The following is a 54,616-nucleotide window of genomic DNA, read 5'->3' as shown; positions in this document are numbered from 1 at the left end:
TTGCCGCGGATTTCGATGCGTTCGATATAGGCCTTGGTGCCCTGGTCGATGGTGTAGACCACCGAAATGGTGTGGTTTTCGAAATTACGGTCACCGCGCGGCGTCACCTGGGCGAAGGCGTAACCGGAGCCCGCGACCTTCTCGGTCAGGGCAACGATCGAGTCCTCGACGTCCTTGGCGTTGTACTTGTCACCCTTGTGGGTCTCGACCGTCGACTCCAGCGACTTCAGATCGACCTCGGGAATGGTGCTCTCGACGCTGACATCGCCGAACGTATAGAGGTCGCCTTCCTGGACGGTGATGGTGACCGTGTATTTGTTGGTGGCGTTATCGAGCTCGCCGACAGCCGAGACGACCTGGAAGTCGGCATAGCCGTGATTGTAGTAGAAACGACGCAGCAACTCCTGGTCGGCGCGCAGCTTGTCCTCGTCATAGACGTCGTCGCGCAGCACGAAGGACAGCCAGGACGAGCGCTTGGTGTTGATCACATCCGACAGGCGGCGGCTGGAAAAAGCGTGGTTGCCGACGAAGTTGATGGCGGCGATCTGGGTGCGGTCGCCTTCGGTGATGTTGAAGACCACATTCACCCGATTCTCGCCGAGGTCCATGACCTGCGCGGTAACACCGGCATCGTCACGGCCGATATGCCGGTAGGCGGCCTTGACCGACTCGACATCGGCATCGAGCGCCTGCTGCGAGAAGGCCGAGCGCGGCTTCAGCTGGATAGCCATCTGAAGCGCGTTATCCTTGATCTTCTTGTTGCCCTGGAACAGGACCTGATTGACTACCTTGTACTCGGAAACCTTGACCACCAGGCTCGATCCAACCTGGTTGATCTGGACGTCCGAGAACAGGCCGGTGCCGAACAGCGCCTTGACGGCGGCGTCGATGTCGGCGCTCGAGAACGGCTTGCCGGGCTTGATGGCGATGTAATTGCGGATGGTCTCGGCGTCGACGCGCTGATTGCCGCTGACATCGACTCTGCTGATAACCGCGGCTTCGGCTACCGATGTGGCAACGAATTGCACTGCGAGCGCGCCTGGCACGACCAGGGCGGCGGACAGGGCCGCCGCGGAAGCGGCGCTCAGAAACTTGGATGCTGCCTTCATCGGGCTTTTGTACCTTTTTCTCGTAGTCCCCACGGCGAGAAAACCGGACGTGCGGTATTTCCCTTACCGTATTAACCGGATTTTCCCTACACGCAAGGCTCCCGGTTAATTTGTATTTACTTAACCGTACCGCGTGGCTTTCGCGTCACGCATATCCCCACGCATGGTAAACGGCATCTCAACGTAACCGGCGCCGAAGCCAAATTCCTTCATGATTTCAGCACCCAAACAGATCGTTCCAGAAAACGAAACCCATAAAACCGAGCACCAGGAAGAGACCGGTCCGATAGGCCATCTCCATCATCCGCTCCGAAACTGGCCGCCTTATGACGGCCTCCACGCCGTAGAACAAGAGATGGCCGCCGTCGAGTGGGGGAATCGGCAGCAGATTGAGAATACCTATCCCGACTGACAGAAATGCCACAAGCTGCACCAGCCATTCAAAGCCGAGTTTGGCCGCCTGACCTGACATTTTCGCTATCTTGATCGGGCCGCCCAACTGGCATTTGTCCTCGCGCCCAGAGACAAAGCGCTGCAGGAACTGGCCGGTGCGCTCGATCACATGGCCGGTTTCCTCGACCGCCGCCACGACGGCGCCGGCGGGCGTGTAGGACACCAGCCGCTGCTGGCCGAGTTCGGCGTTGTTGACGACGCCAATGACCGCGACCTTGACCTTGTTGCCCAGCGCATCCTGCTGCTCCATGGGCTCCGGCGTTGCCGTAACGGTGATTTCCTTGCCGTCGCGCAGCATGGTGAAGGCGATGGCATCACCGGCGCGGCCCGAAACCAGCCGCTGCACATCCGCGAAGGTCTCCACTTCGCTGCCGTCGACTTTGACGAATCGGTCGCCCGGCTGAATTCCGGCCTGGGCTGCCGGACTGCCCGCGGTGACTTCCGCCACCGTCGGCTCCATGATCGAACGGCCATACAGCGAAAACAGCACCGCAAAGACGGCAATGGTCAAAAGGAAATTGAAAAGCGGCCCGGCAACGACAGTTGCCGCGCGCTTCCAGATCGGCTGGGTGTGAAAAGCGACCTCGCGCTCGGCGTCGGTCAGCGATTCGATCTCTTCGGTGCTCGGCTGGCTCGACGTCGCATTCATGTCGCCGACGAATTTGACGTAGCCGCCGAGCGGGATGGCGCAAAGCTTCCAGCGCGTGCCGTGGCGGTCGTAAAAGCCGAAAAGCTCCGGGCCGAAGCCGATGGAAAAGGCCTTCACGCCGATCCCGCACCAGCGGCCGATCAGATAATGCCCCATCTCATGGACGAACACGACCACGGTCAGCACGAACAGGAACGGCACCAGCGTGCCAAGGACAAAGCCTTGCGTGCTGAAGAGCGCGTGGAATATGTCGTTCAAGTCATGCCCTCAAATTCACCGCCGCGCGACACTCGCCCGCGACTGTGGCTCAATCCAGGCGAATCCGTGGCGCGTGCCGCTTTTCGCTCTGCCACAACGTTGTTTCAGTTCGGAAACAGCCCCAGTGCCGGATAGTCCGCGCCCGCCGCGATCCACCCGATGACGTACAGGGCGAAAGCCGCGGCGACAAGCCCGTCGACCCTGTCCATGACGCCGCCATGTCCGGGAATCAGCTTACTGGAATCCTTGGCGCCGTGCCGGCGCTTGACCCATGATTCGAAGAGATCGCCAACCTGGGAGACGACCGACAGCGCCAGGGCAACGAAGCCGAGCTGCACGAGATTGCCGGCCCCCGCCGCGATCGCCAGCAACAATCCGGCAACAACGCCGCCGACAGCACCACCGACGGCGCCGCTCTGCGTCTTGCCGGGCGAGATGGATGGCGCGAGCTTCGGCCCACCAACCGCGCGGCCAACGAAATAGGCCGCTATGTCGGTGGCCCATACCACGGCGAACAGGAAGAGAATCGCTATCAGCCCAGAATGGCTGCCATCGCGCAGGTAAGCAAGCGAAAGGCCCGACAGCGCCGCGTAAGCCAGTCCGGACGCTTCCCATTGCCCGGTCCCCCGGATTCCGCGGCGACCGCTACGGCCGCAACCAGGATCGCGCCGAGCAGCAGCAGCCACAGCGCCGGCAGGCCGGCAACCAGCGCGACAATGAAGACGCCGGCCAGGGCCTCCGGCAGAAAACCGAACGCGGCGGCTGCCGTCTGGCGCGACATACGTGTCCATTCGTAGAAGATCAGTGCCACGATCGCCGCGCAAAACAGGCGGAACGGCAGCTCGCCAAACCAGGTGACCGCAAGCGTAACCGCCGCCATCACGATTGCCGAGATGACGCGCTGCTGAAGGTTGCTCATTGGGGCCGGCGCTACAGTGCGACGTCGCGGGCGGCGAGCCCGCCGAATCGGCGTTCGCGTCCGGCAAAATCGCGCAAGGCGTCGGCCAGGTGCTCGCGGCTGAAATCCGGCCAATAACAAGGCAGGAAGACGAGCTCGGCGTAAGCCGCCTGCCAGAGAAGAAAATTCGACAGCCTGAGCTCGCCGCTGGTGCGGATCACCAGCTCCGGATCGGGGATGCCCTGGGTGTCGAGCGAACCGGCAAAGCTTTCCGCCGTGATGGCGTCGCTGGCGATCTCGCCGCGCGCGACGGCATCCGCCAATTTGCGGGCCGTGCGCACGATTTCGTCGCGGCCGCCGTAGTTGAAAGCAATGACCAGTGTCAGCGACTCGTTGCCGGCGGTGAGCGATTCGGCTTCCTGCAGCAGCCCCCTGATGTCCGGCTGCAACCCATCCTTGTCGCCGATCACCCTCACCCGCACGCCGTTCTGGTGCAGTTCGGCGAGATCGCGGCGGATGAACAGCTTCAGCAGACCCATCAGGTCGCTGACCTCGGATTTCGGCCGCGACCAGTTTTCCGATGAGAAGGCGTAGACCGTCAGATAGGATATGCCGAGCCCGGGCGCGGCGCGCACCGCCTTGCGCAAGGCCTCGACGCCGGCGCGGTGGCCGGCAAGGCGCGGCAAGCCGCGCGCCTTTGCCCAGCGTCCATTTCCATCCATGATGATCGCGACATGCGCGGGCGTTGCCATGGTCTCGCTTTCGGGCCGGAAAACCCGACCCTAAACCTGCATGATTTCAGCTTCCTTATCGGAAAGCAGGTGATCGATGGTGCTGATCGTCTCGTCGGTCAGCTTCTGCACCTGGTCGGAGCGCTTGCGCTGATCGTCCTCGCTGATCGTGCCGTCCTTTTCCGCCTTCTTAAGGAAATCCATGCCGTCGCGACGGACGTGACGCGCCGCGACGCGGGCGTTCTCGGCATAGCCGTGCGATATCTTGACCAGCTCCTTGCGGCGCTGTTCGTTGAGCTCGGGCAATGGAATGCGCAGATTGGTGCCGTCGGCGATCGGGTTGAAGCCGAGATTGGCTTCGCGGATGGCGCGGTCGACGGCGCTGACCATCGACTTGTCCCAGACCGAAACCGAAATCATGCGCGGTTCCGGCACCGTCACATTGGCCACCTGGTTGATCGGCATCGACGTGCCGTAGGCCTGCACCTGGACGGCGTCGAGCAGGTTGCTGGACGCACGGCCGGTGCGCAGCGAAGCCAGATCGTGCTTGAAGGCCGCGATCGCCCCGTCCATGCGCCGCTTGAGGTCGTCGAACTCGCTCATGATCATCTCCTCGACCCGTTCACCGGGTTCGCTGTTGGTGTTCTTGTCCCGTCCGCAATCCGCCTCCGATCAACGGATCCCGGCCTCGATTACTTGTCCGCGACGACCGTGCAACGGCCACCGCCCCTCAAAATCTCGCCGAACCCACCCTTTTCGTGGATCGAATAGACGATTATCGGAATGTTGTTTTCGCGCGCAAGTGCAATCGCGGCTGTATCCATGATCATCAGCCCGCGTTTGATGACCTCGCCATGGCTTATGCGCTCGAAGCGCACCGCATTGGGGTCTTTTTTCGGGTCGGCGGAATAGACGCCGTCGACCTGCGTCCCCTTGAACAGCGCGTCGGCGCCGATCTCGGCGGCACGAAGCGCCGCGGCCGAATCGGTGGTGAAGAACGGATTGCCGGTGCCGCCGGCGAAGATCACCACCTTGCCCTGGTTCATATAGGCGGTGGCCTGGCGCTGGGAAAAGCTCTCGCAAAGCTCGGGCATGGCGATCGCCGAAAGCACGACCGCGTCGACACCGATCTTGTTCAGTGACGTGCGCAGCGCCAGCGAGTTGATGACGGTGGCGAGCATGCCCATGTGGTCGCCGGTGACGCGATCGCCGCCCTTCGAGGCGACAGCCACGCCGCGGAAAATATTGCCGCCGCCGATGACGACGCCCACTTCGACGCCCAACTCGCGCGCTTCGGCGATGTCGGCGGCGATCCGGTCGACCACCGAGACATCGATGCCGAAATGCTGCTCACCCATCAACGCTTCGCCCGAAGCCTTCAAAACGACACGTCGATAGAGGGGCTTCACCGTCATCTCAATCCTCGAAAATCGCGGCGCGGCAAATCGGGCGGCGAAACCGGCCCCGCTTCGCCAGGCGGTGCTGTCATGATGGCCGACCCGATACACGAAGGGCGCGGCGATGTCACGCCGCGCCCTTGCGCAAAAATCCAGGCTTTTTCGATCAGCTGCCGCTGTTTCAGTCAGTTGCTTGAGATGCTGACCGCATTGCCTTCGATGAGAACCGGCGGGCGATAGCCGGTGGGCTTGTCGCCGGTCACCGTGCCGCCGGTGACGCGGGGCTGGATCTCGGAGCCGAAATAGGAGTGCGGGAACGGCGCCGGCGTGGCGCTGATGGCCTCCAGCCGCTTGCGAAGCTCGGCGGGAATGGAAAAATCGAGCGCGCCGAGATTGTCTTGCAGCTGTGCGAGCTTGGTCGCGCCGAGGATGACGGAAGCGATACCGGGCTGCGTCGCCACCCAGTTGAGCGCGACCTGGGCCATGCTGCGACCGAGTTCGGCGGCGACCTTATCGAGGTCCGCCACGATCGCCCAGTTGCGGTCGCTGAACTTCTGGAAGCCGGGATGCGTAGTGTTGCGGAAGCCGTCGAGCCGGCCGGCATTGCCTTGCTGCGTCGGCTTGTACTTGCCGCTGAGAAGGCCGCTGGCCAAGGGGCTCCACACCATGATGCCGGCGCCGTGATGCGTTGAGAACGGCACGTACTCATGCTCGATGGAACGCTCGGCGAGCGAATATTCGAGTTGCAGCGCCGAGACAGTCTCATAACCGCGCAACTCGGCGATCGCCTGGGCGCGGCTGGCATACCAGGCCGGCACGTCGGACAGGCCGACGTAGCGCACCTTACCGGCGCGAACGAGGTCGTCCATCGTGCGCAGCACTTCCTCGGCCGGCGTGATCCTGTCCCACACATGCAAGAGGTAAAGGTCGATGTAATCCGTGCCGAGCCGCTTCAGCGAAGCTTCGACCGCACGCATGATGTTCTTGCGGCCATTGCCGCCGGCATTCGGATTGCCGGCTTCGGAATTGAAGGTGAATTTGGTGGCGATCACCGCCTTGTCGCGCAGGCCGCGCTCGGCGACGAATTCGCCGAGCCAGGTCTCTGCCGTGCCGCCGGTATAAAGGTCGGCGGTATCGAGGAAATTGCCGCCGGCCTCGATATAGGCATCGAATAGGGCGCGGGCGGTATCACGGTCGGCGCCCCAGCCCCATTCGGTGCCGAAGGTCATGGTGCCGAGCGCCAGCCGGCTGACGCGCAGGCCGCTGTTGCCAAGGGTGTAGTAGCTCATGGTCATGGCTTGGTTTCCGATTCTGATCTGGTTGATGGGCCGGCTTATTGGCCGGGGGTCGCCTTGACCCAGGGATTGCCGCGCTCATGCGTCATGCGGAAGGTGAAGCCGTCGACCTTCCAGCTCGCGCCGGAGCGCGTCAGGTGGTGCTCATAAGTGCCCCAGACCTCCCACAGCGGATCGCCGTTGCCTTCCATCCGGTTCCAGGCATAGCCGTTGGAGCGGACCGTCGCGGCATTGGTTTCGAGCACGACCTGATGATTGGTGCGCAGGTGCAGGCTGGTCTTGCTGCCCTTGAGGTTGCCAGCCCAGGCGCCGATCAGATCGTCGGAGGCGATGTTGGCCGCCGGTTGCCCCGAAAGCGTGCTGAAATCGGCGGTGACGCGCTCAGCGAAATAGCTGCGGGCCAGCTTCCAGTCCTGTGCGTCGACGGCGCGATCGATGGCGTCGGCGATGCGGATGACGGCGCGCTCATCGGCCAGCGCCTGCCAACCGGCCGGATCGGCGCCGCCGGCGTCGACAGGAGCCAGCGCCATGCCGGCTGCGAAAGTTATGTGTCTCAACGCGTTCATGTCGTCTCTCCTTGAGCATCAGCCCAGCCGCCCATGTGTCGACAGCAATATGGGCCATCCGACGACATCGGTAAGATTGCATTGTTCGCAAAGACTATGCGATATAGTTCATGAATGGATCGCGATCTCCTCACGCATCTGCCCATCATCATCGCCGTGGCGCGGCGCGGCGGCTTCGCCTTGGCCGCCGCAGAACTCGGCATGAGCCCGTCGGCGGTCAGCCATGCCGTGCGGCTGGTTGAGGAGCGGATCGGCCAGCCGCTTTTTGCCCGCACGACGCGCAGCGTGTCACTCACGGACGCCGGCAAGGCATTGGTGGAAACGGCGGCCCCTGCCCTGCAGGACATTGCCGAACGGATGGAGCGCATCCGCGCGGTCAAGGGCCGACCCTCAGGCCTGCTCAGGATCAACGTTCCCAATATTGCCGTGCCGTTGGCGGTGACGGCCGTGGTGGCGGCGATGGCTGAGCGCTACCCCGATGTGACTGTCGAATTGCTCACCGACCAGGGGCTGGTCGACATCGTCGGCGAAGGATTCGACGCCGGCATCAGGCTGGGCGAGATGATCGCGCAGGACATGGTCACGGTGCGGCTAACGCCGGCATTCAAAGCCGTGATCGTCGCCTCGCCCGCCTATATCGGAAAGCACGGCCGCCCGCGCGACGTGGCCGATCTCGCCAACCACAACTGCATCGGCTACCGGCTGGTTCGTTCCAGCGCCTTGTATCGCTGGGACCTGACCGAGAACGGCAAGGACGTCGTCGTCGAGACGCGCGGCACGGTCATCGTCACGGATCGCTCACGGCCATCGACCTGGCGCTGGCCGGCGTCGGCCTCTGCTATGTGTTCGAGCCGCTGGTGCGCGCCGATCTCGCCACCGGCCGCCTCGCTCAGATCCTGCCGCAGACGGCCATCGAGGAGCCGGGCCTCTTCCTCTACTTCCCGCGCCGGGCGTCGATGGCGCCGAAGCTCAGGGCCTTCATCGACACCGCACAAGAAATCGGCCGGGCATCCATGCGGACACCCGACCGAGTTGCCTGAGCTCTGTAGCCTTACTTTTTCTTCGGGCTATTTCTTGACCGCCGCCGCGACTTCCGCGGCGAAATCGGTCTCTTCCTTCTCGATGCCTTCGCCAAGCGCAAAGCGCAGATAGGCCGTGATCTTGGCCGGCGCGCCGATCTCCTTCTCGGCATCCTTCAGCGCCTTCTCGACGGTGATGTCGGGATTGAGCACGAAGGCCTGCTTCAAGAGCACGACTTCCTCGTAGAATTTGCGCAGGCGGCCCTCGACCATCTTTTCGATGATCGCTTCCGGCTTGCCGGACTGACGCGCCTGGTCGGAGAAGATCGCCTTTTCGCGCTCGACAGCGGCAGGATCGATCTGCTCCGCGGTCAGCGCCATCGGGTTGGTGGCGGCGACATGCATGGCGACCTGGCGGCCAAAGGCGTTGGCGGCACGCTCATTGCCGGTGGTCACGATAGCAACCAGCACGCCGAGCTTGCCGAGGTTGTCGGCAACCGCGTTATGGACATAGGTCGCAACCGCGCCGTGCGGAACGGAGAGCTTGGCCGAGCGGCGGAAGCTCATGTTCTCGCCAATCGTGCCGACGGCGTCCTTGATGGTGTCGGCGACCGATTTGTCCGAACCCGGATACTTCGCTGCGGCCACGGCTTCCGTCGTACCGTAAGCGAGTGCAACCCTGGCGACGTTGCGAACGATCTCCTGGAACTGCTCGTTGCGGGCAACGAAGTCGGTCTCGGAATTCACCTCGACGACGGCAGCTTCGCGCACGCCATTATCGACGCCGATCAGGCCTTCGGCGGCAGTGCGGCCGGCCTTCTTGTCGGCCTTGGAGATGCCCTTCTTGCGCAGCCAGTCGACGGCTTCTTCCATGTTGCCGTTGGTCTCGGTCAACGCTGCCTTGCAGTCCATCATGCCCGCGCCGGTCAAGTCGCGGAGTTCTTTGACCTGTGCAGCCGAAATGCTCATTGTCGCCTCTTTGTTTAAATGCACCGACGCACCATCGGCATTCGATGGTGCGTCCGTTTAGCGTGCCAAAATATTAGAAAGATGAAGGCCGCAAGCGGCCTTCGTTTATCAGGCTTCCGGGGACTCGGTTGCCGGGGCCGCGGCGTCGAGCGCCGGCTCGACCGGGGCCTCGGCCGAAGCGCCGATGTCGACGCCGAGCGCGCCCTGCTGGCGAGCGATGCCGTCGATGGCAGCCTTGGCGATCAGGTCGCAATAGAGCTGGATGGCGCGGGCCGCGTCGTCATTGCCGGGGATCGGGAAGTCGATCTTGTCCGGATCGCAGTTCGAATCGATGATGGCGACGACCGGGATGCCGAGGCGCTTGGCCTCGAGGATGGCGATCGCTTCCTTGTTGGTGTCGATGACGAACATCAGGTCCGGCGTCGAGCCCATGTCCTTGATGCCGCCCAGCGCCTTGTCGAGCTTCTCGCGCTCGCGGTCGAGGTTGAGGCGCTCCTTCTTGGTGAGGCCCTGGGCCTCGCCGGCGAGCAGCTCGTCGAGCTTGCGCAGGCGCTGGATCGAGTTCGAGATCGTCTTCCAGTTGGTGAGCATACCGCCCAGCCAACGCGAATTGACATAATACTGCGCCGAGCGCTGCGCGGCGTCGGCGACAATGTCGGAAGCCTGGCGCTTGGTGCCGACGAACAGCACGCGGCCGCCCTTGGCGACGGTGTCGGACACCTGCTTCAGCGCCTGGTTCAGCAACGGAACCGTCTGCGACAGGTCGATGATGTGGATGTTGTTGCGGGCGCCGTAGATGTAAGGCGCCATCTTCGGGTTCCAGCGGTGGGTCTGGTGGCCGAAGTGAACACCAGCTTCCAAAAGCTGGCGCATGCTGAAATCTGGCAAAGCCATTCTTTATTTCCTTTCCGGTTGGCCTCCACGGACACAGGCATTTCGGACTTATGTCCTGATGCCACCGGAGGTTTCAGCCGGATTTCTCCCGGGCAGACACCAAAGTCCGTGTGTGGAATGAGCGCGCATATAGAGGGGAAGCGCTATAAACGCAAGCCGTGCGTCGCGTCACGGCTCAACGTGCGGCAATCAGCGCACCGGTGCCAATCATCGCGCCGCCGGCGAGCCTGTTCATGAGGCGCATGCGCTTCGGGGTCTTGAACCACCCGGCTGCCCTCCCCGCCATCGCGGCATAGAGGCCCATCGTGATGATATTGACGCTGACCACGACAAGCACGACGAGCAGGCCGTCGGCAAAGGTCATGGTGTTGAGGTTCAGGATCAGCGGCATGATCGAGGCATGGAACAGGATTGCCTTCGGATTGCCGAGCGCAATGGATGCGCCGAGGAAGAAGGAGCGCGATAGCCGTGTCTGCGTCTGATGAGTTTCATCCGATCGCATGGCCGCGGCTCGCCACATCCTGATGCCAAGAAAGACGAGGTAGGCCGCGCCGGCGTATTTCACCAGAAGAAAGACCCATTCGAATGTCTGGGCCAGGGCCACCAGGCCGAGCAATGCCAGGGTGACCAGAACGGCATCGCCCGCGGCAACGCCCACGCCAGCCGTGAAGGCGCGGATGAAGCCACGCGAGACGCCATTGGTGATGACCGCGAACATCGCCGGTCCAGGCGTCGCCGCCGCCAATGTGATTGCGACGCAATAGGCCAGGAACGCTGTCACCGTCATCGTCTTACCTTCCCGTTGGGCACCCGCACGCGACGGAAGATCGCCACGATCTCCTCGCGGCTGCATTCGATCGCACCAAGCCGGACCGCCCGGTCGCGCTCGAAACCGGTTATATCGTAATGCGGCGCCGAGGTCTTGGGCGGACCCTGGTAGGACGAGCGCTTGAGCCCCAACTCGGTGGCGAAGCGGTGCAGTTCATCGGTGTCGTCGGCAAGCAGATGGCACCAGCGGTGGCCCGCCCATTTCCAGATCGCCGCATCGACATAGACCGCCATCAGGCGCGCCTGTTTTGGGCTTACTTCGAAACCGGGCAAGGCTTGGTCTGGTCGAACAGCGACAGGTTGACCAGCTTGCCGGTCATCGAGAAGTCGCCATAGTCCATGACGAGGTCGCGCGTGATGCCGTTCTCATGCAGCTTGAAGCTGATCCGGTATTCCGGCGTCTCTCCGCTCGACTTGTCGGTGTCATCGAAATAGGCGATGTCGACCGGCCAGTATTTGTCGGTCGCGAGCTTGGCCAGCGCCGGCGCTTCGGGATCGGACTTGTCGGCTTCGGTCTTCTTGCCGACCACGACGGTGGTCGCCATCACCTTGTTGGCGTCTTCCGAGCCGTCGAACAGATTGGTCTGGTAAAAATTCTCGCCCTTTTCGGCCTTGCCGATCAGCTCGACCAGGTGCTGCGTCGGAAATTGCGTGGCCGAGAGCTCGACGCTGCTCTTCTCCGGCTTGTCGATATCGACCTTGAGGCCTTTTGCCTCTTTGACGGCCATTCCCTTGACCTCCTTATCGAGATTCTGGTCGACGAAGGATTTGGTCACGAAGGAAAAGGTCTTGCCTTCAGCATCCTCGAAGGTGGTCGTCTGCTGGTCGGTCAACCTTGTGTTGTCGTTGGTGACGATCTGGGTGACGAAGCGGAATTTCACCGTATAGCCCTCGCAGGCCGAGCCGTTGAATTCATAAACCATGCGTCCGGTAATGCCGGTGATGCCCGAGCGGTCGGACGCTTTATTGAGGGTGAGATCGTAGACGGCGCGGTGCGCCTGCAGCGCGGGCGCGGCAAAGGCCGGAGCCATCGGGAACACCGCCGAGGCGAGCGCGGCGGCGAGAAAAAGGCGCGATGCGCGCATGAGGTACTCCGATCGTCGCGGCCGATGGCAGGCCGAAGGTAAAGATGGTCCAGCTTAAAAAAAGTCGTGGCGGAAGCGAGGCAAAAATAGCAATTTCGGCCCGGCCGACGCGGCGCCTTCCAGCAATAGGGAAAACCAATGAGCGAAACAATCGAAAAGCGGCTAAGCGATCTTGGCGTCACTCTTCCGGCCGCCGCGGCGCCCGCCGCCAACTACGTGCCCTATTGCCGCACCGGCAACATGCTGTTCACCGCCGGCCAGCTGCCGCTCAAGGACGGCAAGCTGCAGGCAAGCGGCCTGCTTGGCCGCGACATCGACACCGCAGCCGGCAAGGAAGGCGCGAAATTCTGCGCCATCAACATCCTGGCGCAGGCCAAGGCAGCCCTTGGCGATCTCGAAAAGATAAGCCGCCTGGTCAAGATCACCGTCTTCGTCGCATCGGCGCCGGACTTCGTCGAACAGCATCTGGTCGCCAACGGCGCGTCCGACTTCCTGGTGGCGGTGCTCGGCGAGCGCGGCAAGCACGCCCGCTCCGCCGTCGGCACCGCCTCGCTGCCGCTCGATGCGGCGGTTGAGATCGAAGCGATCTTCGAAGTCGCGTGAGGCCTGTTATGACCGATCTTTCCTGGCTGATTGCCCGCCCGGTCGCGCATCGCGGCTTTCACGACATGAACAAGAAGCGCTGGGAGAACACGCTGTCGGCCTTCGCCGCTGCCGTCGAGCGCGGCTATGCGATCGAATGCGACGTGCATATCTCGTTGGACGGCGTTCCCGTCATCATCCATGACGGCGACCTCAAGCGCCTGACCGGCCAGGACGGCTTCATCTGGCAGCGTACGGCCGCTGAGCTGACGGCCCTCAAGATCGGCAGCACAAATGACCATATCCCGACGCTGCAGGAAGCGCTCGACCTGATCGGCGGCCGCGTGCCACTCGTCGTCGAGTTGAAAGGCGTTCCCGGCCATGACGGGGGCCTGGTGGCGAGCGTCGGCCGCTTGCTCAAGCGCTACAAGGGCAAGGTGGCGATCATGTCGTTCGACCATTGGCTGATCCGCGATTTCGCCAGGGACGCGCCCGGCATTCCGGGTGGGCTGACCGCTTATGGCAAGGACAACCAGCTGGTCGAGGCGCATTTCGCCATGCTCGCGCACGACCTCGCCTTCACGTCTTACGCCGCTGGCGACTTGCCCAATCCCTTTGTCAGCTTCGTGCGCGAAAAGCTCAAAATGCCTGTCATCACCTGGACGGTGCACGACCAGCCGGCGGTGGACCTAACCTTCAAATATGCCGACCAGATGACCTTCGAAGGCTTTGAACCCGATATGGTGAAAGTTGCCTGAATGAAGTGCCTCAAACGTGACTTGTAGCGGCCCGGACGAAGCTTAAATAAGCCCCATGGATCAAGGCGACGACGACGATGGACAGGCAGCGGATGCGGACTATGCGGTCCGCATCGCGGCCGGCATCGGCGCGTTCACCTGCGAGGAATGGAACAGCTTTGCCGGAACCACCCGCGACGACAAGGAAAACGGCTACAACCCGCTCGTTTCATTCGCTTTTCTGAGCGCGCTGGAGGAGTCCGGTTGCGCCGTGCGGCGCACCGGCTGGCAAGGCCACCACCTGAGGTTGGAGACAGCGCAGGGCAGATTGCTCGGCGCGGTGCCATCCTATCTCAAATCGCACAGCCAGGGCGAATATGTCTTCGACCATGGCTGGTCGGATGCCTTTGAGCGCGCCGGCGGGAGCTATTATCCCAAACTGCAATGCTCGGTGCCGTTTACGCCTGTCACCGGCCCTCGCCTGCTGGTCGGCAAGAACGAGGACGCCGGCGCCGTCAAGGCCGGCCTCGCGGCGGGTCTGAAACTCGTCACCGACAAGCTCGGCGTTTCTTCAGCGCATGTCACCTTCGCCACCGAATCCGACGTCGCGACGCTGGAAGCAGCCGGCTTCCTGCACCGCACCGACCAGCAGTTCCATTTCTTCAACGAAGGCTTCTCGACCTATGACGACTTCCTCGCCACGCTTGCCTCGCGCAAGCGCAAGGCGATGAAGAAGGAGCGCCGCGAGGCGCTGGCCGACGGAATCTCGATCGACTGGCTGACCGGCAAGGACATCACCGAGCGCGCCTGGGACGATTTCTACGCTTTCTACATGGACACCGGCGGCCGCAAATGGGGCCGGCCCTATCTCAACCGCAAATTCTTCTCGCTGATCGGCGAGCGCATGGCCGAGGACATCCTGCTGGTGATGGCCAGGCGCAACGGCCGCTACATCGCCGGCGCTATCAACTTCATCGGCTCGGACGCGCTCTACGGCCGCAACTGGGGCTGCATCGAGGACCATCCGTTCCTGCATTTCGAGGTCTGCTACCACCAGGCGATCGACTTCGCCATCGAACGCAAGCTGAAGGTGGTGGAGGCCGGCGCGCAAGGCGAGCACAAGCTGGCGCGCGGCTACCGCCCCGTGACTATGCACTCGGCGCACTACATTTCCCATCCCGGCCTGCGCAACGCCGTCGCCGACTATCTGCGCCGCGAACGGCGCGAGGTCGAGCGGATGAGCGAATATCTCGAAGAGCACACGCCCTTCCGCAAGGATCTCGAGGAGTAGCCTCTTGCGATAGACGGCATGCCAACCTGCGTGCGGCGGATCGGCCGCAATCGCCTTGCCGCTCCGATGTGGCTTCGCTACACCAGAAGACGAGCACAAATGGAGCCTCCCGCCATGGCCGAAGCCTATGATCCCGGCAACATCTTTGCAAAAATCCTGCGCGGCGAAATCCCGTCGCACCGCGTCTACGAGGATGACGCCGTCGTCGCCTTCATGGATGTGATGCCGCAAGGCCCCGGCCACACTTTGGTAGTGCCGAAAGCACCGTCGCGCAACCTGCTCGACGCCGACCCGGCAACACTCGGTCCATTGTTCGCGGTCGCGCAGAAGGTCGCGGTGGCCGTGAAAAAGGCCTTCAATGCTGACGGCGTCACGCTCATGCAGTTCAACGAGCCCGCTTCGGGGCAGACCGTCTACCATCTGCATGTCCATGTCATTCCGCGCTTCGACGGTATCCCCCTCAAACCTCACACGGGTGCGATGGAAAAGCCGGAAGTGCTGGCACGGAACGCCGAAACGATCCGCACCGTCCTGCGTGCGCGATTTTAAGTCTTTGTAAACCGAGCGATGATCTCGACGCCTGTGCCACCGTCGGCGATTTCTTTTTAATAATCTTTCAAATCCTCTTGAGGCACTTGTCTCGCGAGGGACATTCGATGCAAGATATCTCCGAAGCTATAGACAGGCGGTTTGGTGCCAGGGTCGAAGGCGCCTTTTCAAACCTTCTGGTCGATGCATTTTTTCGACACCGCACTGTTCATGCGGTTGCACTGTTTACTCTTGGATTGGGTTTTGTGGTCGGCGGCAGAGTTGGAAACCTGCCGGATTTCGGATTACTTTACGAATACGCCTTCTATCTGGTCGTGTACTTCTGGGTCGCCGGATGCGCATACGCGACCTTCCGGTTGATCTGGCTGGCGTTTGTCGATCGTGCCAAGTCACCGCTCCGCATGTTGTTGCTTCCGCTCCAGCAGATGCTGACCGATCGAAACCGCATTGCCAACGGCGCGAACGGCCTTGCCGCGATGCTGATTTTTATGTCGGGCTTCGTGGTGCTGAAAGGAGCTATCGCGCTGCTGGTGCCTTTCTCGTGGGACCAGACCCTCGCGCAATTCAGCGCCGGCCTGCATTTCGGCCGCGCTCCCTACCATTGGCTCTGGTGGATCGTTGAAAGTCCGCCGGCCGTTCACTTTCTCAATTTCTGCTACAATTTCTGGTTCGCCGTGCTGGTCGCAATGGTTTTTTCAAGCGTCGCCGCCGCCCGCGACTCGTTGCTGCGCCATCAGTTTCTGCTCAGCTTCATGCTGGTCTGGTTGGTTGGCGGCTTCTTCATCGCCATGGCATTCTCATCCGCGGGCCCGTGCTTTTACGCAAGGCTCGACCTTGGCGATCTGTATCAGCCGTTGATGGACGCGCTCCAATCGGCGAACCGCCAGTATCCCATCTGGGCATTGTCCGCGCAGGACAGGTTGTGGAGCGGCTATTCGGGTTCACCTTCGGGAACCATGGGCATATCCGCATTCCCCTCCATTCACGTCGCGACGTCGGTGCTCTTTGCTCTCTACATGACGCGGCTGTCCACCAGCCTAGGCATCGTGATGTGGATATTCGCAGCCACAATCATGCTCGGTTCCGTGGTGCTTGGCTGGCACTATAGCGTTGACGGCTACGCAGGCGCGCTTATTGCCGTCGCGATCTGGAAAATCACCGGCAGAGCATTGGCGCGGACGAACGCCTAATTTGCCGCTTGGACGCTCTTGAGATGCTGCCGTATTGCATCCGCGCACTGCACGGAGCTCAAAAGCGATGTGTCGACTTCCAGATCATAAACGCCAGGCCGGTGCACCGCTTCCTGCCACAGACGCACCGGCAAGGGCACAGGATCGTCCGAGGAGCCGGTGACATAGCCTTGGCCCGCAGCGCTGGCGGCACGCCGTTCCATGATGGTCTCGATCGGACAGCGAACACCGACAAACAGCACCGGCAGACCGGCAAGCCGACGCGCACAATCAACCAGGCAGTCGAGCGGCTTCGAATAGGCGTCGTGATGGCCGACATCCGTCACCACATTCAGCCCCAGCCGGCTATGGGCAGCGATCGACTCGTAGAGGGCGGCGTACAGACGCGGCACGAAAACTTCGAGATCGGGGCGCTCGCCGCCAGGGCGCAATCCTATTCCCGGACGAAGTCGCGGAGGTGTGACCTGCTCATAACTGTCGACGCCCAGATTCATCCAGGGGCCATCGAAGCTCTCTTGGATAGCCCGAGCGATGCTCGACTTTCCCGAGCGCGGGGCGCCGTTGAGGATGATGATCTGGCCAGGTTTCACGCGCTCTCCTTGCAACAGAAAAGCCCCGTCGCCGGGGCTTTTCTTCATTCAAAGGAAGGGCTTTCAGCCCTTGCGCGGCAATTGCGGCACCAGGCTTCGCTTGCCGCCATCCTTGCCCTTGGGCTCCGGCTTGCCCTTCGGCTCCGGCTTGTGCGCCACGGCCTTCTTGGCGACCGGCTTCTTGGTCACCGCCTTCTTCGACTGGGGTGCGTCTTCCGGGTCTTCCTGCTTGGGCCGCACCGGCGCTTCGTCGGCCAGCGATTCGAGCTTCAGGCCGGTCTCGCCGGTTTCCTTCTTCTCGACGGTGACCCGCACCGTGCCGCCCTTCTTGAGCTTGCCGAACAGCACCTCGTCGGCCAACGGCTTTTTGATGTGCTCCTGGATCACCCGGCCGAGCGGCCGCGCGCCCATGCGCTCATCATAGCCCTTGTCGGCGAGCCAGGCGATCGCCTCCGGCGACAGGTCGAAGGTGACGCCACGCTCGGAAAGCTGCGCCTCGAGCTGCATGACGAACTTCTGCACCACCTGATGGATCACCGGCACCGGCAGCGAGCCGAACGGGATGATCGCATCGAGACGATTGCGGAACTCCGGCGTGAACAGCCGGTTGATCGCCTCGACATCGTCTCCTTCGCGCTTGGTCGAGCCGAAGCCGATTGCCGCGCGCTGCGCATCCGACGCACCCGCATTGGTGGTCATGATCAGGATCACGTTGCGGAAGTCGATCTGCTTGCCGTTGTGGTCGGTCAGCTTGCCGTGGTCCATCACCTGCAACAGGATGTTGAACAGGTCCGGATGCGCCTTCTCGACCTCGTCGAGCAGCAGCACGCAGTGCGGATGCTGGTCGACGCCGTCCGTCAACAGGCCGCCCTGGTCGAAGCCGACATAGCCGGGAGGCGCGCCGATCAGCCGCGAAACGGTGTGGCGCTCCATATATTCCGACATGTCGAAGCGGATCAGCTCGACGCCGAGCGAAGCGGCAAGCTGCTTGGCGACTTCGGTCTTGCCGACGCCGGTCGGACCCGAGAACAGATACGAGCCGATCGGCTTTTCCGGTTCGCGCAGGCCGGCGCGCGCCAGCTTGATCGCCGAGGTCAGCGCGGTGATGGCCGTATCCTGGCCATAGACGACACGCTTCAGCTCGATATCGAGACCCTGCAGCACCTTCTCGTCGTCGGCCGAAACGGTCTTCGGCGGGATGCGCGCCATGGTGGCGATCGTCGCTTCGATCTCCTTGATGCCGATCGTCTTCTTGCGCTTGGCCTCCGGCACCAGCATCTGCGATGCGCCGGTCTCGTCGATCACGTCGATCGCCTTGTCCGGCAGCTTGCGGTCGTTGATGTAGCGCGCCGACAGCTCCACCGAGGCCTTGATCGCCTCGCTGGTGAACTTCACCTTGTGGAATTCCTCATAATAGGGCTTCAGGCCCTTCATGATCTCGATGGCGTCCTCGATGGTCGGCTCGTTGACGTCGATCTTCTGGAAGCGCCGCACCAGCGCGCGGTCCTTCTCGAAGAACTGGCGAAACTCCTTGTAGGTGGTCGAGCCGATGCAGCGGATGGCGCCCGAAGACAGCGCCGGCTTCAACAGGTTCGACGCATCCATGGCGCCGCCCGACGTGGCGCCGGCGCCGATCACGGTGTGGATCTCGTCGATGAACAGCACCGCGCCCGGATAGTCCTCGAGCTCCTTGACGACCTGCTTCAGCCGCTCCTCGAAATCGCCGCGATAGCGGGTGCCGGCCAAAAGCGTGCCCATGTCGAGCGCGAAGATGGTGGCGTCCTGCAGCACTTCCGGCACATCGCCTTCGACGATGCGCTTGGCGAGGCCCTCGGCGATCGCCGTCTTGCCGACGCCAGGGTCACCGACATAGAGCGGGTTGTTCTTGGAGCGGCGGCACAGCACCTGAATGGTGCGGTTGATCTCGCTCTCACGACCGATCAGCGGATCGATCTTGCCGGCCCGCGCCTTGTTGTTGAGGTTGACGCAATAGGCCGTCAACGCGTCCTGCTGCTTCTTCTTGCCGTTTTCCTCCTGCGGCTCGGCGCCGTTCTGGCCGCCTTGCTCATCCTCGGCGCCGCGCGGGGTGCGCGACTCCGAAGCGCCGGGGCGCTTGGCGATGCCATGCGAGATGTAGTTGACCGCGTCGTAACGGGTCATCTGCTGTTCCTGCAGGAAATAAGCGGCGTGGCTTTCGCGCTCGGCGAAGATGGCGACGAGCACGTTGGCGCCGGACACTTCCTCGCGGCCGGACGACTGCACGTGGATCACGGCGCGCTGGATGACGCGCTGGAAGCCGGCGGTCGGCTTGGAATCCTCGTCGTAACCGGTGACGAGGTTGTCGAGCTCGGTGTCGATATAAGTCAGAACAGTGTGCTTGAGCTCGTCGAGATCGACGTTGCAGGCGCGCATCACGGCGGCGGCCTCGGTGTCGTCGATCAGGGCAAGCAGCAGGTGTTCGAGCGTCGCATACTCATGATGCCGCTCGTTGGCGAATGTCAGCGCCTGATGTAGCGCCTTTTCCAGGCCTTGGGAGAAAGCCGGCATGTTACCTCACTTCTTCTCCATCACGCATTGCAGCGGATGCTGATTCTGTCGGGCGAAATCCATGACCTGAGACACTTTGGTCTCGGCCACCTCGAATGTATAGACCCCGCACTCGCCCACTCCATGATTGTGAACATGCAGCATGATGCGTGTGGCGGCCTCGCGGTCCTTCTGGAAAAAACGCTCCAGGACGTGAACCACGAACTCCATGGGCGTGTAGTCGTCGTTAAGGATGAGGACCCGATACAGGCTGGGTTTCTTGGTCTTGGTTTTGGTGCGCGTAATCACAGCGGTGCCGCGACCGGGATCGTTGCGGTCACCGTCATTTTGCATTCGCACCGCGAGTGCCGTGGCAGTCGAGCCGATCGTCACGTAGTCAAGCCTTTTCAGATCCTCGTGCGAGTTCCACATGTAGGTGCTCGATGAACGATTTTAAGCCCTTTAGGTTAGCTGACAATATGGCTAGGTGGGCAAACCTCAGTGATTTTCTCAATCGTGAATGCGGTAAGGTGCGGGCGGTTGCGCAAAGGCATGAAAAAACCCGGCCGCGCTGACGCGACCGGGTCTTTTTCATAGGCCGGTTGGCCTTATTCGATGATGTCGGGCGAAATTACTTCGCCTTGGCGACGACCGATTCGAACGGCTTGTAGGCTTCCTTGGCGAGCTCGGCATAGAGATTGCCGATCTTGCTGGCTTCGGCGACGAAGCTCTCATAGCTCTGCTTGGCGTAGTCGGTCTGGATCTCGACGGCCTTCTCGATCGACTTGGCCGAGAACAGCTTCTCGACAGCGGCGCTGCCGGCTTCGAAGCTTTTCTTGGTGTATTCGCCAGCTTCGGTGGCGATCGCCTGCGCGCCCTTGGTAAGCGAGGCGAAGCTCTTCAGCCCGGTGTCGGCGAAGTCCTTGCCGTATTTCGTGAAGTCCTCATAGGTCTGGGTCATTTCATTCTTCCCTTGGGTTTGAAACGCCCTTTTTGGCCCCGGGCGCCCTTGTGCGGTGCACCTCAATATATTGTGCGCTGCACAAAAGTCAAGAATCCCTTGGCCTGCAGGGGCTTCAGCGCCGGCGGCCGGTAAAAATCGATTAAAGAAAAGCTCGATTTGCCGAAAAATGGTGAACACGGCGGTTACCATAAACGGATTGGTAACGCTGGCCGCGATAGCTTGGCCGGAAGCGAGGTTGGCACTCCCTTTGCCACCTCCGGGGCAACGAAAATTCAGGGTAAGTAGCGGTGCGTCAGGCGTTGACGGGGTTCGTCTCCAAATCTTCCTTCTCTCTCAAGGCGATCATGATCGCCGTGTTGGCGGTGACGGTCATTGCCGCCGATGTCGGCTCGGCTCTTGCCGCGCGGTCGTCGGCCATCGTCATCGATGCCAAGACGGGCAAGGTGCTCTATTCGGCCGACGCCAATGGCCGGCGCTATCCGGCGTCGCTCACCAAGATGATGACGCTCTACCTGACATTCGAGGCGATGGCGAAGGGCAGGATCAGCAGGAACACACCGGTTCCGTTTTCCGCCCATGCATCCGCCGAGGCGCCAACCAAGCTCGGCGTGCGCGCCGGCAGCTCGGTTCCCGTCGAGATCGCGATCCTGTCGATCGTGACCAAATCCGCCAACGATTCGGCCACCGCGCTCGGTGAGTTGCTCGGCGGCAGCGAGGACAATTTCGCGCGTATGATGACGGCCAAGGCGCGCCAGCTCGGCATGAACGGCACCGTCTTCCGCAACGCCAACGGCCTGCCCGATCCCGGCCAGTTCACCACCGCTCACGACATGGCGATGCTGGGCATCGCGCTGCGCGAGCATTATCCGCAATATTACGGCTACTTCTCGCAGCGCTCCTTCCTCTACGGTCGCCAGCGCATCAACGGTCACAACCGCCTGCTCGGCCGCATCAAGGGCGTCGACGGCATCAAGACCGGTTACACCCGTGCTTCCGGCTTCAATCTCGTCTCTTCCGTCGCCGATGGCGACCGCCGCCTCATCGCGGTGGTGATGGGCGGCACCTCCGGCCGCAGCCGCGACAACCAGATGGCTTCGCTGATCACCACCTATATGCCGCGCACCTCGACCCGCGGCAGCGGCAACCTTATTGCCAAGGCCGGTGGCGACAACCCGATCAAGGCTTTGGCCAAGGTCTTCCTGCCGAAGCAGGACGCTCCGACCCCGGACGCCAAGCCGGCGACCGACGACACCGTCGTCGCCTCGGCTGATGACGGCCAAGACGACACCCAGCAAGTCGATACCCAGCAAGTCGCCGAGGAGACCAAGCCTGTTCTCCAGGTCAAGAAGGTGAAGACGATCGCGGTCGCCGCCATGGCGCCGGCTCCCAAGGCTGAGCAGGCGACGTCGCAAGCCGTCACCGCTTATGCCGAGCCGACGCCTGCCGCGCCGGCGATCGACCCCGTCAAGACGTCGTCGGTTCCGTCGGGTTGGGTGGTGCAGGTCGCTTCCTCGCCGACCAAGTCCGGCGCCGAAGCCTTGCTCGACAAGACCAGCAAGCAGGCGCCGAGGATCCTGGCGGACGCATCGGGTTTCACCGTCGCCTTCGACAATGACGGCACCACCTACTACCGGGCCCGCTTTGGCGGCTTCGGCTCGAAGGACGCGGCCTGGAAGGCCTGCGATGCGCTCAAGCGAAAGAAAATCTCGTGCTACGCCGTCCAGCAATAGGCGGTTGTTGAAAACTCCCGGAAAGTTCAGCGTCGAAGGAGACTAGTCGTGATTGGAGAGCAGGACGTCCTTGGCTTCATTGATCCGCGCCGCCAGGACAGACGTGCCGCCGACATCGGCGTTCAGGCGTTGCATCAGGCGGCGGTGCGCCTTGCGGATATCCGCCGCGGCAGCCCCCGCTTCAAGACCAAGGATCTTGTAGGCCTCCTGCTTAGTCATGGCGCCCGCACCTGGCGCAACACCCAGCCCTTCGCCACCGTGCGGCTGCGCGTCCTTGCGCCAAACGGGAAAACGGCCGTCAAGATACGTCTCTAGGAGCTGCCGGCTTTCCGGGTCGGGACTGAGCTCGCCATAAAGCTGGTGCAGGTCGGCGATGCCCATGGCGCCGAGCATCTTGCCTTCGTAACGCCCGGCCAGGACGAGACCCTCGAGCTTGCCGCTGTCGTGATCGAGATCCATTTCGAGCGCCGCTGTGCGCACCGTCGAGTGCTTGACGGCCGCCGCCCTTGCCGCCGGTCGCCTGGTGCGTATCCAGCCGACCCAGGCCAAAGCCGCAAGCAGAAGCAATCCGCCGATAAGGCTGCGGCCGAAAATCAGCATCGGCGCGCCGACAAGGCCGAGCAACGCAGGCCCAAGCGATCTCAGGCTGTCCGCGATCCTTGCCGGATCGGCCCGCACGAACAGCACAGCGGCGCCGAATAGCACCACAAGCAAAGCCGCAAATGCGAGGATCACGCCCATCGGTTTGTGCCACCATACGGATGAGTGAGCATGACAATGAGGATGGGGCTTGGGTCCACTCCTTGCAAGCCCCACATCGAACGAGCCGAAGGGCCAGCGACAACTCGCTGCTGGTGCCGGCCTTACAACAGGCCGAGCTCGGCGAGTTCCAGCCGCAGCTTCGGCGGCATCTCGGCGAACGCTGCCCTGCCCTTGCCGAGGTCGACCGGAGCATCGGCAGGCTTCAGGTAGCGCCAGCCCTGGAAGGCGCGGCGCGGCTGCCAGTCGGTGCGCACAACCTGGGGATCGAGCATCAGATGGCAACGGCCGATGCCTTCGTCGTCGGTGAAAGGCCGGATTTCGGTGATCAGTTGCCGGCACTGGACATTGCCTTTGATCACCCAATAGAGCGAGCCGCCATCGGTGATCTCGCCGCCGCGCGTCGGCACCATGCGGGTAGTGTGCCAGTGCTCGGCCGGCTCGCCGGCGCGGCGCCGCTCATCGAGACGGAAGGCAATCCACTCTTCCAGGTCCTCGACGCTGTCGCAGCCGACGCAGAGTTTTAGGAGATTGAGAGCCATGCCCCAAGATTTAGCCGCCGGGGCCAAGCCGTCAACGCCTTGAAGGACTTCTCCACAGGGCCAGCCTAGGGTGAAAGTGGGGCCTCAGCACTCCACGACATTGACCGCCAGCCCGCCAAGGCTGGTTTCCTTGTACTTCTCGTTCATGTCGAGGCCGGTCTGGCGCATGGTCTCGATCGCGGCGTCGAGCGGCACGAAATGGGTGCCGTCGCCCTTGATGGCAAGCGAAGCGGCCGTCACCGCCTTGACCGCGCCGAGCGCGTTGCGTTCGATGCAAGGCACCTGCACCAGGCCGCCGACCGGGTCGCAGGTCATGCCGAGATGGTGCTCGAGCGCGATCTCGGCGGCGTTCTCGACCTGCTCGGGCGTGCCGCCCATGACGGCGCAAAGCCCCGCCGCCGCCATCGCCGAAGCCGACCCCACCTCGCCCTGGCAGCCGACCTCGGCGCCCGAAATCGAGGCGTTGGATTTGATGATGCCGCCGACAGCGGCTGCGGTAAGCAGGAAATCGCGGATGCTCGGCTGGTCGGCCTCGGGATGGAAATGCAGCCAGTAGCGCAGCACGGCCGGCAGCGTGCCGGCAGCACCGTTGGTCGGCGCGGTAACGACGCGGCCACCGGCGGCATTCTCCTCGTTGACCGCCATGGCGTAGATCGACAGCCAGTCATTGGCAAGCAACGGGTTGGGTTTGTTTTGCTGCCACTGCTCCTGCAGCTTGTCATGCAGCATGCGCGCCCGGCGGCGCACTTTCAGTCCGCCCGGCATGATGCCGTCCTGCGACAGGCCGCGGTCGATGCAGCCTTTCATGGCGGCCCAGATCGCGTCGAGGCCGTCGTCGAGCTCTTCGCGCGACATGTGCTTTTCCTCGTTGACGCGCTTCATCTCGGCGATCGAAAGCCCGCTCTTGGCCGCCATCGCCAGCATCTCGACGGCGTTCTTGAAGGGATACGGGACCTTCTTGCCCTCGGTCGTCACCGAGCCCTTCACCTTCATGCGCTGCAATTCTTCCTCGGAGACCACGAAGCCGCCGCCGATCGAATAATAGATGCGCTTGAGCAACAGCCGGTCGGAGTTGTCATAGGCATAGAAGGCCATCCCGTTGGCATGGCCGGTGAGTGGCGTCTTGCGGTCGAGCACCAGGTCCTTGGCGGGATCGAAACGGTAAGACGGATGTCCGGGCGGCGAAATGCGCTTCTCGGCGGTAATTCCGGCTACGATGCTCTCGGCTTGGTCCGGATCGACCGTCTGCGGCGTCTGGCCTGCGAGGCCGAGGATGACGGCGCGGTCCGAGCCATGACCGATGCCGGTGTAGGCGAGCGAGCCATGCAGGCTGGCGCCGATACGATCGACCGCGACACCGGCTGGCCGCGGCCAGTCGCCGGCGAGAATCTCATCGAGAAAACGGCGCGCCGCCGTCATCGGGCCCATCGTATGCGAGCTTGACGGGCCGATGCCGATCTTGAACAGGTCGAAAACCGAAAGGAACACTGGGCTTTGGTCTCCTGAGGCAGCCCCGGCACTTCACATGGGACTCGGCACTTCATATAGGAATTACAGCGATGTTTGTGCTGTTTTGTGTTTGGCGGCGCAGCATCTGCCGACCTTGTTTGCTCCGCCAGCGACATTGGACGGGCGCAAGCTTCTACAGCCCGTCGAGCGACCGCCTGCCCTGTGGTAAAAGAGGGACATGGGCGATTCACTGCATCTTTCAGCGGCTGATCTGGCGGCACTCGGCTTTTTTCTGCTGGTCTGGGTGCTGCATACATATGCCTCCGACGGCAAGCTCGTCAGCCGCGTCTCGTTGAGCAATGCAATGAACGCCCAGCGCGAGGCCTGGATGCGCAACATGGCTGAGCGCGAGGTGCGCATCGTCGATACCGCCATCATGAGCGGTCTGCAGCAAGGCACCGCCTTCTTCGCCTCCAGCTCGCTGATCGCGCTTGGCGGCTGCTTTGCGCTGCTTGGCGCTTCCGACCGGGTGCTTACCGTGCTGGCGGACCTGCCCTTCGGTGGGCTGGCATCGCGTGAGGCTTTCCAGACCAAGGTGTTCGGCCTGGTGCTGATCCTGGCCTTCGCCTTCTTCAAATTCGGCTGGGCTTACCGGCTGTTCAACTACTGCACGATCCTGATCGGCGCGGTGCCGACACCACATGGCCCAGCCTCGCGCAACCCGGTTACCGAGACAGCGGTATGGCGCGCGACGCGCATGAACGTGCTCGCCGGCAAGCATTTCAATTCCGGCCTGCGCGCCGTTTTCTTCTCGATCGGCTATCTCGGCTGGTTCGTCGATCCGGTGGTGTTCGTGCTGTCGACGCTCCTGCTCCTGGCGGTGCTGGTGCGCCGCCAGTTCTTTTCCGCCGCCCGGCAAGCCGTTATCGGTCAGCCGCCCGGCCCCGGGAAGAACTGATTGATCTTGCCCGACAACCGATAGGCGAACAGCCCGATCCATTCGCGGATCGCCATCGTGGTTGTCAGCAGCGCGTCGGACGGGTTGTCGCGATAGAAGCCAATGCCTTCCCTGCCCGACGTGCGATAATCGACCGGCCAGGCCACCGTCGGAAATCTTGCCTTGTCGAACAACGCCTTGGCGCGCGGCATGTGGAAGGCGGAGGTGACCAGCAGCCAGGTCTCGCCCGGCTTCGGCTCGACAAGCCTGCGGCTGAACACGGCATTTTCATAAGTGTTGCGCGATTTGTCCTCGAGGATCATCCGATCCGCCGAAACGCCAAGAGCGCCAAGCAATCGCGGCGCGGTGTCGGCATCGCCTTCGCCGTCGAGAAAAAGCGAGCCGTTGCCGCCCGACACGACGATTTTGGCTTGCGGGAAGCGCCGGGCGAGGATTGCCGTCTCGACCATGCGGTCGCCGCTGCTGTTCAATTCATAGCCGCCGCGCGCCAGATTGATGGCACCTTCGAAGCCACCGCCGAGCACGACGATGCCGTCGACCTTCTCCGGCAATGCCGGTTTCGGAAAGCGTTCCTCGAGCGGCGTCAGCATCATCGCGCCAAGCGACGTCCAAGCCGAGAGAGCCAGGATCAGGAAGGCGAGCACGCTACCGGTGGCGGCCAGGCGGCGCCGGCGAAACAGCACGGCCAGCAGCCCTGCAAGCAGCAGGAAGATCGCCAGGTTGAGCGGCTGGATGAAGAACCAGAAGACCTTGGACAGGATGAAAAACACGTTGAACCTTCCAGGAAAAATGTGAGCGGTTAAGTTCGGCGACTTCCCCGTAACCCTCCGTCAGGAATTCTGTCAAAACAAAGAGATAGGGTGGCATTTCACCGTTTCGGTGAAACGGTGAAATGCTCTAGCGAGCGCGCGAATTGTTGCGGGTGGTGAAGCGGCTGACGGCCTCGGCGACAGCCTCGCTGTCTCTGGTGATGCGCAGTTCCTCGCCGCCGGATGCCAGCCACGCGAGTTCCGTGCCGAGGAAATACGCAAACAGGGCGAAAATCGCCAGGAACGAGAGCAGGCCGAAAAGGCCCATGGCGATCGTTCCAGGGGATCTGTCGAACAGCCCCCATCTCGCGGTGATGACGACGATCGCAATCGAAGTGGCGAGGAAGCCGACCCTGATTACCGAACGGCGCGGCGGATTCCTGACGGTCAGTTCGTTGCCCGTCTCGACAATGTCGATGCGAGACGGGGCTGGCATTTTACCACCACTTCTCCGGCTGAAATTTGCCCGCCGCCTGCTCGATGACATGCGCTGTCTGGAACAGCGTTTCCTCGTCGAACGGCCGGCCAATCAGTTGCAGCCCCAGCGGCAAGCCCTTGCCGTCGAGGCCGGCCGGCACTGAAATGCCGGGAAGGCCGGCCATGTTCACCGTCACCGTGAAGATGTCGTTGAGATACATCTTCACCGGATCGGAGGCCATGTCCTCGTCGGCGACGCCGAAGGCGGCCGACGGGGTTGCAGGGGTCAGGATCACATCGACGCCCGCGGCAAAGATGTTCTCGAAGTCGCGCTTGATCAGCGTGCGCACCTTCTGCGCCTGCAGGTAATAGGCATCGTAATAGCCGGCCGAGAGTACATAGGTGCCGATCATGATGCGGCGCTTGACCTCGCGGCCGAAGCCGGCGGCGCGCGTCCGTTCATACATGTCGATGATGTCCTTGCCGGGCACGCGCAGGCCGTAGCGGACACCGTCATAACGAGCCAGGTTGGACGAGGCTTCGGCCGGCGCCACGATATAGTAAGCCGGCAAAGCATATTTGGTATGCGGCAGCGAGATGTCGACGATCTCGGCGCCGGCATCCTTCAGCCAGGCAATGCCCTTTTGCCACAGCGCCTCGATGTCTTCCGGCATGCCGTCGACCCGGTACTCTTTCGGAATGCCGACCTTCATACCCTTGATCGGCTTGCCGATCGCCGCTTCATAGTCCGGCACCGGGCGGTCGACGGAAGTGGTGTCCTTGGGGTCGACGGAAGCCATGGATTTCAGCAAGATCGCGGCGTCCCGCACGTCGCGCGCGATTGGCCCGGCCTGGTCCAGCGACGAAGCGAAAGCGACGATGCCCCAGCGCGAGCAGCGCCCGTAGGTCGGCTTGATGCCGACCGTGCCGGTAAAGGCGGCGGGCTGACGGATCGAACCGCCGGTGTCGGTGGCGGTGGCGCCGGCGCACAGGAATGCGGCAACGGAAGACGCCGAGCCGCCGGACGAGCCGCCCGGCACCAGCTGCGCGTTGTCCAGCGTGCGGGCGGTCTTGGTGCCGCCTGCGGAGACAAAGCCGCCATCGCCCTGATGCGTCGTCGGCATCACCACCGTGTCGAGCCGCGAGCGGCGCCACGGATTGATGACCGGGCCATAATAGGACGTCTCGTTAGACGAGCCCATGGCGAACTCGTCCATGTTGAGCTTGCCGAGCATCACCGCGCCGTCGGCCCATAGATTGGCGGTGACGGTGGACTCGTAACGCGGCTTGAAGCCATCCAGCACATGGCTGCAGGCCTGGGTGTGGATGCCTTCGGTGGCGAAAAGATCCTTGATGCCGAGTGGGATGCCTTCCAGCGCACCGCCCTCGCCCTTGGCAAGCTTCTCGTCCGAGGCCTTGGCCATGTCGCGCGCCTTGTCGGCGGTGACGGTAATATAAGCATTGAGCACCGGATTGGCGCGGTCGATTGCCGAAAGGTAGGCCTCGGTGATCTCGGCAGCAGAGATCTCCTTGCCGCGCAGCTTGGCGCGGGCCTCGGAAATGGTCAGATGTGTAAGATCGCTCATCAGGCTAGGCTCTTTTCGTAAAACACCGACCATTCGGAGTCGGGATAATCCAGCACCGGTCCGCAACGCGAGAATCCGGCGCGCTCATAGACGGTCCAGGCCGCGGGATGGCGGTCGCCGGTTTCGAGGACCAGTCGCTTCAAACCTTCCTGCCTGGCCAGCGCCTCGACCTGCCCGACGATCCGGGCGCCGATTTTCTGGCCGCGATGCGAAGGCCGTGTGTACATGCGCTTGACCTCGCCGACAGCGCTGTCATGGCGCTTCAACGCGCCGCAACCGATAGCGAGACCATTGTCGCGGGCGATGAACACGGTCGTGTCCCCGCCGGCCATCTGCTCGACGGTGAGATGGTAGCAATGTTCGGGCGGCGTCAGTTCCAGCAGCGTCGCGTTGAGTTCGGCGACCAGCGCGCGCACGTCGTCCTGCAAAGGCGCCTCGACGGCGATCTCGACAGCCACGCTTTACTCCACCACCTTCGGGACAAGGAAGAAGTTCTCTTCCGTCGCCGGCGCGTTGGCGACGATATCGGCGGCCTTGTCGCCGTCGGTGACGGCATCCTGGCGCTTCTTCATCTCCATCGGCGTCACCGAGGTCATCGGCTCGACACCCGAGACATCGACTTCGTTCAGTTGCTCGACGAAGCCAAGGATGGCGTTCAATTCGCCAGTCATGCGCTCGGCATCCTCCTCGCTCACCGCGATGCGGGCAAGGCGCGCGACGCGCTTAACGGTCTGAAGATCAACGGACATGTTCTATCGCCTCGGGAAAACCACTGCGGGCTATAGCGGCGCGGCGCTTGGCGCGCAACATCGATGATAACCGGCGACCACGCCGTGGCGCCGCCGCGCGTTCAGGTAACGCGCGGCCCCGGCGGTCCGAAAGTCGCATCCCCGGCAGAGCGAGCTAGATCGTGATCGTCTTGCCGATCTCCGGCAGCGCCACCTTGACGCCCGAGCCTTCCAAGCCGGCGACGAATTTGTCGGCGGTCTGGTCGATCATCGGAAACGTGCCGAAATGGCAGGGAACGACCGTATCGAAGTGGAAAAAGCGCTGGCAGGCAAGCGCTGCCACGGCGCCGCCCATGGTGAAACGGTCGCCGATCGGCACGATGCCGACCTTCGGCTCGTGCAACTCATTGATCAGCGCCATGTCCAGGAAGATGTCGGTGTCGCCCATATGGTAGAGCGTCTTGTCCTCGGGGAAATGCAGGACGAGGCCGCCCGGATTGCCGAGATAGGTGTTGGTGCCGCCTTCCCCGCCGAAAGAGGATGAATGCAGGGCGTGGACGAAGGTGGTGGTGAATGGGCCGCAATCGACGGTGCCGCCGAGATTGCCCGGATTGATCTTCTCGCCGCTGACGCCCTTGCCGACCAGATACATGCAGATCTCGAAATTGGCGACCAGCATGGCGCCGCTCTTGTTCAACACTTCGATCGCGCCGTTGACATGATCGTTGTGGCCGTGCGTCAGCAGCACATGGGTCACGCCTTCGGCCGGACCTTCCCAGCCACCGCTCCAGGATGGATTGCCGATCAGATAGGGATCGATGAGGATGGTGGCGTCCTTGGTCTCGACGCGAAATGCCGAATGCCCGTACCAGGTCAGTTTCATGAATGCTTTCCTCGATTTTTCCGTTGCCTGAGGATAGAACGCTCCCGGCAAATTGAAAGTGGCGCGCCGCTCCTAAACGTCAAAGGGATGTGACGCCAAAATGTCAGAGGAAGCTGTTGGCCGTTATTTCAATCGAGGAATTGCCGCCGCGGCTTGCCGGCGGCCGCACGCTCGCCGGCCTCGATCTCGGCGACAAGACGATCGGCGTCGCCGTGTCAGATCGTGGGCTTTCCTTTGCCCATCCGCGCCCGGTCATCATGCGCAAGAAGTTCTCCATCGATGTGGCGCAGCTGCTCGCCCAGCTCGAGAAGGACAATGTCGGGGCGTTCGTGCTCGGCCTTCCCGTCAACATGGATGGCTCGGAAGGGCCGCGCGCGCAAAAATCCCGCGCCTTCGCCCGCAACATGGCCATGCTTTCCGATCTGCCAATCGTGCTGTGGGACGAGCGGCTGTCTACGGTGGCAGTGGAACGGACGCTGATCGAGATGGATTTCTCGCGCAAGAAGCGCGCCGGCAAGATCGATTCGGCGGCCGCCGCCTTTATTCTGCAGGGAGCCTTGGACCGGCTTCAGTCGCTCGGCTCAGATGATCTTCTCCGATAGCGCTCGGCCGGCGCTGCCGGATCCATTCGGCGATGTTGCGCCGGCGGCGGAAGGCCCATAGGCCCATCAGCAGGAAAAAGTCGAAAATGCAGGTCCGCGCGACCATGCCCGGGATGATCCCGGGGTCGATGCCGAGCATCCGGCCATAAAGCTGGAAAGCGAAATCGTGCACCTGCCGGCTCAGCATCACATAACCGAAGTTGATGTCGTTGAGCGACAGGAAGAACCAGCCCCAGAAGATGGCCATCGGAGCTGCCCACAGTGCGAAGATCGTGCGCATCAGCGGCGGCCTCCAGGCTTGGTTTCCGGTCGGGCGATGCGCGAAAGCAGCGAACTGTGCGCGGCGCCCATAGCCATGCGCGCGGCGGCACGGACATCGTTCTCCTGCAAGGCCATGGCGGCGACAACCGAGCGGCGCTCGGCCTGCACGGCGACATAGGATGCCAGCAAAGCCGTCATCTGGATCGCGACGACCATGAAGAGCCCGTCTATGCCCTGCGCGACGCCGCCGATGAGGATCAGCGACAGCAGGAACGAGGCGGCAATGAAGGCGATCTGCACCACGCTGTCACCCGCGTCAGGCCTTGCCATCGCGTTGAGCAGCGTCTCGACGAAGGCCCAGCAGAACAGGACCGCGACGATCAACAGCGCAACCGAGAGCGGCGCGACCACGGCAAAATGATCGAGCGCGGGAAACCGATCGCCCTGGATCGGGACGCCAAGCACGCCGAGCGCAGCGTCAATGCCGCGGCTGCCGTCGATGCAAATATAGGCCAGCAGGGCGAAAACCACCGCCCAATGCAAGGCCAGAAATGAGCTCAACACGTGCCGCATGCGCTTCCCGCTTCGCGGAGGCCGGGCGGCTATGGTTAACCTTTCCCTACTCCAGCATGTGGAGAGTGGGCTTTGCGAGCGTCGCCCGCAATGGAAACCATTTGTTAAGGTTAACGACTATCCACAGGCCGGCAATTCGGCCCCTGGCGGGAAGATCAGGTCACCGGCGGATAGAGCGTGTCGATGATCATGCGCGCGTCGTGGCGCGAGATCGAGCATGCCGTAAGTGGTGCGCCATTGCCCGGCAAGCCGCGTCTCGACGAAGGCATCGGCGATGCGCCCTGCCCCCAGACGGCGCAGTTCGGCCGCGGCGGCCGAAAGCGCCAGTTGCTCGGTCAAGAGGCGCGCCGAGCCCTCATCCGTCGAGGCCACTTGCATCGCCGCCTTGAGCACGCCGATGGTGCCGCGGCCGCCGGCGCCAAGATCGCGGTCGATGCCGGCAAGCACCTCCTCGAACAGGCCGGGCGCACGGCCGAGCACGCGCAGCACGTCGAGCGCCATGACATTGCCCGAGCCTTCCCAGATCGCGTTGACCGGTGCCTCGCGATAATAACGGGCGAGCGGGGCTTCCTCGACATAGCCATTGCCACCCAGGCATTCCATCGCCTCGAAAAGCAACGCCGGCGCGATCTTGCAGACCCAGTATTTGACCACCGGCGTCATGGCGCGGGCAAAGGCCGCCTCGCCGCGATCGCTCGCCGCCTCGTCGAACGAACGGGCCAGCCGGAACGAAAGGGCCGTGGCGGCCGCGACATCGAGCGCCATGTCGGCAAGCACACGCTGCATCAGCGGCTGGTCGATCAGATTGGCGCCGAACACCTGACGGTGGCGTGTGTGGTGAACCGCTTCCGCCAGCCCCGCCCGCATGATCGCCGAAGAGGCGATCGCGCAGTCGAGCCTGGTCAGCGTCACCATGTCCATGATCGTTTTGACGCCGGCGCCTGGGTCGCCGACCATCTCGCCGATCGCGTTGATGAACTCGACCTCAGACGAGGCGTTGGAGCGGTTGCCGAGCTTGTCCTTCAGCCGCTGGAAGCGAAAACCGTTGCCGGTGCCGTCGCCCAGGATGCGCGGCACGAGGAAGCAGGACAGCCCCTCGGGCGCCTGGCCAAGCACCAGGAAGGCATCCGACATCGGCGCCGACATGAACCATTTGTGCCCGGTGAGCCGGTAGAAGCCGCTGCCGGTGCGCTCGGCCCTTGTGGTGTTGGCGCGCACATCGGTGCCGCCCTGCTTTTCGGTCATGCCCATGCCGAGCGTCAGTCCGGTCTTCTGCACCGGCGGCTTCTGCGTCTGGTCGTATTTGCGCGTCGTCACGCGCGGCGCCCATTCGCGAAACAGTTTTGGGCTCGCCATCAGCGCCGCCAGCGAGGCGTTGGTCATGGTGATGGGGCATAGATGCCCGGTCTCCAGTTCGGCGGTCAGGTAGAAGCGCGCCGCCCTGACCTGGTGGCGGCGGCCGATCTCGGTATCGCCGTTCTCCCAGACCGAGGAATGCAGGCCGCCGGCGATCGAGCGGCGCATCAGCGCATGATAGGCCGGATGATATTCAACAAGGTCGAGACGCCGGCCCTGGCGGTCGTGCGTCCTCAACTTCGGCGTGTCGGTGTTGGCGAGGCGCGCGAGTTCCTGCGCCTCTGGCGTCACGGCGAATTTGCCGAGAGCGTCGAGGTCCTTGCGCACCGGGTCCGAAAAACGCTCCGCGAGCTGGATGAGCAACGGATCGCCCCGCCATGCATTGCCGCCCGTCAACGGCGGCGGCTGGTTGATCACCTCGTCGGTCACGCGTCTTCCTTACATCCCAAGGCCACGATCACGAATCCGGGGCCATCCGGCCTTATAGCCCAAGCGTTACGGGGCGCGCGACGAAAATACCGGGGAGAACGCCTGCAATCCAAAGCTGGCGCTTGCGGCGGCCAAGAGTGCACCCTATAGCAGCGCCTTGAGATGACCGACGCTTCGTCCCTGCCGCTTTATCCTCACCGCCATCTTCTGGGCATCCGCGATCTTTCCCCCGCCGACATCGAGCTTTTGCTCGACCGGGCCGACCGCGCCGTCGCCATTTCCCGGCAGTCCGAGAAAAAGACCTCGACGCTGCGCGGCCGCACCCAGATCAACCTTTTCTACGAAGCCTCGACCCGCACGCAGTCCTCTTTCGAACTCGCGGGAAAGCGCCTTGGCGCCGATGTCATGAACATGTCGGTGGCGAGCTCTTCGGTGAAGAAGGGCGAGACGCTGATCGACACCGCCATGACGCTCAACGCCATGCGGCCGGACATCCTGATCATCCGTCATCAATCGGCGGGCGCCGCCGCCCTTCTGGCGCAGAAGGTCGGCTGCTCGGTGGTCAATGCCGGCGACGGGGCGCATGAGCATCCGACGCAAGCGTTGCTCGACGCGCTCACCATCCGCCGCGCCAAGGGGCCGCTATCGAAGCTGATCGTCGCGATCTGCGGCGACATCCTGCATTCGCGCGTCGCCCGCTCCAACATCATGCTCTTGAACGCGCTTGGCGCGCAGGTGCGCGTCGTGGCGCCCTCGACGCTATTGCCATCGGGCATCGACAGGATGGGCGTGATCGTGTCGCGTTCGATGGCCGAAGGCCTCAAGGACGCTGATGTGGTGATGATGCTGCGCCTGCAGCGCGAGCGCATGGAAGGCGCCTTCGTGCCATCGATCCGCGAATATTTCCGCTATTTCGGTCTCGACGCCGAGAAGCTCAAGGCGGCCAAGGAAGACGCGCTGGTCATGCATCCGGGGCCGATGAATCGCGGTGTCGAGATCGCCTCCGAGATCGCCGACGGTCCGCAAAGCGTCATCCAGGAACAGGTCGAGATGGGCGTCGCCGTGCGCATGGCGGTCATGGAAGCTCTGCTCGACCCGCGTCGCAATGATGAGGGCCGCAACCATGAGGGGCGCGGCGCATGAGCGTGACAGTCTTCAGCAAGGCGCACATTGTCGACCCCTCGCGCGGCGTCGATGAGATCGGCAGCGTCATCGTCGATGGCCGCAAGATCGTCGCGGCCGGAAAGGCTGCCCTGAACCAAGGTATCCCGGAAGGCGCCATCGTCGTCGATTGCGCCGGAAAGACCATCATTCCAGGCCTGATAGACGGCCGCGTCTTCATCGGCGAACCCGGCGGCGAGCATCGCGAGACCATCGCCTCGGCAAGCCTCGCGGCGGCGGCCGGCGGCGTCACCTCGATCGTCATGATGCCGGACACCGATCCGGTGATCGACAACGTGGCGCTGGTCGAGTTCGTGCTGCGCACCGCGCGGGACACCGCAAGCGTCAACATCTTCCCGGCCGCGGCGATCACCAAGGGTCTTGAGGGCCGCGAAATGACCGAATTCGGCCTGCTGCGCGAGGCCGGCGCGGTTGCCTATACCGATGGCCGCCACACGATCGCCAACGCGCTGGTGATGCGCCGCGCGCTCACCTATGCGCGCGATTTCGGCGGCATCATCGCGCATGAGGTCCAGGACGCCGATCTCGCCTCGTCCGGCGTGATGAACGAAGGCCTTTATGCAAGCTGGCTCGGCCTGTCGGGCATCCCGCGCGAAGCCGAGCTGATCCCGCTCGAGCGCGACCTGGCGCTGGCGCGGCTCACCGGTGGCGCCTACCACGCGGCAAAGATCTCGTCCGCTGTGGCGGCCGGCGCCGTGAACCGGGCGAAGACTGATCGCGCCAATGTCACCGCGGGCGTGGCGATCCACAATCTGTCGCTCAACGAGAACGATGTCGGCGAATACCGCACCTTCTTCCGGCTGACACCGCCCTTGCGCGCCGAAGACGACCGCCTGGCGATGATCGAGGCGATCAAGGACGGCACGATCGACATCATCGTTTCCTCGCATGATCCGCAGGATGTCGACACCAAACGCCTGCCCTTCGCCGATGCCGCCGCCGGCGCGATCGGGCTGGAGACGCTGCTTGGCGCGTCGCTTCGGCTCTACCACAATGGCGATGTCCCATTGCTCAGGCTGATCGAGACGCTGTCGACGGCGCCGGCAAGGTTGTTCGGCCTGCCCGGCGGCACATTGAAACCCGGCGCGACGGCCGACCTCGCCGTTATCGATCTCGACGAGCCATGGATCGTCAGCGAAACCGGTCTGCGTTCGCGTTCGAAGAACACCTGTTTTGAAGGCGCGCGCCTCCAGGGCAAGGTCTTGCAAACGATGGTGGCGGGCCGCACAGTCTTTTCGACCTGAGCATCGGCCCACAAGGCGGGATGGCCGCCGCAGGCTAGACTGCGGAATAATAAGGGGGAAACAATGGGTTACGCGATCGCCCTGATATTCGGCTATCTGCTCGGCTCCATCCCGTTCGGGCTCCTGATCACCCGCGCGGCCGGCCTTGGCGACGTACGCAAGATCGGCTCCGGCAATATCGGCGCGACCAATGTCTTGAGGACCGGCAACAAGGGCCTTGCCGCCGCGACGCTGCTGCTTGATGCCTTGAAGGGCACCGCTGCCGCCCTCATCGCCGGCCATTTCTTGCCCGGTTTTGGGCTTCTGGCAGGCTTCGGCGCGTTCCTCGGTCATCTCTTTCCGGTCTGGCTCAGCTTCAAGGGCGGCAAGGGCGTCGCCACCTATCTCGGCGTGCTGATCGGGCTCGCCTGGCAGGGTGCGCTGGTCTTCGCAATCGTCTGGCTCGCGACGGCGTTCCTGTTCCGCTACTCCTCGCTGGCGGCGTTGATCGCGGCGGTGGTCGTGCCGATCGCGCTCTACTTCATCGCCACGCCTCAGGTCGCCGGGCTGTTTGCGGTGATGAGCCTGATCGTCATCGTAAAACACCGCGCCAACATTTCGCGCCTACTTGCCGGCACCGAAGGCAAGATCGGAGCCAAGGGATGAGCGTGCCGGCCGCCGGCCCGCGCCTCAGCGACCGGCAGCGGCTTGCCTGGCTTCGCTTGATCCGCACGCCGAATGTCGGCCCCGCCTCCTTTCGCGGACTGATCAACCGCTTCGGCTCGGCGGAGGCGGCGCTGGAAATGCTGCCGGAGCTGATGATCTCCGGCGGCGCCAACCGCATCGTGCGCATCCCCTCCATCGCCGAGGCTGAAGCGGAACTGGAAACGGCCCGGCGTGCCGGCGCCCGCTTCATCGGCATTGGTGAGGCCGACTACCCGTCCATGCTGAAGCGGACGGACAACCCGCCGCCGCTGATTGCGGTGAAAGGCGAAGGCGCGGTGTTCCGCCTGCCGGCGGTGGCCATCGTCGGCGCCCGCAACGCCTCGCTCGCCGGCATCAAGATGGCGCGCATGCTGGCCGCCGATCTCGGCCGCGAGGGCTATGCCATCGTTTCCGGTCTGGCGCGCGGTATCGACACGGCAGCGCACAAGGGCAGCGTCGCGACCGGCACGGTCGGCGTTCTCGCCGGCGGCCTCGACGTCCCCTACCCGCCGGAAAATGCCGGCCTTTGCGACGAGATCGCCGATCGCGGCGGCGCCGTCGTCTCCGAAATGCCGTTCGGCTGGCAGCCGCGCGCCCAGGATTTTCCGCGCCGCAACCGTCTCGTCGCCGGCATGGCGCTCGGCCTTGTCGTTGTCGAGGCAGCACAACGCTCCGGCTCGCTGATCAGCGCCCGCCTTGCCAACGAGATGGGCCGCCTGGTCTTCGCCGTGCCCGGCTCGCCGCTCGATCCGCGCGCCGCCGGTTGCAATGCCTTGCTGAAGGACGGCGCCACGCTCGCCACCGAAGCCGCCGATGTTTTAGGCGCATTGGCGCCGCTGGCCGGCACCCGCTCTCCTCGCGGCACGCCGCTTGCCGAGGCGCCGGACCTGGCGGCGTTGCCGCCGCCCGGCGAGAACCAACGCGCCGACGTGCTGGAAGCGCTTGGACCGACGCCGGTCGCGGTCGACGAGATCATCCGCCACACCGGATTAAGCGCCGCGCAGATCGCCATGGTGCTGTTGGAGCTCGACCTTGCGGGGCGGCTCGAGCGTCACCCCGGCGGGAATGTGTCGCTGCTTTCTTGATCCGCCGCGCTGTCGGTGACTTCCGACCTCGCCTATCGAAACAGATATTTCGACACTTCCGGATTGCCCCGGCGCCACATCACATTGTCGAGGAAATAGTGGTGCACGTTGATGAAGATCAGCACGATGAAAAAGAACAGCGAGGAGCCGAGGACCTGGCTGTCATATGGCACCAGCGCGGTCAGCACGAACGGGATCAGCCAGAAACCGAGATAGCCGAGCGCCGCGCCGCCGACGATGAAGCCCAGCACCCGAAGCCTGTAGCGAGGGCCTAGGACGGACAATATCCTTGGCTCCGGCTCCCTTGCCGCATCCTGGCCGTCGCGCTCGACATTGGTCTGATAGCGCCAGACCACCGCCAGGTATTGCAGCGAGTGCAGCGCCGGCACCACAAGCAGCCAGAGCGGATTTATCCTGGCGATCAGGATCCAGAGATAGAGCGAGGCAACATAGGCCACGATGCCGTTATACGGCAGGCCGCCGCCATTCTTGCGCCAGCGATTGGCCAGCATCACAAGCGTCGTCGCGGTCGACGCGACGGCCGCCACCAAGGCAATGTCGGCGATCCACGAAGGCGCCGCGAATGTGTAAAATTGCAGGCCGTAATATTGTCCTGCGGTCACCGCCGTGTTCGTCTGCAGCCAGGCCAGGATCCACACCGCATAGCTGTTGACCAAGAGCACCTTCTTGTCGCGCTCGTCGAAGAATTTGCGCTTCAGCACCGCATCCACCATCAGCATGCCGTAGCCCTGCTTGACGTAGTGCCAGCCGACGAAGAAGAACATCGCATTGGCCGCATAGCCGAGCAGGCGGGTGTTTGAGGTCGCCGCGCCATAGGCGAAGAACAGCGCCATGACCACCGGAACGACGATGCCCGCGAAACCATAGCGAAGCTGCAGGCTCCGGTCATAGCCCTCGCCGCGCAGCTTGCGCCCGAAATTGCGGTAGAAAATCTGGTACGAGTGGGCGAAGTGCGGATAGTTCACCGCATAGGCCACAACGACCATCGTCGCAGCCAGGGCACCTTCATACGCACGCGGCACGAAGAACAAGACCGGCAGGATCAGAAAAGCGCCGCCACCGAGCATGAGGAAATCGGCGATCGGGCCGAAGAGATATTTGCCAGGCGGCGTCGCTGCTTTGCGGGCCGCGGTATCTACCGAAAGGTCAAGTGTCATCCTGGAACCTCCCTCGGGGAGGTCGATCCTAGCCATCAGCAGGCCTAGTCACAAGGTTTGGGCTGCGGCACAGCGGCGACAATCACAGCTTCATCGCGCTTGGACAAATTGGTGAGCGCGATGGGATTCTGAACCCATGACCTACTGATTAAAAGTCAGTTGCTCTACCGGCTGAGCTACGCGCTCCCGCGGGCCCGGAAATGCCGCCCTGGAAATTGCGCGGAACATAGGGAGAGTGCCGCGACGGGTCAACCGGAAAAAGCGGCTCTCCGGGCAGGGCTTTTCCGGCACTGCTGCATTGCTTCGAGCGCAAAGGCTATTGACCTTTGAAGCGCCTCAGTCCGGCTGCGCCAAGGCCCGTTGGCGGGTCCGAAGAAACATTACAAATCAGCAGCTTGGGGCTTTTTGGGGAACTATCGACAGCCCGGCCCGTTACCTCGCGACAAGGGACGTCAATCACCCTTTCGAAGGAGAAGACCATGAACAAGATCGTAACGGGTATGCTGGCGACCGCTTTGTCAGTTTCGTTTGCCGCGGCCGCCGCCGTGCCGGCCAATGCGGCCCAGATGTTTGTGCCACAGGCGCCGGACTCTTCGTCAAACGTCATAAACGTCGCGGAAGGTGGGGCCCAATATTGGCGCCATTCGGGCCGCCATTTCGGCAATCGCCGCTTCAGCCGCAATTTCGGCGACCGCAATTTCGGTTCGCGTCGCTTCGCCGGCAATGACGGCGCATATTGGAACGGTCATCGCGGCTATCGCGAGTATCATCGCGGCTATCGCCGCCATGGCGACTATTGGTTCCCGCTGGCCGCATTCGGCGCTGGCGCGCTGATCACCGGCGCCATCATCAACAGCGAGAACAATCGTGTCTATCGCGGCGATTCGCATGTGCAGTGGTGCTATGACCACTACCGTTCGTACCGCGCTTCGGACAACACCTTCCAGCCGAACTACGGCCCGCGCCAGCAGTGCCGTTCGCCTTACTGACGCGCCGAGTAGCAGTTGAGTGTGAGTATCGAGTGGAAAAGGCCCGCGCTGGAAACGGCGCGGGCTTTCTGTTGGCAAGCGCGGCCTCAGTTGGCCCAGCTGATCTTTTTAAAGGTCAGGTACAGGCCTCCACCTTCGCCGCGCGGGGAGCGATAGGCACCAAGCGCATCGCAAACGCGAACCATTGCCCCGGTCAGTCCCCAGCCGAGTGCTTCAAGGTCACTTCCCTGGTCGGTCACATAGGGCTGGGCGAGTTCCTCAATGCCGTTCTTCTCGCCGAAGGATCGAACGCGCTTCGCGTCGCCAAGGAGTTTGCCAGGCAGGTTTGAATTCGACCATGCCCACAACCAGTTGCCGGCCTTGGCGCTCGTAGAGCCCGCAATCTGGATTTCGGAGACCACCTTGACGCCGCTCTGATCGGAGAACACCAGCGTTCCGGCCGTCAAGTCGTAGTCGTAACGCGACCAACTGCCGAGACGGAATTCTTTCTTCAGGCCCGCGTTCTTGGCGGTCAGTTTTTCAAACGCCTCGTCTTGCCAAGCAGGATACCAATCTGGCTGCATTTCTCCTCACCCAGGGCTGTCAGTTGACCGGTTGTTATACGCTCAATGTCCTGCGCACCGCATCGCGCCATCCAGCGAGCTTTGTCGAGCGCGTGGTCGCATCCATGTCCGGCTTGAAGCGCCGCTCCAGCGCCCAGGTCTTGGCGAATTCCTTTGCCTTCGGCCAGACGCCCGCCTTCGATCCGGCGAGCCAGGCCGCTCCCAGCGCGGTCGTCTCGAGGATGGTCGGGCGGTCGACGGGCGCATCGAGAATGTCGGCCAGCCGCTGCATGGTCCAGTCCGACGCCACCATGCCGCCGTCGACGCGAAGCACCGTCTTGGCAGCGCCGCCCTTCCAGTCCTTGCGCATGGCATCGAGCAGATCGCGCGTCTGGAAGGCGACCGATTCGAGTGCGGCGCACGCGAACTCCGCCGGACCGGAATTGCGCGTCAACCCGAAGATAGCGCCGCGCGCTTCGGCGTCCCAATGCGGCGCGCCGAGGCCGACGAAGGCCGGCACCAGATAGACTTGCTGCGCCGGATCGGCGCTCGCCGCCAGCACGCCGCTCTGCTCGGCCTTGCCGATCACCTTGATGCCGTCGCGCAGCCATTGCACGGCGGCGCCCGCAATGAAGATCGAGCCTTCCAGCGCATAGGTGGTCTTGCCGTTCAGCCGGTAGGCAATGGTGGTGAGCAGCCGGTTCTTCGAGCGCACCAGATCCGCGCCCGTATTGAGCAGCGCGAAGCAGCCGGTGCCGTAGGTCGATTTCATCATGCCAGGCTCGAAGCAGGCCTGGCCGATGGTCGCCGCATGCTGATCGCCGGCGATGCCGAGGATCGGCATCTCGGCGCCGAACAGGCTCTTCTCCGTAACGCCGAAATCATCGGCGCAATCCTTCACCTGCGGCAGGATCGCGGCGGGAATGTTCAGGATGGAGAGCAGCTCATCATCCCAGACGTTCTTTTCGATGTTGTAGACCAGCGTCCGCGAAGCGTTGGTGGCATCGGTCGCGTGGACCTTGCCGCCGGTCAGCCGCCAGATCAGAAAACTGTCGATGGTCCCGGCGAGCAGTTCGCCCTTCTCGGCGCGTTTGCGCGCACCCTTCACCTTGTCCAGCATCCAGGCGATCTTGGTGCCGGAAAAGTATGGGTCGAGAAGCAGCCCGGTCTTGCGGGTGAATTTCTTCTCCAGCCCCTGCTTCTTCAGCTTCCGGCAGAGCGGCGCCGTGCGCCGGTCCTGCCAGACGATGGCATTGTGGATCGGCTTGCCGGTCGCCTTGTCCCAGATGACGACCGTCTCGCGCTGGTTGGTGATGCCGATCGCCGCCACATCCGAGACGGCACAGCCAGCGGCCTTGAGCGCCGCTTTCACCGTCGCCAGCACGCTCGCCCAGATTTCCTCCGGGTCATGCTCGACCCAGCCCGACGCCGGATAATGCTGGGTGAATTCCTGCTGGCCGCTGCCGGCAACCTTCATGTCGCCATCGAACAGGATCGCCCGGGTCGATGTCGTTCCCTGGTCGATGGCCAGCACAAATCCGCTCATTCCATTCCTCCGCCACGATACGAACAGGGAGACGGCAACGCGCCGCCTCCCCCAATTTCACACGGGCGCGAACGCCCGCATAGACAGTCCTACTTCTGCCAGCTCTTGACCAGTTCGTCGTAGTTGATGGTCTGCGGCTTTCCTTCTCGTTCTCGATCTTGAGCTGAGGAGCGAGATTGCCGGCCTTGACCGCGTCGGCGTTCCAGTAGGCCAGGTCTTGCTCTTCGGCGAGCTTCGGTCCATTGCGCGTCAGCGGCCGATACTCACTCGGCCGCCGCTACGTGTCGTCCGCTCAGTCCGCGCATGAATTCTTCCAGCGCCGCCGTCTGCTCGCGGTTGAAATGCAGGCCGCGCTTGGTACGACGCCACAGCACGTCCTCGGCCGTGACCGCCCATTCGTTCTCGGCCTGATAGCGGACTTCCGCCTCATAAAGGTCGCCGCCGAAATTGCGGCCGAGATCGACATAGGATTTGGCCAGGCCCAGCAGCTTCTCGGCGCGCGTGCCGTAAAGCCGGGTGAACCGGCGCGCCAGCCGCTGGTCGAGGAATGGATAGGCGCTCTTCAGCCTGGCGACCTGAGCGTCGAAACCGGTCGCCGGGAAATCGCCGCCGGGCAGCGGCGCGTCATGCGTCCACGGCTTGCCGCGCTTGCCGAGAAAACCCTCGATCTTGTCCAGCATCGATTCCGCCAGCCGGCGCGACGTGGTGATCTTGCCGCCAAACGCGTTGAGCAGCGGCGCGCCCTCCCCGCCATCGGCCTTCAGCACGTAGTCGCGGGTCGCTTCCTGGGCCTTCGAGGCGCCGTCGTCATACAGCGGCCGCACCGCCGAATAGGTCCAGACGATGTCGGAGCGCTTGACCGGTTGGGCAAAGTATTCGCTCGCCGCCGCGCAGAGATAGTCGATCTCGGTGTCACTGATCTTCACGTCATGCGGATCGCCGGGATAGTCGCGATCGGTGGTGCCGATCAGCGTGAATTCTTCCTCGTAAGGAATGGCAAAGATGATCCGGCCATCCTTGTTCTGGAAGAAATAGGCGCGCGGATCGTCGAACTTCTTGTTGATGACGATGTGGCTGCCCTGCACGAGGCGGACGTTGTGGACATCGTTCTGGCCAACAGCGGTCTGCAGCACATGATCGACCCAGGGTCCGGCGGCATTGACCAGCAGCCGCGCGCGGACCTCTTCGGTCTCGCCGGTCGAAACGTTCTGGATCTGTATCGTCCACAGCGCGTTCTCACGGCGCGCACTGACGACCTTGGTGCGCGTGCGGATGACGGCGCCCCGATCGGCGGCGTCGCGGGCGTTCAGCGTCACGAAGCGAGCATCGTTGACCCAGCCGTCCGAATACTCAAACGCCTTATGGAACAAAGGCTTCAACGGCTTGCCGGCCGGATCGGTGGCCATGTCGAGTGTCTTCGTCGCCGGCAAAAGCTTGCGGCCGCCGATGTGATCGTAGAGGAACAGCCCAAGCCGGATCAGCCAGGCCGGCCGCAGGCCCTGGCGTAAGGCAACACGAAGCGCATCGGCCAGATGATGTGCGGCGCGTTCTTCCACAGCACTTCGCGCTCCATCAGCGCTTCGCGCACCAGCCGGAACTCGTAGAATTCGAGATAGCGCAGGCCGCCATGGATGAGCTTGGTCGAGCCGGAAGATGTCCCGCTGGCCAGATCGTTCATTTCCGCGAGGAAAACTGAAAATCCGCGGCCAACAGCGTCACGGGCTATGCCGCAGCCATTGATGCCGCCGCCTATGACAAAAATGTCATGGATCGGAGATGAGTCCACAAATTCCTCCAACGATTTCGCATTGCACCATTTTTGTGTTTTACGAAACCGTGGCGGAATTATTTCGAACTCAAACCGAATGTCAAACGAAATATCGCAGTCATGTGAGACGTCCGTGATATAAGCCTATGCAAGCGCCGTCTCGATCAGGCGAACTTCGGTTTCCTCGCAGATCCGGCGGACCGAGGGAATATCGCAGCGATCGGTAATGAAGGTGTTGACCTGCGAAAGATGGCCGATGCGGACCGGCGCCGTGCGCTCGAACTTGGTCCGGTCGGAAACCAGAATGACATGGCGGGCATTGGCGATGATGGCCTGCGCCACCTTCACTTCGCGGAAATCGAAATCGAGCAACGCGCCGTCATGGTCGATCGCCGAAGCGCCGATGACCGCATAGTCGACCTTGAATTGACGAATGAAATCAACGGCCGCCTCGCCGACTATGCCGCCGTCGGAACCGCGCACCACGCCGCCGGCAATTACCACTTCTATCGAAGGATAGATGCGCATCCTATTGGCAACGTTGATGTTATTGGTGATGACCATAAGTCCGTTATGATCCAGGAGTGCCTTGCTGACGGCCTCGGTGGTGGTGCCGATGTTGATGAACAGCGAGGCATTGTCCGGGATTAGTCGCGCCGCCGCACTGCCGATCGCCTCCTTCTCGTCGGCGGCGATCTTGCGCCGCGCCTCATATTCCATGTTCTCGATGCCGGAGGGAAACAGCGCCCCGCCATGGATGCGGGTGAGCAGGCGCTGGTCGCACAGGTCGTTAAGATCCTTGCGGATGGTCTGCGGCGTCACGTTGAAGTGTGTCGCCAGATCATCGACCAGCACGCGGCCATGATCCTTCGCCATCTGGATGATTTCGGCATGGCGTGGCGACAGAAACATCGCGCGTCTCCCCCGTTTTCGTTTTTCCTCTCTATAAGCGAAAACGAAAGCGATGAAAAAGGCACGTGCCGGCTAATGAAAATCCTCAGCCAGGATAAAGTCAGACCCGTTCCGCCACCTTGCGAACGATCGCCGCTGCTTTGCCTGGCACTCGGATCATAAGGAATTTGCCTGACCAGTTACCACGGATCCGCCAGGTGCCTTCGATCTTCGTGGCGTTGCCATTCAGGATTCCGAGATAGTCGATCGGTTGCAATCCGGCATTGTCGTATGTCTTGACGAAGCTGACACTGCTGCCGTCGCGCTGCCCGCGCAGCGTTGCGTATTTCACCGTGCCGGCCGTCGCGCTCCCGGGTTCGTGCGTCGTTCCCATCAATCTGCTCGCCGTCTCGATCAGTGTCGCGACGAAGGCGACCGGCTCAAGTTCCCGCGGATAGAAGTATCGCCCGTTCCAGACGCCCGTCAGATTCTGGCTAGCCTCTTCGCCTCGCCCGCCCATGTGCTTGCTCGCAATCCTGGCGGCGGGACCGCCGCGAAATCCCCTCAGGCCAGCGACCTTGCACATTCGCAGATGACATCGAAAGCCATTTCGACATCCGCCGCCGTCGCCTCGAACTGGCCCGCCTGGAAGCGGATGGCAACGCGGCCGTCGACCCGGGTCTGCGTCAGGTAGATGCGACCATCCGTGTTGATGGCGTCCACCAGGCGCAGATTATGCTCGTCCGGATCGGCGCCCTGCGGCGCGCGGTGCCGGAACGAAAACAGCGACAGCATGGGCTCGGTGACGAGCTCGAAATCCGCCTCCTTCGCCAGCCGCGCGGCCAGGCCTTCGCTCCAGGCGACATGGTTGCGGATCATGGCGCGCAGGCCTTCGAGGCCATGGGCACGCAGCAGGAACCAGAGCTTTAGCGCCCGGAAACGGCGGCCGAGCGGCACCGACCATTCCGAATAGTTGATAATGCCGTCATGGCCGCGCGTCTTGAGATAGTCCGGCTTGATGGCCAGCGTGCGCACCAGGTCTTCCGGCTGGCGCACGAACTGGATCGAGCAGTCGAACTGCGCGCCAAGCCATTTGTGCGGGTTGAAGACGATGGAATCGGCGCCTTCGACGCCGGCCCAGAAATGCCGGTACTCCGGACAGATCATCGCCGATCCGGCCCAGGCGGCGTCGACATGCAGATAAAGGCCATGCCGTTTGGCGACCGCTGCGACGGCGGCGATGTCATCGGTGCCGCCGGTGCTGGTGCCGCCGACGCAAGCAATGATGCCGGCAGGCAGCAGCCCCGCTGCGCGGTCGGCAATGATCGCCGCTTCCAAAGCCGCGGTATCCATGGCGCGGTAGCGCCCTGAAGCCGGGATGCGGACAAGATTGTCCTCGCCGATGCCGGCGACCCAGATGGCGCGGTCGATCGAGGTATGGACCTGATCGGAAGAGTAGACGCGCAGCGTCGCCTGCCCCGCCAGCCCTTGTTTGTTGCCCTGCCAGTCGAGCGCCCGCTCGCGCATGGTGAGCACGGCCGCAAGCGTGGCGGACGATGCCGAATCCTGGATGACGCCGGAAAAACCCTCCGGCAGGCCAAGCGCCTGGCGCATCCAGTCGACGATGCGCGTCTCGAGCTCGGTCGCCGCCGGCGAGGTTTGCCAGAGCATGCACTGCGCGGCCATCGCCGAGACCAGATACTCGGCCACCACCGAAACGGGTGCTGCGTTAGCCGGGAAGTAGGCAAAGAAGCGCGGATGCTGCCAATGCGTCATGCCGGGCACGATTTTGTCTTCGAAATCGGCGAAGATCTTTTCCATCGGCTCGGCCGTCTCGGGCGGCGAGGCTTCGATGCTCCTGAATATGTCGCCCGGAGCGATCGCCGGCCGCACTGGACGGTCGCGCAGGCCGGCACGGTAATCGACGCCCCAGTCAGCCGCCCGTCTCGACCAGTCGCGGAACTCCTTGCTGTCCATATGTCCTCCCAATCCGGCCAAGTGCGCAGCACTACGCACAGTGTCAATTTTTGATTAACAGGTTAAATAGAATCAGGCAACGGCCGGGGAATTGCCCGGCCCTACCCCGGAAAATCCGGCAGACTGGCAAAGGCCGTCTTCAAGGCGTTCGACCAACCCTCGGAAATGGTGCGGTAATATGGATCGTCCTGGCCGATCCGTTTCTTCAGCCCGACCTGGAACGCGTCCTTTTCCAGGAACAACAGATCGAGCGGCAGGCCGACCGAAAGGTTCGATTTCAGCGTCGAGTCAAAGGAAACCAGAAGCAGCTTCACCGTTTCGGCCAGGCTCATCGCGCGGTCATAGGCGCGGATGATGATCGGCTTGCCGTATTTGGTCTCGCCAATCTGGAAGAACGGCGTGTCGTCGGTCGATTCGATGAAGTTGCCTTCCGGATAGATCATGAACAGCCGCGGCGGACTGCCCTTGATCTGGCCGCCGAGGATGAACGAGGCATTGAAATAGGAATCGGCCTTGTCGCCAGACGGCGATGCATTGGCGATCACCTCTTTCACCGTCTCCCCAACCAGCCGTACCGTCTGGTACATGGACGGCGTCTCGAGCAGTGCCGTGTGGCGCTCGCCGATCGCCTTGTTGCGCTCTTCAAGCAGGCTGACGACGGCCTGGGTCGTGGCGAGATTGCCGGCCGACATCAGCACGATGACGCGCTCGCCCGGCTGTTCCCAGACATGCATTTTCTTGAAGGTCGAGATCAAATCCATGCCGGCATTGGTGCGCGTGTCCGACATGAACACGAGCCCGCGATCGATCTTGAGGCCGACGCAATAGGTCATAATTGCCTTCTGGAAGCGGATCCCAGCGCAATTCCAGGAAAAGTGTCTGGCGGTTTCGGTCCGGAATTGCGCAAAAAACAGATGGTTAGAGCAGTTCGGCGATTCTTTCAAATCGCTGGACTGCTCTGACCGGGATTACTGCTCCACCGAAACGGTGACCGCAAGCTTCTCTTCCGCGTGGCCCAGCACTATCCCCGATACCGGCGAGGCATCGCGATAGTCGCGTCCCGTCGCGACGCGCACATAGCGCTCGTCAGGCGAGATGCCGTTCGCAGGGTCGAAGGCGACCCAGCCGAGCCCGGCAACATGCGCTTCCGCCCAGGCATGGCTGGCCGCCTGTTCGATTGCTGCGTCCATCATCAGATAGCCGCTGACATAGCGGGCGGGAAAACCCATCGCGCGCGCCGCGGCCGCGAAGATGTGGCTGTGGTCCTGGCAGACGCCGCTCTTCAGCGCCAGGGCCTCCTCAGCGGGCGTAACCACACTGGTGGCGCCTGGCTTGTAGACGACGAGCTCGCCAATCGTGGCCATCAGCCGGTGCAGTCGGTCGATATCGCTCCCCTCGCCGAGCGACCCGACAAGCGCGCGGATGCCATCACCGGCGGTGGTCAGCGGCGTTTGCTGGCAGAACAGCCAGAGTGGCGCGAAGCCCTGGTGCGGGCCCGATACCCCTGCCGTATCGCGCGTCGTCACCTCGCCTGTCGCTTCGAGCGCGATGGTGTTGTGGCCGCCTTCCGCGCTCACCAGGCGCGTATCGTTGCCGAACTGATCGGTGAAACGCACCTCGCCGCGCGCGCCCTCGATGTTGATCGCCCAGGCCGCAACGGTCTGGGTGTGTCCGCTGAGCGGCAAAAGGCGCAGGCGCTGTAGCAGATACTGCACCGGCGCATCGTAGCTGTACTCGGTTCGGTGGGTGATCTTGAGCCGCATGGTGCCCGCCTCGATGTCAGCGCACGATCAGAAGAAACGATAGTCCTGGGCGATCTCGTCGCCCAGCCTGGTGTTGTCGCGAATGAATTCGGCCAGGAATTCGTGCAGGCCGTGGTCGAAAATGTCCTTTATCGACCCGCGCCGCAGCGTCGCCTGGATCTTTTCCGCCGTGGCGTGGCAGGCATGGCGCTCGCCATAGTCGTCACTGAGGAATTTCAGATGCTCGCCGAGGAAGCGATAGCAGAAGGTAAGCGAGCGCGGCATGCGCACATTGAGGATAAGATAGTCGGCTATGTTCGTCGGCTTATAGTCGGCTTCATAAACCCAGCGATAGGAGCGATGCGCCGACACTGAACGCAGGATCGATTCCCACTGATAATTGTCGAGCGTCGAGCCGACCCAGGACAGCGACGGCAACAGCACATAGTATTTCACGTCGAGGATGCGCGCGGTGTTGTCGGCGCGTTCGACATAGGTGCCAAGCTGCGAGAAATCGAAGATCTCGTTGCGCAGCATGGTGCCGTAGAACGAGCCGCGGATCAGCGCCGTCTCGCGCTTGATGGCGTCCAGCACATTCGGCAGGTCGCGCTCGTCGATCGGCCTTGCCAGCATGCGCTTCAGCGCCATCCAGGCCTCGTTGATGCTTTCCCATGTCTCGCGCGTCAGCGCGGTACGCACCATGCGGGCATTGTTGCGCGCGGTCTCGATCGACGACATCGTGCTTGATGCATTGGACGTGTCGCGCAGCAGGAAGTCGGAGACGTTGGCGGCCGTGTAATCCTGATATTTTCGCGAGAAGGCGACGTCGGAGCCGGCGCTGAGCAGCACCGAATTCCACTCCTCGGCAGCGCTCTGCGTGCGCGTCAGCGCCATGCGCAGGCCGGCATCGACCAGACGCGCCATGTTTTCGGCACGCTCGATATAGCGGTTCATCCAGTAGAGACCGTTGGCGGTGCGGCCCAAAAGCATATCAGCTTGCTCCGGTGTCGAGCGAATAGCGAATAGCGGTGTCGAGCGAATAGCGAGTAGGGAGTAGCGAGTAGGGAGAAAAATATTTCATGATTTTTGTTGCAGGCTCCTGATCATCGAACGCATCATTTTTCCGATCTCGTCAGTTTGACCAAGCAATCTGGCGACTTCCGCTTCGACCATCAATCCTACCTCTCCACACAAAATGAGATGTGTCTCCAACTCTTTTAGAGAGCCCTGCGCCACACGAAGAAATTGGATAAAGGCTCCCGTACTTTCTCTTCCGTGACCTTCCGCAACATTCGCTGCAATGGAGGCTGCCGAGCGTCGTATCTGGGAAGTCATCCCGTATGCTTCGCTGTTCGGAAAGCCTTTCGTGGCCGAGTAGCAATCTACCGCCAACTTCAAGGCCGCCTTCCAAATGATCAGATCTCTGTAGGAATTGATTGCCGTCGTATTCCCCTCTTTCCCCTACTCGCTATTCGCTACTCTCTATTCGCTCTCTCAATCATCCAACACCCAGGTATCCTTCGTTCCCCCGCCTTGCGACGAGTTCACAACAAGCGAGCCCTCTTTGAGCGCCACACGCGTCAGGCCACCCGGCACGATCTGGATGCGGTCGGAGACCAGCACATAAGGCCGAAGATCGACATGACGCGGCGACAGACCTTTTTCCGTAAGGATCGGGCAGGTCGACAATGCCAGTGTCGGCTGTGCGATGTAATTCGAGGGTTTCGCCTGCAGCTTCTTGGCGAATTCCTGGCATTCCTTCTTGGTCGCCGCCGGGCCGACCAGCATGCCGTAGCCGCCGGAGCCGTGCACTTCCTTGATGACCAGCTCGTGGATGTGTTCCAGCACATATTTCAGGCTGTCCGGCTCCGAGCAGCGCCAGGTCGGGATGTTGCCCAGGATCGCCTTGCGGCCGGTGTAGAATTCGACGATCTCGGGCATGTAGGAATAGATCGCCTTATCGTCGGCGATGCCGGTTCCCGGCGCGTTGGCGATGGTGATGTTGCCGGCGCGGTAGACATCCATGATGCCTGGAACGCCGAGCGCGGAGTCCGGCCGGAAGGTCAGCGGATCGAGGAAGGAATCATCCACCCTGCGATAGAGCACGTCGATCTGCTTGTAGCCTTCGGTCGTGCGCATCGCGACATGGCCGTCGATGACGCGCAAATCCTGCCCTTCGACAAGCTGCACGCCCATCTGGTCGGCGAGGAAGGCATGTTCGAAATAGGCCGAGTTGTAGGAGCCCGGCGTCAGCACCGCGATGGTCGGCGCGCCCTTGGTGCTCTGCGGACGCACGGCCGCTAGCGACTGGCGCAACAACTGCGGATAATTCTCGACCGGCCTGACCTTGATCTTCTGGAACAGCTCGGGAAAGAGCTGCATCATCGTCTCGCGGTTCTCCAGCATGTAGGAGACACCGGACGGCGTGCGGGCATTGTCCTCCAGCACGTAAAATTCATTTTCCGAGATGCGGACGATATCGACGCCGATGATGTGGGTGTAGACGCCAGCCGGCGGCTTGACCCCGATCATTTCGGGCAGGAAGGCTTCGTTCTTGGCGATCAGGTCCCGCGGCACACGCCCGGCGCGCAGAATCTCCTGGCGATGGTAGATGTCGTCGAGAAAGGCATTGAGCGCCTGGACGCGCTGCTCGATGCCTTGCGTCAACCGGCGCCATTCATTGCCGGAGATGATACGCGGAACGATGTCGAAGGGGATCAGCCGTTCGGACGCTTCCTGCTCGCCATAGACGGCAAAGGTGATGCCGGTCTTGCGGAAAACGCGCTCGGCATCCTGCATCTTCTCGGTAAGCCTGGCTGGATCCTGCTCCTTCAGCCAGCGATCGTACCCCTCATAAGGTCTTCTCAATCCGGAGACTTCCGGAAGCATTTCGTCGAACGCTGCCAATCGCCTACTCCCCTATGAGGCCATTTGAATGGCCTTGCCGGGAGAAAATCAAGCGCAATCGGTGATTTGCGAGGCAGCGGCGGTCGTTATGGCGGAATTGCCCAAGATTAAGGCAAGGCCTGCCGCCTTGGGTCAGGCTCTGCCCGGCGACCGGGCATCGGACGTGTCAGAACGCCCGGAAGGTGACGATCGTGAAGGTGTCCTTGATTCCCGGCAGGATCTGCACCTGCTCGTTGACGAAGTGGCCGACGTCTTCCTCGTCGTCGATATAGAATTTGGCGAGCAGGTCGAAATTGCCGGCGGTCGAGTAGATCTCGGAGGCGATCTCGGCATCGGCGAGCGCGCTGGCGACCTCATAGGACTTACCCAGATCGCATTTAATCTGCACGAAAAATGCCTTCATTGCCCGGTCCTGCCAGCCTGCTTCAAGAATAAGCGGCCCTTGTGGCAGACTGCCGCCCGGCTTTCAAGCATCAGGCGGCGCGCGCCTTGGCGACCGCGTGGCGCAATTCTGCGACCGGCATGCCGCGCCTGTAGAGATTGCCGCCGATGACGAGCGCCGGCGTGCCCCTCAGTCCGAAGGCTCCAGCCTGACCATTGGTGCGGGCCAGAAGCCCATCAAGTTCGGCCTCGCGGCTGGCGATCCCTGCACGAATTACGGCGGCGTCGGCGCCAACGGAACCGAGAATGGCATCCGTGCGGTGCGGCGAAAGCCCACGCTGGTTGGCCATCAGCGCGTCAACCACCTCCGCGTAACGCGAGCCGGCGGACAGCGCCATAAGTGCCGCGTCGCGCGAGGCGTCGCCGAAGATCGGCCAATCCTTCATCACCAGGCGAACGCCTTTGTCTTCGGCCATGAGCTTTTGCAGCTCGATGAAGACAAGCTTGCAGATCGGGCATTGGTAGTCGACGAATTCGGCAATCGTCACATCGCCTTGCGGATTGCCAAGTGCTGGAATGGCAGGATCGACGGCGACGTCCTTCACGCTCGGCATGGCTGCCGCCCAACCCGGCACCGGGGCCAGCAGCGTTGCGGTGCCCACCAAAAACAGGCGGCGATCGATTGGTCGTTCAAACATTTTCCGTCCCCGGGAAACGGTCTGCCCACCCGCTGCAACGATGCGCGCTGCGCCTTAACGACTTGCTAAACACGACGCCGTGGCGCGAAAGGGCGAAATCTTCTCGCGGCGATGAAACCCCCGCGCGCCGACGAGCGTATGTTAGATTACGTTCGCCAAAGCAATTCCAGGAAAAGTGCCAGCGGTTTTCCGCCCGGAATTGCATAAAGCGAAAATGGAAATTCCGGGGAGACAGGCCATGCGCCGCGCCGTGTTCGCATTAGCTTTGATGCCGATGTTCGTGATCTCGCTCGCCTTCGCCGGCGACGCCGAGATCAAGGCTGGGCAGACGGCCATCGATGGCCAGCTGAAAGCCTTCATCGCTAACGACGGCGCCACCGCCTACAGCTTCGCCGCGCCCAATGTGAAGCAGATCTTCCCGACCGTCGACACCTTCATGAACATGGTCGCCAACGGCTACCCGCCGGTGCGCAAGCCGCAGAGCTATTCCTTTGGCAAGGTCGAACAGACCGGTCCGGGCTCGATCGTCCAGCAAGTGCTGATCGTCGGACCCGACGGCAAGGACTATGAGGCCGTCTACACGCTGCAGCAGCAACCGGACGGCAGCTTCAAGATCACCGGCTGCAGCCTGCGCGCCTCGACGTCGGTCAGCACCTGATAGCTCTTTGTTTGAGCATGATCTTTTCCGAAAAACCGGTTTCCGCTTTTCGGGATCATGCTCTACAAGGCTGGGATATCGCCCCGCGCCCAACCTTCCGCGATCTCGGCGGACCGTGCTTCGAAAGCCTGCCCCTCGATGGCGCCGCGGATGTCCTGCATCAGCTTCTGATAATAGGACAGGTTGCTCCAGGTCAAAAGCATCGCGCCGAGCGCCTCCTGCGAGCGCACCAGATGATGCAGATAGGCGCGCGAATAATCGCGCGCGGCCGGGCAGTCGCTCTCCTCGTCGAGCGGCCGCGGATCGTCGGCATGGCGGGCATTCCTGAGATTGACCTTGCCGCGCCGCGTATAGGCAAGGCCGTGGCGGCCGGCGCGCGTCGGCATCACGCAGTCGAACATGTCGATGCCCCGCGCCACCGATTTCAGGATATCGTCCGGCGTGCCGACGCCCATCAGATAGCGCGGTCTGTCGGCCGGCAGTTCCGGGCAGGTGATGTCGAGCATTTCCAGCATCACCGCCTGCGGCTCGCCGACCGCAAGGCCGCCAACGGCATAGCCTTTCAGCTCCATCGCCTTCAGCGCCTGCGCCGAGCGCACGCGCAGCACGGCACTATCGCCACCTTGGACGATGCCGAACATCGCCTTGCCGGGCTGGTCGCCGAAGGCCATCTTGCAGCGCTCGGCCCAGCGCAGCGACAATTCCATGGCGCGCTCGATTTCCTTGGGCTTGGCCGGCAACGCCACGCATTCGTCGAGCTGCATCTGGATGTCGGAATCGAGCAAGCCCTGGATCTCGATCGAGCGTTCCGGCGACATCTCGTAAGCAGCGCCGTCGATATGCGAGCGGAAAGTGACGCCCTTTTCGGTCAGCTTCCTGAGCTTCGACAGCGACATCACCTGGAAACCGCCGCTGTCGGTGAGAATCGGCCACGGCCAGCGGGCGAACTCATGCAGGCCGCCGAGCCGCGCCACGCGCTCGGCGCCCGGCCGCAGCATCAAATGATAGGTGTTGCCCAGAATGATATCGGCGCCGACGCCGCGCACCTGGTCCATATACATGGCCTTGACCGTGCCGCCGGTGCCGACCGGCATGAAGGCCGGCGTGCGGATTTCGCCGCGCGGCATCGAGACCAGGCCGCGCCTGGCTGTGCCGTCGGTCGCCAGCACCTGGAAGGAAAAAGTCTCAGCCATTGAATTCCTTGTCGTGCACCGGCGCGCCGGGTGCCTGCTCGTCGAGCGACTGGCGGTCGCGGATGCAGCCGCGCATGAATTTCGGCCACGGCGGCACCGCGATCGCCGGTTCGGTCTTTTCCGGCAACAGCTCCCACAGGTCGGGGTGATGCCAGCACAGATCGTGCCCGGTCGTGTCGCGATGCGCGCGAATGCCGGCGCGCAGCTTCCTCACTTCGGCAATCAGCGTGTCGCGGTCCATACTATCGAGATCATCGTCCATCGCTCGTCTCCACCCGGAAAAGCAGGC

At 62.8% G+C, this 54,616-nt stretch carries 59 protein-coding genes, 1 tRNA gene and 3 pseudogenes (2 of these 63 running past the window's edge); 15 read left to right on the top strand and 48 right to left on the bottom strand.

Translation table 11 applies throughout. From position 1 onward, the window contains the following. From bamA to ACVDG8_RS36520, 8 genes and pseudogenes are all read right to left on the bottom strand, one after another. Positions 1-1,109: the beginning of an outer membrane protein assembly factor BamA gene (gene bamA / locus ACVDG8_RS36555; protein WP_455707462.1), read on the bottom strand. The gene continues 1,270 nt to the left of window position 1, outside the view; 1,109 of the gene's 2,379 nt are visible here — the first part of the coding sequence; its start codon is at positions 1,107-1,109; its stop codon lies off the left edge, out of view. Positions 1,110-1,326: 217 nt separating this feature from the next. Then, positions 1,327-2,469 (bottom strand): RIP metalloprotease RseP, encoded by a 1,143-nt coding sequence (gene rseP, locus ACVDG8_RS36550; RefSeq protein ID WP_447252819.1) that lies wholly within the window; start codon positions 2,467-2,469, stop codon positions 1,327-1,329. A gap of 104 nt (positions 2,470-2,573) precedes the next feature. Further along, positions 2,574-3,388, bottom strand: a pseudogene (locus ACVDG8_RS36545) (phosphatidate cytidylyltransferase). Between the two features lie 11 nt (positions 3,389-3,399). Further along, the gene (locus ACVDG8_RS36540; protein ID WP_447252817.1) at positions 3,400-4,119 is read right to left on the bottom strand and encodes an isoprenyl transferase; all 720 of its coding nucleotides are present in this window, start codon (positions 4,117-4,119) and stop codon (positions 3,400-3,402) included. Between the two features lie 30 nt (positions 4,120-4,149). Beyond that, complete coding sequence (frr, locus tag ACVDG8_RS36535) at positions 4,150-4,704, bottom strand: ribosome recycling factor (protein WP_447257187.1); 555 nt, start codon at positions 4,702-4,704, stop codon at positions 4,150-4,152. A gap of 86 nt (positions 4,705-4,790) precedes the next feature. After that, positions 4,791-5,513, bottom strand: a complete 723-nt coding sequence (gene pyrH / locus ACVDG8_RS36530; RefSeq protein WP_447252816.1) for a UMP kinase — start codon at positions 5,511-5,513, stop codon at positions 4,791-4,793. Positions 5,514-5,680: 167 nt separating this feature from the next. Beyond that, positions 5,681-6,790, bottom strand: a complete 1,110-nt coding sequence (locus tag ACVDG8_RS36525) for an aldo/keto reductase (RefSeq protein ID WP_447252815.1) — start codon at positions 6,788-6,790, stop codon at positions 5,681-5,683. Between the two features lie 38 nt (positions 6,791-6,828). Then, complete coding sequence (locus ACVDG8_RS36520) at positions 6,829-7,356, bottom strand: nuclear transport factor 2 family protein (RefSeq protein WP_447252814.1); 528 nt, start codon at positions 7,354-7,356, stop codon at positions 6,829-6,831. 114 nt (positions 7,357-7,470) lie between these two features. Here ACVDG8_RS36520 and ACVDG8_RS36515 point away from each other — a divergent pair. Beyond that, a pseudogene (locus ACVDG8_RS36515) lies at positions 7,471-8,396 on the top strand (LysR family transcriptional regulator). A gap of 27 nt (positions 8,397-8,423) precedes the next feature. On the opposite strand, the gene tsf reads toward ACVDG8_RS36515, so the two are convergent. The 5 genes from tsf to ACVDG8_RS36490 all read right to left on the bottom strand — a co-directional run bounded on the left by tsf (position 8,424) and on the right by ACVDG8_RS36490 (position 12,151). Then, entirely contained in the window at positions 8,424-9,344 is a 921-nt protein-coding gene (gene tsf / locus ACVDG8_RS36510; protein WP_447252812.1) for a translation elongation factor Ts, read from the bottom strand. A gap of 108 nt (positions 9,345-9,452) precedes the next feature. Further along, a complete protein-coding gene (gene rpsB / locus ACVDG8_RS36505; RefSeq protein ID WP_447252811.1) occupies positions 9,453-10,238 on the bottom strand; it encodes a 30S ribosomal protein S2 in 786 nt (261 codons plus the stop codon). Between the two features lie 175 nt (positions 10,239-10,413). Continuing rightward, positions 10,414-11,025 (bottom strand): LysE family translocator, encoded by a 612-nt coding sequence (locus ACVDG8_RS36500; protein ID WP_447252810.1) that lies wholly within the window; start codon positions 11,023-11,025, stop codon positions 10,414-10,416. After that, positions 11,022-11,300 carry a DUF4031 domain-containing protein gene (locus tag ACVDG8_RS36495; protein WP_447252809.1) on the bottom strand — a complete coding sequence of 93 codons (279 nt, stop codon included), beginning with the start codon at positions 11,298-11,300 and terminating at the stop codon, positions 11,022-11,024. Before ACVDG8_RS36495 ends, ACVDG8_RS36500 begins: the two co-directional genes overlap by 4 nt. A gap of 20 nt (positions 11,301-11,320) precedes the next feature. Next, a complete protein-coding gene (locus ACVDG8_RS36490) occupies positions 11,321-12,151 on the bottom strand; it encodes a cell envelope integrity EipB family protein (protein WP_447252808.1) in 831 nt (276 codons plus the stop codon). A gap of 138 nt (positions 12,152-12,289) precedes the next feature. On the opposite strand from ACVDG8_RS36490, the gene ACVDG8_RS36485 reads away from it, so the two are divergent. The 5 genes from ACVDG8_RS36485 (at position 12,290) to ACVDG8_RS36465 (ending at position 16,500) form a co-directional block, all read left to right on the top strand. Continuing rightward, positions 12,290-12,754 carry a RidA family protein gene (locus ACVDG8_RS36485; RefSeq protein WP_447252807.1) on the top strand — a complete coding sequence of 155 codons (465 nt, stop codon included), beginning with the start codon at positions 12,290-12,292 and terminating at the stop codon, positions 12,752-12,754. A gap of 8 nt (positions 12,755-12,762) precedes the next feature. After that, positions 12,763-13,491: a glycerophosphodiester phosphodiesterase gene (locus ACVDG8_RS36480; RefSeq protein WP_447252806.1), complete on the top strand. Its 729-nt coding sequence runs from the start codon at positions 12,763-12,765 to the stop codon at positions 13,489-13,491. A 55-nt stretch (positions 13,492-13,546) separates the two neighbouring features. Beyond that, positions 13,547-14,761: a GNAT family N-acetyltransferase gene (locus tag ACVDG8_RS36475; RefSeq protein ID WP_447252805.1), complete on the top strand. Its 1,215-nt coding sequence runs from the start codon at positions 13,547-13,549 to the stop codon at positions 14,759-14,761. A 114-nt stretch (positions 14,762-14,875) separates the two neighbouring features. Then, positions 14,876-15,310: an HIT family protein gene (locus ACVDG8_RS36470; RefSeq protein ID WP_447252804.1), complete on the top strand. Its 435-nt coding sequence runs from the start codon at positions 14,876-14,878 to the stop codon at positions 15,308-15,310. 107 nt (positions 15,311-15,417) lie between these two features. Beyond that, positions 15,418-16,500, top strand: coding sequence for a phosphatase PAP2 family protein (locus tag ACVDG8_RS36465; protein WP_447252803.1), 1,083 nt, complete (start codon positions 15,418-15,420; stop codon positions 16,498-16,500). On the opposite strand, the gene ACVDG8_RS36460 is transcribed toward ACVDG8_RS36465, so the two are convergent. From ACVDG8_RS36460 to ACVDG8_RS36445, 4 genes are all read right to left on the bottom strand, one after another. Continuing rightward, on the bottom strand, positions 16,497-17,138 hold the full coding sequence (locus tag ACVDG8_RS36460) for a chloramphenicol phosphotransferase CPT family protein (protein ID WP_455707461.1): 642 nt from the start codon (positions 17,136-17,138) through the stop codon (positions 16,497-16,499). The two genes, ACVDG8_RS36465 and ACVDG8_RS36460, sit on opposite strands and share 4 nt — an antisense overlap. A 15-nt stretch (positions 17,139-17,153) precedes the next feature. Further along, positions 17,154-19,637, bottom strand: a complete 2,484-nt coding sequence (gene clpA, locus ACVDG8_RS36455) for an ATP-dependent Clp protease ATP-binding subunit ClpA (protein WP_447252802.1) — start codon at positions 19,635-19,637, stop codon at positions 17,154-17,156. Between the two features lie 6 nt (positions 19,638-19,643). After that, entirely contained in the window at positions 19,644-19,970 is a 327-nt protein-coding gene (gene clpS / locus ACVDG8_RS36450) for an ATP-dependent Clp protease adapter ClpS (RefSeq protein WP_165350036.1), read from the bottom strand. A gap of 277 nt (positions 19,971-20,247) precedes the next feature. Further along, entirely contained in the window at positions 20,248-20,577 is a 330-nt protein-coding gene (locus ACVDG8_RS36445) for a phasin family protein (protein ID WP_447252801.1), read from the bottom strand. Between the two features lie 290 nt (positions 20,578-20,867). Between ACVDG8_RS36445 and ACVDG8_RS36440 the strand changes: the two genes are divergently transcribed. Next, complete coding sequence (locus ACVDG8_RS36440) at positions 20,868-22,310, top strand: SPOR domain-containing protein (protein WP_447252800.1); 1,443 nt, start codon at positions 20,868-20,870, stop codon at positions 22,308-22,310. 42 nt (positions 22,311-22,352) lie between these two features. Here the strand turns inward: ACVDG8_RS36440 and ACVDG8_RS36435 are convergent, their stop codons facing one another. The 3 genes from ACVDG8_RS36435 to ACVDG8_RS36425 all read right to left on the bottom strand — a co-directional run bounded on the left by ACVDG8_RS36435 (position 22,353) and on the right by ACVDG8_RS36425 (position 25,099). Beyond that, positions 22,353-23,051, bottom strand: coding sequence for a DnaJ domain-containing protein (locus ACVDG8_RS36435; protein WP_447252799.1), 699 nt, complete (start codon positions 23,049-23,051; stop codon positions 22,353-22,355). A gap of 122 nt (positions 23,052-23,173) precedes the next feature. Continuing rightward, positions 23,174-23,611 carry a DUF1489 family protein gene (locus ACVDG8_RS36430; protein WP_447252798.1) on the bottom strand — a complete coding sequence of 146 codons (438 nt, stop codon included), beginning with the start codon at positions 23,609-23,611 and terminating at the stop codon, positions 23,174-23,176. A gap of 84 nt (positions 23,612-23,695) precedes the next feature. After that, the gene (locus tag ACVDG8_RS36425) at positions 23,696-25,099 is read right to left on the bottom strand and encodes an L-serine ammonia-lyase (RefSeq protein ID WP_447252797.1); all 1,404 of its coding nucleotides are present in this window, start codon (positions 25,097-25,099) and stop codon (positions 23,696-23,698) included. A gap of 199 nt (positions 25,100-25,298) precedes the next feature. Here ACVDG8_RS36425 and ACVDG8_RS36420 point away from each other — a divergent pair, with 199 nt between their 5' ends. After that, on the top strand, positions 25,299-26,018 hold the full coding sequence (locus tag ACVDG8_RS36420) for a DUF599 domain-containing protein (protein ID WP_447252796.1): 720 nt from the start codon (positions 25,299-25,301) through the stop codon (positions 26,016-26,018). Here ACVDG8_RS36420 and ACVDG8_RS36415 read toward each other — a convergent pair. The 6 genes from ACVDG8_RS36415 to ACVDG8_RS36390 all read right to left on the bottom strand — a co-directional run bounded on the left by ACVDG8_RS36415 (position 25,991) and on the right by ACVDG8_RS36390 (position 30,441). Then, positions 25,991-26,788 (bottom strand): YdcF family protein, encoded by a 798-nt coding sequence (locus tag ACVDG8_RS36415; protein ID WP_447252795.1) that lies wholly within the window; start codon positions 26,786-26,788, stop codon positions 25,991-25,993. The two genes, ACVDG8_RS36420 and ACVDG8_RS36415, sit on opposite strands and share 28 nt — an antisense overlap. 127 nt (positions 26,789-26,915) lie before the next feature. Beyond that, positions 26,916-27,263 carry a hypothetical protein gene (locus ACVDG8_RS36410; protein ID WP_447252794.1) on the bottom strand — a complete coding sequence of 116 codons (348 nt, stop codon included), beginning with the start codon at positions 27,261-27,263 and terminating at the stop codon, positions 26,916-26,918. Between the two features lies 1 nt (position 27,264). Continuing rightward, complete coding sequence (locus tag ACVDG8_RS36405) at positions 27,265-28,830, bottom strand: amidase (RefSeq protein WP_447252793.1); 1,566 nt, start codon at positions 28,828-28,830, stop codon at positions 27,265-27,267. Continuing rightward, a complete protein-coding gene (locus ACVDG8_RS36400; RefSeq protein ID WP_447252792.1) occupies positions 28,830-29,288 on the bottom strand; it encodes a GNAT family N-acetyltransferase in 459 nt (152 codons plus the stop codon). Before ACVDG8_RS36400 ends, ACVDG8_RS36405 begins: the two co-directional genes overlap by 1 nt. Positions 29,289-29,291: 3 nt before the next feature. After that, positions 29,292-29,579 (bottom strand): Asp-tRNA(Asn)/Glu-tRNA(Gln) amidotransferase subunit GatC, encoded by a 288-nt coding sequence (gatC, locus tag ACVDG8_RS36395; protein ID WP_447252791.1) that lies wholly within the window; start codon positions 29,577-29,579, stop codon positions 29,292-29,294. Positions 29,580-29,733: 154 nt separating this feature from the next. Beyond that, a complete protein-coding gene (locus ACVDG8_RS36390) occupies positions 29,734-30,441 on the bottom strand; it encodes a metal-dependent hydrolase (protein WP_447252790.1) in 708 nt (235 codons plus the stop codon). Positions 30,442-30,557: 116 nt separating this feature from the next. Between ACVDG8_RS36390 and ruvX the strand changes: the two genes are divergently transcribed. Continuing rightward, positions 30,558-31,043 (top strand): Holliday junction resolvase RuvX, encoded by a 486-nt coding sequence (gene ruvX, locus ACVDG8_RS36385; RefSeq protein ID WP_447252789.1) that lies wholly within the window; start codon positions 30,558-30,560, stop codon positions 31,041-31,043. On the opposite strand, the gene ACVDG8_RS36380 is transcribed toward ruvX, so the two are convergent. From ACVDG8_RS36380 to ACVDG8_RS36370, 3 genes and pseudogenes are all read right to left on the bottom strand, one after another. Continuing rightward, positions 30,982-31,323 carry a DUF6105 family protein gene (locus tag ACVDG8_RS36380; protein WP_447252788.1) on the bottom strand — a complete coding sequence of 114 codons (342 nt, stop codon included), beginning with the start codon at positions 31,321-31,323 and terminating at the stop codon, positions 30,982-30,984. The two genes, ruvX and ACVDG8_RS36380, sit on opposite strands and share 62 nt — an antisense overlap. After that, positions 31,323-31,877 carry a hypothetical protein gene (locus tag ACVDG8_RS36375; RefSeq protein ID WP_447252787.1) on the bottom strand — a complete coding sequence of 185 codons (555 nt, stop codon included), beginning with the start codon at positions 31,875-31,877 and terminating at the stop codon, positions 31,323-31,325. The genes ACVDG8_RS36380 and ACVDG8_RS36375 overlap by 1 nt, the downstream gene beginning before the upstream one ends. A gap of 155 nt (positions 31,878-32,032) precedes the next feature. Further along, positions 32,033-33,662 (bottom strand): annotated as a pseudogene (locus ACVDG8_RS36370) (DNA alkylation response protein). A 162-nt stretch (positions 33,663-33,824) separates the two neighbouring features. Between ACVDG8_RS36370 and ACVDG8_RS36365 the strand changes: the two are divergent. The 4 genes from ACVDG8_RS36365 to dprA all read left to right on the top strand — a co-directional run bounded on the left by ACVDG8_RS36365 (position 33,825) and on the right by dprA (position 37,857). Then, positions 33,825-34,805 carry an aspartate carbamoyltransferase catalytic subunit gene (locus ACVDG8_RS36365; RefSeq protein WP_447252785.1) on the top strand — a complete coding sequence of 327 codons (981 nt, stop codon included), beginning with the start codon at positions 33,825-33,827 and terminating at the stop codon, positions 34,803-34,805. Then, entirely contained in the window at positions 34,802-36,088 is a 1,287-nt protein-coding gene (locus ACVDG8_RS36360) for a dihydroorotase (protein WP_447252784.1), read from the top strand. Before ACVDG8_RS36365 ends, ACVDG8_RS36360 begins: the two co-directional genes overlap by 4 nt. Before the next feature lie 63 nt (positions 36,089-36,151). After that, positions 36,152-36,733, top strand: coding sequence for a glycerol-3-phosphate 1-O-acyltransferase PlsY (plsY, locus tag ACVDG8_RS36355; RefSeq protein ID WP_447252783.1), 582 nt, complete (start codon positions 36,152-36,154; stop codon positions 36,731-36,733). Further along, a complete protein-coding gene (dprA, locus tag ACVDG8_RS36350) occupies positions 36,730-37,857 on the top strand; it encodes a DNA-processing protein DprA (RefSeq protein WP_447252782.1) in 1,128 nt (375 codons plus the stop codon). Before plsY ends, dprA begins: the two co-directional genes overlap by 4 nt. Positions 37,858-37,889: 32 nt before the next feature. Here the strand turns inward: dprA and ACVDG8_RS36345 are convergent, their stop codons facing one another. Both ACVDG8_RS36345 and ACVDG8_RS36340 read right to left on the bottom strand, forming a co-directional pair. After that, a complete protein-coding gene (locus tag ACVDG8_RS36345; RefSeq protein WP_447252781.1) occupies positions 37,890-39,035 on the bottom strand; it encodes a hypothetical protein in 1,146 nt (381 codons plus the stop codon). 109 nt (positions 39,036-39,144) lie between these two features. Further along, positions 39,145-39,221, bottom strand: a tRNA-Lys gene (locus ACVDG8_RS36340). A gap of 293 nt (positions 39,222-39,514) precedes the next feature. On the opposite strand from ACVDG8_RS36340, the gene ACVDG8_RS36335 reads away from it, so the two are divergent. Beyond that, a complete protein-coding gene (locus tag ACVDG8_RS36335; protein WP_447257185.1) occupies positions 39,515-40,024 on the top strand; it encodes a BA14K family protein in 510 nt (169 codons plus the stop codon). A gap of 86 nt (positions 40,025-40,110) precedes the next feature. Here ACVDG8_RS36335 and ACVDG8_RS36330 read toward each other — a convergent pair whose 3' ends face one another. From ACVDG8_RS36330 to ACVDG8_RS36265, 14 genes are all read right to left on the bottom strand, one after another. After that, positions 40,111-40,587, bottom strand: coding sequence for a DUF6882 domain-containing protein (locus tag ACVDG8_RS36330; RefSeq protein ID WP_455707460.1), 477 nt, complete (start codon positions 40,585-40,587; stop codon positions 40,111-40,113). A 34-nt stretch (positions 40,588-40,621) separates the two neighbouring features. Then, on the bottom strand, positions 40,622-42,112 hold the full coding sequence (gene glpK, locus ACVDG8_RS36325; RefSeq protein WP_447252780.1) for a glycerol kinase GlpK: 1,491 nt from the start codon (positions 42,110-42,112) through the stop codon (positions 40,622-40,624). Positions 42,113-42,375: 263 nt separating this feature from the next. Beyond that, a complete protein-coding gene (gene glpD, locus ACVDG8_RS36320) occupies positions 42,376-43,668 on the bottom strand; it encodes a glycerol-3-phosphate dehydrogenase (protein ID WP_455707459.1) in 1,293 nt (430 codons plus the stop codon). Next, positions 43,590-43,898, bottom strand: coding sequence for an FAD-dependent oxidoreductase (locus ACVDG8_RS36315; RefSeq protein WP_455707458.1), 309 nt, complete (start codon positions 43,896-43,898; stop codon positions 43,590-43,592). The genes glpD and ACVDG8_RS36315 overlap by 79 nt, the downstream gene beginning before the upstream one ends. Positions 43,899-44,024: 126 nt before the next feature. After that, positions 44,025-44,792, bottom strand: coding sequence for a DeoR/GlpR family DNA-binding transcription regulator (locus ACVDG8_RS36310; protein ID WP_447252778.1), 768 nt, complete (start codon positions 44,790-44,792; stop codon positions 44,025-44,027). Between the two features lie 100 nt (positions 44,793-44,892). Beyond that, positions 44,893-45,291, bottom strand: coding sequence for a hypothetical protein (locus ACVDG8_RS36305; protein ID WP_447252777.1), 399 nt, complete (start codon positions 45,289-45,291; stop codon positions 44,893-44,895). Between the two features lie 44 nt (positions 45,292-45,335). Next, positions 45,336-46,748 carry a pyridoxal phosphate-dependent decarboxylase family protein gene (locus tag ACVDG8_RS36300; RefSeq protein ID WP_447252776.1) on the bottom strand — a complete coding sequence of 471 codons (1,413 nt, stop codon included), beginning with the start codon at positions 46,746-46,748 and terminating at the stop codon, positions 45,336-45,338. 101 nt (positions 46,749-46,849) lie between these two features. Beyond that, entirely contained in the window at positions 46,850-47,581 is a 732-nt protein-coding gene (locus ACVDG8_RS36295) for a peptidase (protein WP_455707457.1), read from the bottom strand. A 135-nt stretch (positions 47,582-47,716) separates the two neighbouring features. After that, positions 47,717-48,511, bottom strand: coding sequence for a transglutaminase family protein (locus ACVDG8_RS36290; protein ID WP_447252774.1), 795 nt, complete (start codon positions 48,509-48,511; stop codon positions 47,717-47,719). 27 nt (positions 48,512-48,538) lie between these two features. After that, positions 48,539-49,480 carry an alpha-E domain-containing protein gene (locus tag ACVDG8_RS36285; protein ID WP_447252773.1) on the bottom strand — a complete coding sequence of 314 codons (942 nt, stop codon included), beginning with the start codon at positions 49,478-49,480 and terminating at the stop codon, positions 48,539-48,541. An 87-nt stretch (positions 49,481-49,567) separates the two neighbouring features. Beyond that, positions 49,568-49,888, bottom strand: coding sequence for a four helix bundle protein (locus ACVDG8_RS36280; protein WP_455707456.1), 321 nt, complete (start codon positions 49,886-49,888; stop codon positions 49,568-49,570). Between the two features lie 96 nt (positions 49,889-49,984). Beyond that, positions 49,985-51,397 carry a circularly permuted type 2 ATP-grasp protein gene (locus tag ACVDG8_RS36275; protein WP_447252772.1) on the bottom strand — a complete coding sequence of 471 codons (1,413 nt, stop codon included), beginning with the start codon at positions 51,395-51,397 and terminating at the stop codon, positions 49,985-49,987. 166 nt (positions 51,398-51,563) lie between these two features. Continuing rightward, positions 51,564-51,800: an Lrp/AsnC ligand binding domain-containing protein gene (locus ACVDG8_RS36270; protein WP_447252771.1), complete on the bottom strand. Its 237-nt coding sequence runs from the start codon at positions 51,798-51,800 to the stop codon at positions 51,564-51,566. Between the two features lie 70 nt (positions 51,801-51,870). Continuing rightward, on the bottom strand, positions 51,871-52,476 hold the full coding sequence (locus tag ACVDG8_RS36265) for a DsbA family protein (RefSeq protein ID WP_447252770.1): 606 nt from the start codon (positions 52,474-52,476) through the stop codon (positions 51,871-51,873). A 238-nt stretch (positions 52,477-52,714) separates the two neighbouring features. Here ACVDG8_RS36265 and ACVDG8_RS36260 point away from each other — a divergent pair, with 238 nt between their 5' ends. Then, positions 52,715-53,134: a DUF4864 domain-containing protein gene (locus tag ACVDG8_RS36260; protein WP_447252769.1), complete on the top strand. Its 420-nt coding sequence runs from the start codon at positions 52,715-52,717 to the stop codon at positions 53,132-53,134. A gap of 62 nt (positions 53,135-53,196) precedes the next feature. Here the strand turns inward: ACVDG8_RS36260 and tgt are convergent, their stop codons facing one another. The 3 genes in view from tgt to queA are tightly spaced (each overlapping or abutting the next) and all read right to left on the bottom strand, a layout consistent with a single transcriptional unit that may run on beyond the window. Next, a complete protein-coding gene (tgt, locus tag ACVDG8_RS36255) occupies positions 53,197-54,327 on the bottom strand; it encodes a tRNA guanosine(34) transglycosylase Tgt (RefSeq protein ID WP_447252768.1) in 1,131 nt (376 codons plus the stop codon). After that, positions 54,320-54,589, bottom strand: a complete 270-nt coding sequence (locus ACVDG8_RS36250) for a hypothetical protein (RefSeq protein ID WP_447252767.1) — start codon at positions 54,587-54,589, stop codon at positions 54,320-54,322. The genes tgt and ACVDG8_RS36250 overlap by 8 nt, the downstream gene beginning before the upstream one ends. Next, positions 54,579-54,616, bottom strand: the end of a protein-coding gene (queA, locus tag ACVDG8_RS36245; RefSeq protein WP_447252766.1) for a tRNA preQ1(34) S-adenosylmethionine ribosyltransferase-isomerase QueA. The gene runs 1,051 nt beyond the window's last position; 38 of the gene's 1,089 nt are visible here — the last part of the coding sequence; its start codon lies beyond the right edge, outside the window — the gene reads right to left on this strand; the stop codon is at positions 54,579-54,581. The genes ACVDG8_RS36250 and queA overlap by 11 nt, the downstream gene beginning before the upstream one ends.

The sequence above is a fragment of the Mesorhizobium sp. ORM8.1 genome (assembly GCF_053005525.2).
The sequence above is the reverse complement of the archived record's forward strand: the minus strand, read 5'-3'. Positions and strand labels throughout refer to the sequence as shown.

Coding starts and splice junctions, on each gene's coding strand:
- ACVDG8_RS36410 (WP_447252794.1), bottom strand. CDS start 27,263: ATGCCAGCCCCGTCTCGCATCGACATTGTCGAGACGGGCAACGAACTG.
- ACVDG8_RS36460 (WP_455707461.1), bottom strand. CDS start 17,138: ATGAAGAAAAGCCCCGGCGACGGGGCTTTTCTGTTGCAAGGAGAGCGC.
- plsY (WP_447252783.1), top strand. CDS start 36,152: ATGGGTTACGCGATCGCCCTGATATTCGGCTATCTGCTCGGCTCCATC.
- ACVDG8_RS36480 (WP_447252806.1), top strand. CDS start 12,763: ATGACCGATCTTTCCTGGCTGATTGCCCGCCCGGTCGCGCATCGCGGC.
- ACVDG8_RS36470 (WP_447252804.1), top strand. CDS start 14,876: ATGGCCGAAGCCTATGATCCCGGCAACATCTTTGCAAAAATCCTGCGC.
- ACVDG8_RS36375 (WP_447252787.1), bottom strand. CDS start 31,877: ATGCGGCACGTGTTGAGCTCATTTCTGGCCTTGCATTGGGCGGTGGTT.
- ACVDG8_RS36435 (WP_447252799.1), bottom strand. CDS start 23,051: ATGGGCGTGATCCTCGCATTTGCGGCTTTGCTTGTGGTGCTATTCGGC.
- ACVDG8_RS36330 (WP_455707460.1), bottom strand. CDS start 40,587: ATGCAGCCAGATTGGTATCCTGCTTGGCAAGACGAGGCGTTTGAAAAA.
- ACVDG8_RS36445 (WP_447252801.1), bottom strand. CDS start 20,577: ATGACCCAGACCTATGAGGACTTCACGAAATACGGCAAGGACTTCGCC.
- ACVDG8_RS36465 (WP_447252803.1), top strand. CDS start 15,418: ATGCAAGATATCTCCGAAGCTATAGACAGGCGGTTTGGTGCCAGGGTC.
- dprA (WP_447252782.1), top strand. CDS start 36,730: ATGAGCGTGCCGGCCGCCGGCCCGCGCCTCAGCGACCGGCAGCGGCTT.
- tsf (WP_447252812.1), bottom strand. CDS start 9,344: ATGAGCATTTCGGCTGCACAGGTCAAAGAACTCCGCGACTTGACCGGC.
- gatC (WP_447252791.1), bottom strand. CDS start 29,579: ATGTCCGTTGATCTTCAGACCGTTAAGCGCGTCGCGCGCCTTGCCCGC.
- pyrH (WP_447252816.1), bottom strand. CDS start 5,513: ATGACGGTGAAGCCCCTCTATCGACGTGTCGTTTTGAAGGCTTCGGGC.
- ACVDG8_RS36345 (WP_447252781.1), bottom strand. CDS start 39,035: ATGACACTTGACCTTTCGGTAGATACCGCGGCCCGCAAAGCAGCGACG.
- ACVDG8_RS36485 (WP_447252807.1), top strand. CDS start 12,290: ATGAGCGAAACAATCGAAAAGCGGCTAAGCGATCTTGGCGTCACTCTT.
- glpK (WP_447252780.1), bottom strand. CDS start 42,112: ATGAGCGGATTTGTGCTGGCCATCGACCAGGGAACGACATCGACCCGG.
- ACVDG8_RS36270 (WP_447252771.1), bottom strand. CDS start 51,800: ATGAAGGCATTTTTCGTGCAGATTAAATGCGATCTGGGTAAGTCCTAT.
- ACVDG8_RS36430 (WP_447252798.1), bottom strand. CDS start 23,611: ATGGCTCTCAATCTCCTAAAACTCTGCGTCGGCTGCGACAGCGTCGAG.
- ACVDG8_RS36295 (WP_455707457.1), bottom strand. CDS start 47,581: ATGACCTATTGCGTCGGCCTCAAGATCGATCGCGGGCTCGTGTTCATG.
- ACVDG8_RS36360 (WP_447252784.1), top strand. CDS start 34,802: ATGAGCGTGACAGTCTTCAGCAAGGCGCACATTGTCGACCCCTCGCGC.
- ACVDG8_RS36335 (WP_447257185.1), top strand. CDS start 39,515: ATGAACAAGATCGTAACGGGTATGCTGGCGACCGCTTTGTCAGTTTCG.
- ACVDG8_RS36495 (WP_447252809.1), bottom strand. CDS start 11,300: ATGGCGGTCTATGTCGATGCGGCGATCTGGAAATGGGCGGGCCACCGC.
- ACVDG8_RS36290 (WP_447252774.1), bottom strand. CDS start 48,511: ATGCGGCTCAAGATCACCCACCGAACCGAGTACAGCTACGATGCGCCG.
- ACVDG8_RS36305 (WP_447252777.1), bottom strand. CDS start 45,291: ATGGGCGGGCGAGGCGAAGAGGCTAGCCAGAATCTGACGGGCGTCTGG.
- rpsB (WP_447252811.1), bottom strand. CDS start 10,238: ATGGCTTTGCCAGATTTCAGCATGCGCCAGCTTTTGGAAGCTGGTGTT.
- tgt (WP_447252768.1), bottom strand. CDS start 54,327: ATGGCTGAGACTTTTTCCTTCCAGGTGCTGGCGACCGACGGCACAGCC.
- ACVDG8_RS36380 (WP_447252788.1), bottom strand. CDS start 31,323: ATGCGCACGATCTTCGCACTGTGGGCAGCTCCGATGGCCATCTTCTGG.
- clpA (WP_447252802.1), bottom strand. CDS start 19,637: ATGCCGGCTTTCTCCCAAGGCCTGGAAAAGGCGCTACATCAGGCGCTG.
- ACVDG8_RS36520 (WP_447252814.1), bottom strand. CDS start 7,356: ATGAACGCGTTGAGACACATAACTTTCGCAGCCGGCATGGCGCTGGCT.
- ACVDG8_RS36525 (WP_447252815.1), bottom strand. CDS start 6,790: ATGACCATGAGCTACTACACCCTTGGCAACAGCGGCCTGCGCGTCAGC.
- ACVDG8_RS36405 (WP_447252793.1), bottom strand. CDS start 28,830: ATGAGCGATCTTACACATCTGACCATTTCCGAGGCCCGCGCCAAGCTG.
- clpS (WP_165350036.1), bottom strand. CDS start 19,970: ATGCAAAATGACGGTGACCGCAACGATCCCGGTCGCGGCACCGCTGTG.
- ACVDG8_RS36420 (WP_447252796.1), top strand. CDS start 25,299: ATGGGCGATTCACTGCATCTTTCAGCGGCTGATCTGGCGGCACTCGGC.
- ACVDG8_RS36300 (WP_447252776.1), bottom strand. CDS start 46,748: ATGGACAGCAAGGAGTTCCGCGACTGGTCGAGACGGGCGGCTGACTGG.
- ACVDG8_RS36475 (WP_447252805.1), top strand. CDS start 13,547: ATGGATCAAGGCGACGACGACGATGGACAGGCAGCGGATGCGGACTAT.
- ACVDG8_RS36490 (WP_447252808.1), bottom strand. CDS start 12,151: ATGCGCGCATCGCGCCTTTTTCTCGCCGCCGCGCTCGCCTCGGCGGTG.
- ACVDG8_RS36500 (WP_447252810.1), bottom strand. CDS start 11,025: ATGACGGTGACAGCGTTCCTGGCCTATTGCGTCGCAATCACATTGGCG.
- ACVDG8_RS36285 (WP_447252773.1), bottom strand. CDS start 49,480: ATGCTTTTGGGCCGCACCGCCAACGGTCTCTACTGGATGAACCGCTAT.
- ACVDG8_RS36250 (WP_447252767.1), bottom strand. CDS start 54,589: ATGGACGATGATCTCGATAGTATGGACCGCGACACGCTGATTGCCGAA.
- ACVDG8_RS36390 (WP_447252790.1), bottom strand. CDS start 30,441: ATGAAACTGACCTGGTACGGGCATTCGGCATTTCGCGTCGAGACCAAG.
- ACVDG8_RS36310 (WP_447252778.1), bottom strand. CDS start 44,792: ATGTTTCTGTCGCCACGCCATGCCGAAATCATCCAGATGGCGAAGGAT.
- ACVDG8_RS36265 (WP_447252770.1), bottom strand. CDS start 52,476: ATGTTTGAACGACCAATCGATCGCCGCCTGTTTTTGGTGGGCACCGCA.
- ACVDG8_RS36540 (WP_447252817.1), bottom strand. CDS start 4,119: ATGGCAACGCCCGCGCATGTCGCGATCATCATGGATGGAAATGGACGC.
- ACVDG8_RS36260 (WP_447252769.1), top strand. CDS start 52,715: ATGCGCCGCGCCGTGTTCGCATTAGCTTTGATGCCGATGTTCGTGATC.
- ACVDG8_RS36365 (WP_447252785.1), top strand. CDS start 33,825: ATGACCGACGCTTCGTCCCTGCCGCTTTATCCTCACCGCCATCTTCTG.